The sequence below is a fragment of the Micrococcus sp. EYE_212 genome (assembly GCF_023147585.1).
In the GTDB taxonomy this organism is placed as follows: Bacteria; Actinomycetota; Actinomycetes; order Actinomycetales; family Micrococcaceae; genus Micrococcus.
The window spans coordinates 1-57328 of record NZ_JAHXOZ010000011.1 but is presented as its reverse complement, the minus strand read 5'-3'; the positions used below and the strand labels follow the sequence as shown (position 1 = coordinate 57328).

51 protein-coding genes and 1 pseudogene (1 of these 52 cut by a window edge) are annotated in these 57328 nt (G+C 70.8%); 24 read left to right on the top strand and 28 right to left on the bottom strand.

Annotated features, from left to right (window positions below):
• From paaC to KZX60_RS08365, 9 genes are all read left to right on the top strand, one after another.
• Positions 1-466, top strand: the 3' portion of a protein-coding gene (gene paaC / locus KZX60_RS08405; RefSeq protein ID WP_248117357.1) for a 1,2-phenylacetyl-CoA epoxidase subunit PaaC. The gene continues 368 nt to the left of window position 1, outside the view; the window shows 466 of its 834 coding nt (coding positions 369-834); the start codon falls outside the window, past its left edge; its stop codon occupies positions 464-466.
• The gene (gene paaD, locus KZX60_RS08400; protein ID WP_348983745.1) at positions 463-972 is read left to right on the top strand and encodes a 1,2-phenylacetyl-CoA epoxidase subunit PaaD; all 510 of its coding nucleotides are present in this window, start codon (positions 463-465) and stop codon (positions 970-972) included. Before paaC ends, paaD begins: the two co-directional genes overlap by 4 nt.
• Positions 972-2141 (top strand): 1,2-phenylacetyl-CoA epoxidase subunit PaaE, encoded by a 1170-nt coding sequence (gene paaE / locus KZX60_RS08395; protein ID WP_248117355.1) that lies wholly within the window; start codon positions 972-974, stop codon positions 2139-2141. The genes paaD and paaE overlap by 1 nt, the downstream gene beginning before the upstream one ends.
• A 49-nt stretch (positions 2142-2190) precedes the next feature.
• A complete protein-coding gene (locus KZX60_RS08390; protein ID WP_248117353.1) occupies positions 2191-2976 on the top strand; it encodes an enoyl-CoA hydratase-related protein in 786 nt (261 codons plus the stop codon).
• Between the two features lie 250 nt (positions 2977-3226).
• Complete coding sequence (locus KZX60_RS08385) at positions 3227-4582, top strand: MFS transporter (RefSeq protein ID WP_248117351.1); 1356 nt, start codon at positions 3227-3229, stop codon at positions 4580-4582.
• A gap of 374 nt (positions 4583-4956) precedes the next feature.
• Positions 4957-6174, top strand: a complete 1218-nt coding sequence (locus KZX60_RS08380; protein ID WP_248117349.1) for an acetyl-CoA C-acyltransferase — start codon at positions 4957-4959, stop codon at positions 6172-6174.
• Positions 6175-6176: 2 nt separating this feature from the next.
• Positions 6177-7019: an enoyl-CoA hydratase/isomerase family protein gene (locus tag KZX60_RS08375; RefSeq protein ID WP_248117347.1), complete on the top strand. Its 843-nt coding sequence runs from the start codon at positions 6177-6179 to the stop codon at positions 7017-7019.
• Positions 7020-7027: 8 nt separating this feature from the next.
• Positions 7028-7924: a 3-hydroxyacyl-CoA dehydrogenase family protein gene (locus tag KZX60_RS08370; RefSeq protein WP_248117345.1), complete on the top strand. Its 897-nt coding sequence runs from the start codon at positions 7028-7030 to the stop codon at positions 7922-7924.
• A 71-nt stretch (positions 7925-7995) separates the two neighbouring features.
• Positions 7996-8469, top strand: coding sequence for a polyketide cyclase (locus tag KZX60_RS08365; protein WP_248117343.1), 474 nt, complete (start codon positions 7996-7998; stop codon positions 8467-8469).
• 120 nt (positions 8470-8589) lie between these two features.
• Here KZX60_RS08365 and KZX60_RS08360 read toward each other — a convergent pair whose 3' ends face one another.
• The 5 genes from KZX60_RS08360 to KZX60_RS08340 all read right to left on the bottom strand — a co-directional run bounded on the left by KZX60_RS08360 (position 8590) and on the right by KZX60_RS08340 (position 11140).
• The gene (locus tag KZX60_RS08360) at positions 8590-8847 is read right to left on the bottom strand and encodes a hypothetical protein (protein ID WP_248117341.1); all 258 of its coding nucleotides are present in this window, start codon (positions 8845-8847) and stop codon (positions 8590-8592) included.
• Positions 8834-9133, bottom strand: a complete 300-nt coding sequence (locus KZX60_RS08355; RefSeq protein ID WP_248117339.1) for a metalloregulator ArsR/SmtB family transcription factor — start codon at positions 9131-9133, stop codon at positions 8834-8836. The genes KZX60_RS08360 and KZX60_RS08355 overlap by 14 nt, the downstream gene beginning before the upstream one ends.
• A 9-nt stretch (positions 9134-9142) precedes the next feature.
• The gene (locus KZX60_RS08350) at positions 9143-9469 is read right to left on the bottom strand and encodes an SDR family NAD(P)-dependent oxidoreductase (RefSeq protein ID WP_282442741.1); all 327 of its coding nucleotides are present in this window, start codon (positions 9467-9469) and stop codon (positions 9143-9145) included.
• Complete coding sequence (gene panD / locus KZX60_RS08345; protein WP_248117337.1) at positions 9466-9903, bottom strand: aspartate 1-decarboxylase; 438 nt, start codon at positions 9901-9903, stop codon at positions 9466-9468. Before panD ends, KZX60_RS08350 begins: the two co-directional genes overlap by 4 nt.
• Positions 9904-10156: 253 nt before the next feature.
• The gene (locus KZX60_RS08340; RefSeq protein WP_248117335.1) at positions 10157-11140 is read right to left on the bottom strand and encodes a DUF559 domain-containing protein; all 984 of its coding nucleotides are present in this window, start codon (positions 11138-11140) and stop codon (positions 10157-10159) included.
• A gap of 308 nt (positions 11141-11448) precedes the next feature.
• Here KZX60_RS08340 and paaZ point away from each other — a divergent pair, with 308 nt between their 5' ends.
• The 3 genes from paaZ (at position 11449) to KZX60_RS08325 (ending at position 15596) form a co-directional block, all read left to right on the top strand.
• Positions 11449-13587 (top strand): phenylacetic acid degradation bifunctional protein PaaZ, encoded by a 2139-nt coding sequence (paaZ, locus tag KZX60_RS08335; protein ID WP_248117333.1) that lies wholly within the window; start codon positions 11449-11451, stop codon positions 13585-13587.
• A gap of 92 nt (positions 13588-13679) precedes the next feature.
• Positions 13680-14612: a 3-hydroxyacyl-CoA dehydrogenase gene (locus KZX60_RS08330; RefSeq protein ID WP_248117332.1), complete on the top strand. Its 933-nt coding sequence runs from the start codon at positions 13680-13682 to the stop codon at positions 14610-14612.
• A 78-nt stretch (positions 14613-14690) separates the two neighbouring features.
• The gene (locus KZX60_RS08325) at positions 14691-15596 is read left to right on the top strand and encodes a hypothetical protein (protein WP_248117329.1); all 906 of its coding nucleotides are present in this window, start codon (positions 14691-14693) and stop codon (positions 15594-15596) included.
• A gap of 21 nt (positions 15597-15617) precedes the next feature.
• On the opposite strand, the gene KZX60_RS08320 is transcribed toward KZX60_RS08325, so the two are convergent.
• From KZX60_RS08320 to KZX60_RS08310, 3 genes are all read right to left on the bottom strand, one after another.
• Positions 15618-16247, bottom strand: a complete 630-nt coding sequence (locus KZX60_RS08320; RefSeq protein ID WP_248117327.1) for a TetR/AcrR family transcriptional regulator — start codon at positions 16245-16247, stop codon at positions 15618-15620.
• 126 nt (positions 16248-16373) lie between these two features.
• Positions 16374-17723 (bottom strand): AMP-binding protein, encoded by a 1350-nt coding sequence (locus KZX60_RS08315; RefSeq protein ID WP_248117325.1) that lies wholly within the window; start codon positions 17721-17723, stop codon positions 16374-16376.
• 80 nt (positions 17724-17803) lie between these two features.
• Positions 17804-18220, bottom strand: a complete 417-nt coding sequence (locus KZX60_RS08310; RefSeq protein WP_248117323.1) for a hotdog fold thioesterase — start codon at positions 18218-18220, stop codon at positions 17804-17806.
• Positions 18221-18433: 213 nt separating this feature from the next.
• Here KZX60_RS08310 and KZX60_RS08305 point away from each other — a divergent pair, with 213 nt between their 5' ends.
• Complete coding sequence (locus KZX60_RS08305) at positions 18434-21979, top strand: TM0106 family RecB-like putative nuclease (protein ID WP_248117321.1); 3546 nt, start codon at positions 18434-18436, stop codon at positions 21977-21979.
• Between the two features lies 1 nt (position 21980).
• On the opposite strand, the gene KZX60_RS08300 is transcribed toward KZX60_RS08305, so the two are convergent.
• Complete coding sequence (locus tag KZX60_RS08300) at positions 21981-23561, bottom strand: AMP-binding protein (protein WP_248117319.1); 1581 nt, start codon at positions 23559-23561, stop codon at positions 21981-21983.
• A gap of 184 nt (positions 23562-23745) precedes the next feature.
• Here KZX60_RS08300 and purB point away from each other — a divergent pair, with 184 nt between their 5' ends.
• The 5 genes from purB (at position 23746) to KZX60_RS08275 (ending at position 29967) form a co-directional block, all read left to right on the top strand.
• Positions 23746-25179: an adenylosuccinate lyase gene (gene purB, locus KZX60_RS08295; RefSeq protein ID WP_248117318.1), complete on the top strand. Its 1434-nt coding sequence runs from the start codon at positions 23746-23748 to the stop codon at positions 25177-25179.
• 50 nt (positions 25180-25229) lie between these two features.
• Positions 25230-26270, top strand: a complete 1041-nt coding sequence (locus KZX60_RS08290) for an ATP-binding protein (RefSeq protein ID WP_248117316.1) — start codon at positions 25230-25232, stop codon at positions 26268-26270.
• A 186-nt stretch (positions 26271-26456) separates the two neighbouring features.
• Complete coding sequence (locus tag KZX60_RS08285) at positions 26457-27368, top strand: trimeric intracellular cation channel family protein (protein WP_248117314.1); 912 nt, start codon at positions 26457-26459, stop codon at positions 27366-27368.
• Between the two features lie 28 nt (positions 27369-27396).
• Complete coding sequence (locus KZX60_RS08280) at positions 27397-28398, top strand: TRIC cation channel family protein (RefSeq protein WP_248117312.1); 1002 nt, start codon at positions 27397-27399, stop codon at positions 28396-28398.
• Between the two features lie 21 nt (positions 28399-28419).
• Complete coding sequence (locus tag KZX60_RS08275) at positions 28420-29967, top strand: DUF1846 domain-containing protein (protein WP_248117310.1); 1548 nt, start codon at positions 28420-28422, stop codon at positions 29965-29967.
• A gap of 101 nt (positions 29968-30068) precedes the next feature.
• Here the strand turns inward: KZX60_RS08275 and KZX60_RS08270 are convergent, their stop codons facing one another.
• The 14 genes from KZX60_RS08270 to KZX60_RS08205 form a co-directional block, all read right to left on the bottom strand.
• The gene (locus KZX60_RS08270) at positions 30069-30467 is read right to left on the bottom strand and encodes a very short patch repair endonuclease (protein WP_248117308.1); all 399 of its coding nucleotides are present in this window, start codon (positions 30465-30467) and stop codon (positions 30069-30071) included.
• A gap of 56 nt (positions 30468-30523) precedes the next feature.
• Entirely contained in the window at positions 30524-31423 is a 900-nt protein-coding gene (locus tag KZX60_RS08265; RefSeq protein ID WP_248117306.1) for a hypothetical protein, read from the bottom strand.
• Positions 31420-32322, bottom strand: coding sequence for a hypothetical protein (locus KZX60_RS08260; protein WP_248117304.1), 903 nt, complete (start codon positions 32320-32322; stop codon positions 31420-31422). Before KZX60_RS08260 ends, KZX60_RS08265 begins: the two co-directional genes overlap by 4 nt.
• The gene (locus KZX60_RS08255) at positions 32322-34307 is read right to left on the bottom strand and encodes a hypothetical protein (RefSeq protein WP_248117303.1); all 1986 of its coding nucleotides are present in this window, start codon (positions 34305-34307) and stop codon (positions 32322-32324) included. The genes KZX60_RS08260 and KZX60_RS08255 overlap by 1 nt, the downstream gene beginning before the upstream one ends.
• Before the next feature lie 4 nt (positions 34308-34311).
• On the bottom strand, positions 34312-35286 hold the full coding sequence (locus tag KZX60_RS08250) for a PD-(D/E)XK motif protein (protein ID WP_248117301.1): 975 nt from the start codon (positions 35284-35286) through the stop codon (positions 34312-34314).
• Positions 35279-37990 carry a Z1 domain-containing protein gene (locus tag KZX60_RS08245; RefSeq protein ID WP_248117299.1) on the bottom strand — a complete coding sequence of 904 codons (2712 nt, stop codon included), beginning with the start codon at positions 37988-37990 and terminating at the stop codon, positions 35279-35281. The genes KZX60_RS08250 and KZX60_RS08245 overlap by 8 nt, the downstream gene beginning before the upstream one ends.
• Positions 37991-38025: 35 nt before the next feature.
• A complete protein-coding gene (locus tag KZX60_RS08240) occupies positions 38026-39141 on the bottom strand; it encodes a DNA cytosine methyltransferase (protein ID WP_248117297.1) in 1116 nt (371 codons plus the stop codon).
• A gap of 566 nt (positions 39142-39707) precedes the next feature.
• Positions 39708-40802 carry a S66 peptidase family protein gene (locus KZX60_RS08235; protein ID WP_248117295.1) on the bottom strand — a complete coding sequence of 365 codons (1095 nt, stop codon included), beginning with the start codon at positions 40800-40802 and terminating at the stop codon, positions 39708-39710.
• Between the two features lie 83 nt (positions 40803-40885).
• A complete protein-coding gene (locus KZX60_RS08230) occupies positions 40886-42442 on the bottom strand; it encodes a long-chain fatty acid--CoA ligase (protein WP_282442737.1) in 1557 nt (518 codons plus the stop codon).
• Between the two features lie 66 nt (positions 42443-42508).
• On the bottom strand, positions 42509-43690 hold the full coding sequence (locus tag KZX60_RS08225) for an acyl-CoA dehydrogenase family protein (protein ID WP_248117293.1): 1182 nt from the start codon (positions 43688-43690) through the stop codon (positions 42509-42511).
• 80 nt (positions 43691-43770) lie between these two features.
• Positions 43771-44670, bottom strand: coding sequence for a CoA transferase (locus KZX60_RS08220; protein ID WP_248117291.1), 900 nt, complete (start codon positions 44668-44670; stop codon positions 43771-43773).
• Positions 44667-46895, bottom strand: a complete 2229-nt coding sequence (locus KZX60_RS08215) for a 3-hydroxyacyl-CoA dehydrogenase NAD-binding domain-containing protein (protein WP_248117290.1) — start codon at positions 46893-46895, stop codon at positions 44667-44669. Before KZX60_RS08215 ends, KZX60_RS08220 begins: the two co-directional genes overlap by 4 nt.
• 49 nt (positions 46896-46944) lie before the next feature.
• The gene (locus tag KZX60_RS08210) at positions 46945-48159 is read right to left on the bottom strand and encodes an acetyl-CoA C-acetyltransferase (protein WP_248117288.1); all 1215 of its coding nucleotides are present in this window, start codon (positions 48157-48159) and stop codon (positions 46945-46947) included.
• A 94-nt stretch (positions 48160-48253) separates the two neighbouring features.
• The gene (locus KZX60_RS08205) at positions 48254-49957 is read right to left on the bottom strand and encodes a long-chain-fatty-acid--CoA ligase (RefSeq protein ID WP_248117286.1); all 1704 of its coding nucleotides are present in this window, start codon (positions 49955-49957) and stop codon (positions 48254-48256) included.
• Positions 49958-50068: 111 nt separating this feature from the next.
• On the opposite strand from KZX60_RS08205, the gene KZX60_RS08200 reads away from it, so the two are divergent.
• Both KZX60_RS08200 and KZX60_RS08195 read left to right on the top strand, forming a co-directional pair.
• A complete protein-coding gene (locus KZX60_RS08200; RefSeq protein ID WP_248117285.1) occupies positions 50069-50692 on the top strand; it encodes a TetR/AcrR family transcriptional regulator in 624 nt (207 codons plus the stop codon).
• A gap of 76 nt (positions 50693-50768) precedes the next feature.
• A complete protein-coding gene (locus tag KZX60_RS08195) occupies positions 50769-51224 on the top strand; it encodes a luciferase family protein (protein ID WP_248117284.1) in 456 nt (151 codons plus the stop codon).
• Positions 51225-51303: 79 nt separating this feature from the next.
• Here the strand turns inward: KZX60_RS08195 and KZX60_RS08190 are convergent, their stop codons facing one another.
• From KZX60_RS08190 to KZX60_RS08175, 4 genes are all read right to left on the bottom strand, one after another.
• The gene (locus tag KZX60_RS08190) at positions 51304-51951 is read right to left on the bottom strand and encodes a helix-turn-helix domain-containing protein (RefSeq protein ID WP_248117283.1); all 648 of its coding nucleotides are present in this window, start codon (positions 51949-51951) and stop codon (positions 51304-51306) included.
• Complete coding sequence (locus KZX60_RS08185) at positions 51935-52318, bottom strand: hypothetical protein (RefSeq protein WP_248117282.1); 384 nt, start codon at positions 52316-52318, stop codon at positions 51935-51937. Before KZX60_RS08185 ends, KZX60_RS08190 begins: the two co-directional genes overlap by 17 nt.
• Before the next feature lie 210 nt (positions 52319-52528).
• Positions 52529-53164: an energy-coupling factor transporter transmembrane component T gene (locus tag KZX60_RS08180; protein WP_248117281.1), complete on the bottom strand. Its 636-nt coding sequence runs from the start codon at positions 53162-53164 to the stop codon at positions 52529-52531.
• Positions 53161-53937, bottom strand: a complete 777-nt coding sequence (locus tag KZX60_RS08175) for an ABC transporter ATP-binding protein (protein WP_248117280.1) — start codon at positions 53935-53937, stop codon at positions 53161-53163. Before KZX60_RS08175 ends, KZX60_RS08180 begins: the two co-directional genes overlap by 4 nt.
• Positions 53938-53976: 39 nt before the next feature.
• On the opposite strand from KZX60_RS08175, the gene KZX60_RS08170 reads away from it, so the two are divergent.
• Entirely contained in the window at positions 53977-54435 is a 459-nt protein-coding gene (locus KZX60_RS08170) for a hotdog domain-containing protein (RefSeq protein WP_248117279.1), read from the top strand.
• A 37-nt stretch (positions 54436-54472) separates the two neighbouring features.
• On the opposite strand, the gene KZX60_RS08165 is transcribed toward KZX60_RS08170, so the two are convergent.
• The gene (locus tag KZX60_RS08165) at positions 54473-55114 is read right to left on the bottom strand and encodes a biotin transporter BioY (RefSeq protein ID WP_248117278.1); all 642 of its coding nucleotides are present in this window, start codon (positions 55112-55114) and stop codon (positions 54473-54475) included.
• A gap of 336 nt (positions 55115-55450) precedes the next feature.
• Here KZX60_RS08165 and KZX60_RS08160 point away from each other — a divergent pair, with 336 nt between their 5' ends.
• The 3 genes and pseudogenes from KZX60_RS08160 to KZX60_RS08150 form a co-directional block, all read left to right on the top strand.
• Positions 55451-55984, top strand: a complete 534-nt coding sequence (locus tag KZX60_RS08160) for a GNAT family protein (RefSeq protein ID WP_248117276.1) — start codon at positions 55451-55453, stop codon at positions 55982-55984.
• Positions 55981-56598 carry a class I SAM-dependent methyltransferase gene (locus KZX60_RS08155; protein WP_248117274.1) on the top strand — a complete coding sequence of 206 codons (618 nt, stop codon included), beginning with the start codon at positions 55981-55983 and terminating at the stop codon, positions 56596-56598. Before KZX60_RS08160 ends, KZX60_RS08155 begins: the two co-directional genes overlap by 4 nt.
• 281 nt (positions 56599-56879) lie before the next feature.
• Positions 56880-57077: pseudogene (locus KZX60_RS08150) on the top strand (IS5/IS1182 family transposase); the annotation flags it as partial.
• Positions 57078-57328 lie beyond the last annotated feature (251 nt).

Below are 57328 nucleotides of genomic sequence, written 5' to 3'. Positions count from 1 at the left end.
CGCGCGTCAGCTGTACTTCTCCTTCTACGCGTACGAGCTCTACTCGCGCCTGAAGGAGTCCACGGACGCCACCCTGGCCGCCATCGCGGACAAGGCGCTCAAGGAGGTCCTGTACCACCAGGACCACGCCGCCGAGTGGCTCAACCGCCTGGGCCTCGGCGCCGAGGAGTCGGCGCGCCGCATGCAGCGCGGCCTGGACGAGCTGTGGCCCTACGTGCCCGAGCTCTTCCACGACGACGACCTCACCCGCTCGCTCGCGGAGGAGGGCGTCGCGGTGCTCCCCTCCTCCCTCGAGGAGCCGACGATGTCCCGCCTGACGTCCGCCATCACGGCGGCCGGCCTGCAGGTCCCCGCGACGGGCACCGCCCGCGGCGGCGACCGCTCCGGTGAGATGAGCGAGCACCGCGGCTACATCCTGGCCGAGATGCAGTCCCTGGCCCGCCGTCACCCGGGGGCCACCTGGTGACCACCGCCAGCGAGCTGCGCCCCGCCGACCCCGCCGACGCGCGGGTCTGGGACGCGGCCTCCACCGTGCACGACCCGGAGATCCCCGTGCTGTCCATCGCGGACCTGGGGATCCTCCGGGACGCGCACGCGGACGGCGAGAAGGCCGTCGTCGTCATCACCCCCACGTACTCCGGCTGCCCCGCGATGGAGACCATCTCCACGGACGTGACCCGCGCGCTCACCCGCGCCGGGTTCGCGGATGTGGAGGTGCGGCTGGTCCTCCAGCCGGCGTGGACCACGGACTGGATGACGGACGAGGGCAAGGCCAAGCTCAACGAGTACGGGATCGCCCCGCCGTCGGCGCGCGCCGACGGCGGCCCCGTGCGGATCGGGCTGACCGTCAAGTGCCCCCGCTGCCACTCCCTGAACACCCGCGAGATCACCCGCTTCGGCTCCACCTCGTGCAAGGCGCTGTACACCTGCAACGAGTGCCTCGAGCCCTTCGACTACTTCAAGGTGCACTGATGACCGAGACCACCGCCGCCCCCGCCGCCGGCAAGCGCCGCGCCGCCTTCAACACCCTCGAGGTGACCGAGCTGCGCAGGCTCACCGAGGACTCCGTGGAGGTCACCTTCGCGGTGCCCGAGGAGCTCGCGGACGACTACGACTACGTGCCGGGCCAGTACGTCGCCCTGCGCAAGGAGCTGGAGGGGCAGGAGGTCCGCCGCTCGTACTCCATCTGCGCCGTCCCGACGCGCGGCGAGATCCGCGTGGCCGTGAAGAAGGACTTCGGCGGCCGGTTCTCCACCTGGGCGAACGAGCAGCTGCAGGTGGGCGAGAAGATCGACGTGATGAACCCGCAGGGCGCGTTCACCTCGCGCTCGCACATCACCTCGCTCAACGACGCCGAGAAGGTGGCCGCGGAGCAGGTGGCCAAGAAGGGCAACGCCCACCTCGTGGCGTTCGCCGCGGGCTCGGGCATCACGCCGATCATGGCGATCGCGAAGGCCGTGCTGGCCGCGTCGGAGACCTCGCGCTTCGACCTGGTCTACGCGAACCGCTCGGCCATGGACGTGATGTTCGCCGAGGAGCTCGGCGACCTCAAGGACAAGTACCCCGCCCGCTTCTCCGTGCACCACGTGCTCTCCCGCGAGCAGCGCGTCTCCCCGCTGCTCTCCGGCCGCATCGACGCCGAGAAGCTCGAGACCCTGCTCAACCAGGTGATCGACGTGGACGGCACCGACGAGTGGTTCCTCTGCGGCCCGTTCGAGCTCGTGCAGCTCATGCGGGACACCCTCGCGAAGCGCGGCGTGGACGAGGACGACATCCGCTTCGAGCTGTTCACCACCGGCAAGCCGGAGAGCCCGCAGGGCCAGTCCGGCCGCGTGGTGGAGGCGGACCCCTCGGGCAGGAACGTCACCATCGAGTTCAACCTGGACGGCCTGACCGCCAAGGTCGACTCCCCCGCGTCCGCGCACGAGACCATCCTGAACGCCGCCCTGCGCGTGCGCTCGGACGTCCCGTTCGCGTGCGCCGGCGGCGTGTGCGGCACCTGCCGCGCCAAGGTCACCGACGGCACGTACGAGATGGGCGAGAACTACGCCCTCGAGAAGGACGAGGTCGACGCCGGCTACGTCCTCACGTGCCAGACCCGCCCCACCTCGGACGCCATCACCGTCGACTTCGACGCCTGATCCGCGCCCGCCCCGCCTGAGCCAGACCGAGCCGCCCGAAGGAGCCCCCGTGATCCAGCTGAGCATCGCCGACGGCGTCGCCGAGATCGTCCTCGACGCGCCCCAGAAGATGAACGCCCTCGACGAGGCCGCCCTGGCCGAGCTCGGCGAGGCCTATGCGGAGGCCGCGGCCGGCGTCGAGACCGGCGAGGTCCGCGCCATGCTGCTGCGCGGCGAGGGGCGCGGGTTCTGCGCGGGCCGGGACATCTCCCACGTCACGCCCGCCGACGACGACGCCACCGCGTACCTGCGGGACAGGGTCACCCCCGTGCTGCGGACGATGTCGGAGATCCCGGTGCCGACGTTCGCGGCCGTGCAGGGCGCGTGCCTCGGCGTGGGACTCGGCCTCGCGATCGCCACCGACGTGGTCTACGTGGCCGAGAACGCCAAGATCGGCTCGCCGTTCGCCAACCTCGGCGCCACCCTGGACTCGGGTGGCCACTGGCTGTTCACCGAGCGCCTGGGCGCGCACCGCACGCTCGACCTCATCTACACCGCCGAGCTGATATCGGGGGCCGAGGCCGTGCAGGCGGGCCTGTTCTCCCGCGCGGTCCCGGCCGAGGAGCTGCTGGAGTTCACCCGTGCCAAGGCCGCCCAGGTGGCCTCCGGCGCGACGCTGGCCTTCCGCGCGTCGAAGGAGCTGGTCCGCCAGATCCGTGACGAGCGCGTCGGCCTGTGGGAGTCCCTCGACGCGGAGAACGTGGCGCAGGGCGACCTGTGCGGCACCGCCGACTACGCGGAGGGCTTCAAGGCCTTCCAGGAGAAGCGCAAGCCGGAGTTCACCGGCCGCGGCTGAGCCCTCCGTCCTCCACAGGCCCCCGCGACACCCAGACCACGACGCCGTCCGCCCCTCCGCGAGAGGGGGCGGGCGGCGCCGTCGAGCGGACCGTGGGGGACGTCACAATCACGACATCCCTCGAGGGCGTGGCGCGAGTCACACCACATCGTATACGGTGACCCGTGTCACTTCCCGACCGAGCGGTCGGTCACATGCGTCTCTCGCCGTCTCGCACCGCAGGCCGCAGCCCCTCACCCCAGGAGCACCCATGAGCCATACCGTCGCCTCCCCAGCCGCCCCGGCCGCCCGCGACCCCCGCGAGGAGCGCAAGGTCCTCGCCGGCACCCTCGTCGGCACCACCATCGAGTGGTACGACTTCTTCATCTTCGCCCAGGCCACCGCACTGGTCTTCGCCGCCCTGTTCTTCGCCCCGATGGGCTCGACCGGCTCGCAGATCGCCGCCTGGGTCACCCTCGGCATCTCGTTCCTCGTGCGCCCCCTCGGCGCCATCATCGCGGGCCACCTCGGCGACAAGTTCGGTCGCAAGATCGTCCTGTCCTTCACCCTGATCGGCATGGGCGTGGCCACCACGCTCATCGGCGTCCTGCCCACCTACGCCCAGATCGGCGTGTGGGCCCCCATCCTGCTCGTGCTGCTCCGCCTCCTCCAGGGCTTCTCCGCCGGCGGCGAGTGGGGCGGCGCGGCCCTCCTGGCCGTCGAGCACGCCCCCAAGGGCAAGCGCGGCCTCTTCGGCGCGGCCCCCCAGGTCGGCGTGCCGCTCGGCATGATTCTGGCGACCGGCGTGCTCTTCCTGGTGCGCTCCAACATGACCGAGGAGGCCTTCCTCACCTGGGGCTGGCGCATCCCCTTCCTGATCTCGATCATCCTGATCGTGGTCGGCTACTTCATCCGCAAGGCCGTGGAGGAGTCCCCGGTCTTCAAGGAGATGCAGCAGCTCAAGGCCAAGGAGTCCGCCCCCCTGGGCGAGCTGTTCCGCGGCCACACCAAGGAGGTCATCCTCGCCGCCGTGATCTTCGCGGCCAACAACGGCGTGGGCTACCTGCTGATCGCCTGGTTCTCCAAGTACGGCGGCCCCAAGGGCCTGGGCATGACCTCCGCAGAGGTGCTGACCGCGAGCCTCGTGGGCGGCCTCGGCTGGTTCATCTTCACCCTGTTCGGCGGCTGGATCTCCGACAAGATCGGCCGCAAGACCACGTTCGTCGTCGGCTACGCGATCCTGATCGCCTGGGCGTTCCCCCTGTTCAGCCTGCTGAACACGGCCTCCCTGCCGCTCTTCGCCCTGGCCCTGTTCGTGCTGACGATGGGCCTCGGCCCCTCGTACGGCCCGCAGTCCGCCATGTACGCCGAGATGTTCCCGGCTCGCGTCCGCTTCTCCGGCGTCTCCATCGGATACGCCCTCGGCACCATCATCGGCGGCGCCTTCGCCCCGCTGATCGCCGATCTCCTCGTCAAGAACGGCTGGGAGTACGTCGCCTGGTACATCGTGGGCATCTCCGCGATCTCCCTGATCGCCGTCCTCCTGGTGCCCAAGGGCATCCAGGACCGCGAGCTGCACGACGAGGAGGTCGTCGCGACCCGCTCCACCCCGGTGGTCTCCGCCTGATCACCCTCCGCTGACGGGCTCCGCCCGCCACGCACGACGACGGCGCCTCCTCCTCCACGGGAGGAGGCGCCGTCGTCGTGCGGTGTGCGGGCCGGGCCGTCGCGGAGGCCCGCAGACACGCCGCCACGTCGGGGACGAAACGGCGCGTCTGCGGGCCTCGGCGCGGGCTCGTCCGGATCGCCACTGAGCTCCAGGATGATGCGCTTGGCGCCGGCGACGGCGTCCATCACGTCCTCGCCCCGTCACACCCCGCGCCCTGGTTGACCCCCGTCACACCGGGCCGGGATACTGATACCTGAACGCACGGTCGGTAATTCGGTGCGCCCCTGGCGCCCCACTCCCCGGCGCCCGCCCGCAACGCAAGGAGACCCCGCATGTCCACCCCTTCCCAGGCCCTGCTCGTCGGAGGTCGCCGCACCCCGGTCGGCCGCTACGGCGGCGCCCTCTCCTCCGTCCGCCCCGACGACCTCGCGGCCCTCACCATCAAGGCCGTGATCGAGGACGCCGGCATCGACCCGTCGGCGGTGGACGAGGTCATCCTCGGCAACGCCAACGGCGCCGGCGAGGAGAACCGCAATGTGGCCCGCATGGCGTGGCTGCTGGCCGGCTTCCCGGACACCGTCCCGGGCATCACCGTGAACCGCCTCTGCGCCTCGGGCATGTCCGCCATCGGCATCGCCACCGCCATGGTGCGCTCCGGCATGGCCGACGTCGTCGTGGCCGGCGGCGTGGAGTCCATGTCCCGAGCCCCCTGGGTGATGGAGAAGCCGACGACGGCGTTCGCCAAGCCCGGCGCGGCCTTCGACACCTCCATCGGCTGGCGTTTCGTGAACCCGCGCTTCGCCTCAGGCGAGTTCGGGGACAAGTTCACCTTCTCCATGCCGGAGACCGCCGAGGAGGTCGGCGAGGTGGACGGCATCACCCGCGAGGACGCCGACGCCTTCGCCGCCCGCTCGCACGAGCGTGCGCTGGCCGCCATCGAGGCCGGCCGCTTCGCGGACGAGATCGTGCCCGTCGTCGTGAAGGGCCGCAAGGGCGCCGAGACGGTCGTCGACACGGACGAGGGCCCCCGCCCCGGCTCCACCCCCGAGGTGCTCGCCGGCCTGCGCCCGATCATCAAGAAGGACGGCGTGGTCACCGCCGGCAACTCCTCCTCCCTCAACGACGGCGCCTCGGCGATCCTCGTCGTCTCCGAGCGGGCCGCGCAGAAGTACGGCCTGACCCCCCGCGCCCGTGTCGTCGAGTCCACCTCGGCGGGCCTGGCCCCCGAGATCATGGGCCTGGGCCCCGTCCCGGCCACCGAGAAGGCCCTCGAGCGCTCCGGCTGGTCCGTGGCGGATCTGGGCGCCGTCGAGCTCAACGAGGCCTTCGCCACCCAGTCCCTGGCCTCGATGCGTCGCCTCGGCCTGGACCCGGAGACCGTCAACGCCGACGGCGGCGCGATCGCCCTGGGCCATCCGCTGGGCTCCTCGGGTTCGCGCCTCGTGGTCACGCTGCTCGGTCGGATGGAGCGCGAGGGCGCGGACAGGGGCCTGGCCACGATGTGCGTGGGCGTGGGCCAGGGCTCCGCGATGCTCGTGGAGAAGGTGTGAGCATGGCCGAGACCCGCGAGACCCCTCAGGCCGAGGCGGATCCCGACGTCGTGGGCCCGCGCCTGGCCGCGGCGGACTTCACCGCCCTGCGGATCGAGGAGCGCGAGGACCGGCTCCACGCGCGCATGGACCGCCCCGCGGTGCGCAACGCGATCGACGCGACCATGGTGGACGAGTTCCACGCGGTGTGCGCACACCTCGAGCAGAACCCCAAGATCCTCATCATCTCGGGCACGCAGGTGGAGTCGAAGAAGGCCCCCGGCACGTTCTCGGGCATCTTCGCGTCCGGCGCGGACATCGGCCAGCTGCGCGCGCGGCGCCGCGACGACGCCCTGCGCGGCGTGAACTCGCAGGTGTTCGACCGCATCCACCGCCTGCCGATGCCCGTCATCGCCGCGATCGACGGCTTCGCCCTGGGCGGCGGCGCCGAGCTCGCGTACGCGGCGGACTTCCGCATCGCCACGCCCTCCCTGAAGATGGGCCAGCCGGAGACCGGCCTCGGCATCACCGCCGCGGCGGGCGCCCAGTGGCGGCTCAAGGAGCTGGTGGGCGAGCCCGTGGCCCTCGAGCTGCTGCTGGCCGGCCGCATCCTGGACGCCCAGGAGGCCCTGGACCTCACGCTCGTCACCGAGCTGCACGAGCCGGACCGTCTGGAGGACGCCGCCCACGCCCTGGCGGACCGCATCGCGCAGCAGGACCCCCTGGCGGTGCGCCTGTCCAAGCGCGTGTTCCACCTGCCCCGCGAGGCCCACCCCCACGTGGACGAGATCGCGCAGGCCATCCTGTTCGAGTCCGAGGCCAAGTTCGAGCGCATGCAGGCGTTCCTGGACCGCAAGAAGAAGTGAGGACTTCCATGACCGAGACCCAGAACACCCCTGACACCTCCCGCGCGTCCGTGCCCGACGTCGTCGGCGTCCTCGGCGGCGGCCGCATGGGCGGCGGCATCGCCCACGCCTTCCTCACCTCCGGTGCCGCCGAGGTGATCGTGGTGGAGCGCGACGCGCAGTCGGCCGAGGCAGCCAAGGAGCGGATCGAGGCGGACCTTGCGAAGTCCCTCGAGCGCGGCCAGCTGGACGGCAACCTGGACGTGTGGGCCGAGCGCCTCACGATCTCCCTGGACCGCGCCGACTTCGCCCGCTGCGGGCTCGTGGTGGAGGCCGTCTTCGAGGACATGCAGGTCAAGATCGACGCCCTCACCGACGTCGAGAAGCACCTGGCCGAGGACGCGTGGCTCGCCACGAACACCTCCTCGCTGTCCGTGGACGAGATCGCCCGCCACCTGCAGCGCCCCGAGCGCTTCTGCGGCCTGCACTACTTCAACCCGGTTCCGGCCTCGAAGCTCGTGGAGGTCGTCATCGGCGAACAGACCGGCGAGGAGCTCACGACCCTCTCCACCGAGTGGGTGCGCGGCCTGGGCAAGACCCCGGTCGTGGTGAAGGACGCGCCCGGCTTCGCGTCGTCGCGCCTCGGCGTGACCATCGCGCTCGAGGCCATCCGCATGGTCGAGGAGGGCGTGGCCTCCCCCGAGGACATCGACGCCGCCATGGTGCTCGGCTACAAGTTCCCCGTCGGCCCGCTCGCGCTGACGGACATCGTGGGCCTGGACGTGCGCCTCGGAATCGCCGAGTACCTCGAGTCCCAGCTCGGCGAGCGATTCGCCCCGCCGCAGCTCATGCGGGACATGGTGGCCCGCGGCGAGCTCGGCCGGAAGTCCGGCAAGGGGTTCTTCGACTACGAGGGACAGGCCTGAGCATCCGGCGCGCCGACCGCCCGTTCCGCTTCGAGCACCGCTGGGCGGTCCCCCTGCCCGCCGACGCGGTCATGGACCTCCTCGGCGAGCCGGTGGGCTACTCCTCGTGGTGGCCCGCGATCCCGCGGGCCCGCCGGATCGACGACGGCGTCCCGCCCGGCGCGATCGGCGAGCGGGCGGCCATCCGCCTGCGCGGCTTCGTCCCCGTGGGCCTGACCATGGAGCGCGTGGTGGACGACCGCGAGCGCGGCGTCCTCGTCGCCCGCGTCGAGGGGGACCTCGTGGGCACCGTCCGGGCGGAGGTCCGTCCGGAGGAACCCGGTGCCCACGCCCCGTCCCGGCCCGCGGACGACGGCACCGCCCCCGCCCCCGCCTCCGACGGGCGTTGCACCGTGCACTGGACCCAGGAGGTCGTGCTGGCTCCCACGTGGATGCGCGCTGTCGTCCTGATCCCGGGGGCGAGGGCCGCGATGCGCGCGAGCCACGCCGTGGCGATGCGGGCTGGCCGCCGCGCCCTGGGGGCGACGCGCCTGCCCGCGGGCTGAGCGCGGCGCTGCACCCGACGCTCCCGCGCGAACCCGCCGACGCAGCACGCCCGGCGCGGCGTCGCACAGCACGACGGCCCCCACCATCCGGTGGGGGCCGTCGTGTCGTCGTGGACTCGCTCAGGCTGCGGCGTGCTCACAGGTGCCGCAGGAGCAGTCCGTGCACTCACACGTCGCGCAGGCGCAACCCTGGCCGCAGGAGCCGCACGCGCAGGTGTCGCACTCCTCGACGTGGTCGCCGTGCACGTGGTGCAGGTGGCCGTCGTGCTTGTAGTCCACGTGGTCGCCGTGCTCGACGGCCTCGTGGCCGCAGTCCGGGCCGTGCGCGTGGTCGTGCTCGGGGTGGATGACGTGGGTGGTGTGGTCAGTGCTCGTCATGGTGGGCCTCCTCGGCTGCATGCTGGACGGCGTCCCGCAGGATGTGCGACACGTGGTCATCGGTGAGCGAGTACATCCGGGTCTTGCCATGGAGGTCGGATCGGACGAGACCGCTCATCCGCAGCACCCGCAGATGCTGGGACATCAGGGTGTGCGTGACCCCCGCGTGGTCGGCCAGGCCGGAGACGCTCGTCGGCTGCTCCGCCATCCGCAGCAACGCGGTGATGCGCACCGGGGAGGCGAGGACCTTGAAGAGCTCGGCGGTCTGGGTGATGTCGGGGTTCACGTGCCGATCTTACATGCACATGTTTGCAGGTGTCCACACGTCGGGGCGGTCGAGCACGAGCGGGGTGAACGCGTGGCACGTGTTCACCGCGCCCCACAGGTTCACCTCGGCGGCGCGGCGCATCCCCTGCTCGTCGAGGCCCTGGTCCCTGACGAACTGCTGGATGATGCCGCCGACGTCGAGCAGGCCGTCCACCCGGCCGTGCGCCGCGACGACCTCCTCCGGGCGGCGACCGATGCCGTCGTGGTCCGTGATGTCCCGCGGGTGGGCGGTGAACCGGGGGTCGACGCCGGCGCGGCGGGCGGTCGCCTCGAGCGAACCGGCGGGGAGCGTCAGAGTTCGGCCTGTGCCTCGTCCCAGCCACGGGAGAGCGGGGGACGCGCGACGCCGTCGAGCAGCGCCTCCGCGGGATCCTCCCCGAGGTGCTTGATGCGGTTCTCCGCGTCCACGTGCACGACGCGCGGCGTGAAGGTGCGCGCCTCGTCGTCCTCCATCTGCGCGTAGGCCATGAGGATCACGATGTCGCCGGGGTGCACGAGGTGGGCGGCCGCGCCGTTGATGCCGACGACGCCGGAGCCGCGCTCGCCCGCGATCGTGTAGGTCTCGAGGCGGGCGCCGTTGGTGACGTCCACGATGCTCACGAGCTCGCCCGGCAGGATCTGGGCCGCGTCCAGGAGGTCCTGGTCCACGGTCACGGAGCCCACGTAGTGCAGGTCCGCCTGGGTCACGGTGGCCCGGTGGATCTTGGCGTGGAACATGGTGCGCAGCATGCGGTGAGGAGCTCTCCAGGTGGGGGCGGGGTGTGTGCCAGGGACGGGGACGAGTCTACGCGGGGTCTGCGCGGCGGCCGATGAGTCGTCCGGACGGGGCGGGGCGGGGCGGTGGGGCGAAGCGCGGAGGGGTGGGCCGATGGGGCGAGTCGGTGGGGCGGGGCAGTGGGGCGGTGGGGCGAAGCGCGGAGGCAGTTGTACACGCCGCTACGTGAATCGGTAGCGGCGCGTACGACTGCCTCCCGGGATGTGGTCACCGCGCGCCCCCTCCCACGGGCGATCGCCGGGCGAGGTGTTCCCGCAGCTGCCACAGGAACGTCTCCAGATGCGCTGGCCGGAAGACGTCCGCCGTCACGCGGATCACCTCCCACCCGTCCGCCCTCAGGTTGGCGTCCCTCTCGACGTCCTCCCGCCACTGACGCTGATCCGTGCGGTGCTGGTCGCCGTCGTACTCCACGATCACCTTCGCATCGAGCCAGGCCAGGTCCACGCGCAGCCACTGCCCCGTGGACAGGACGATGCGCGGATTCACCTCAGGCTCGTCGACGCCGGCCAGGACGATGGCCACCCGGAGGCGGCTCTCCTGGGGCGAGCCGGATCCCGAGCGGACGAGGTCGAGCGCCTCGCGCGCCGCGCGGATGCCCTTGACCCGCGGCCGACTCGCCACGCCCTCCCTCAGCTCCACCAGCGTGCCCACGCCCGGCGGCAGCTCACGACGGCGGCGTTCCGAGTGAGCCACCCTCACGATGCTGTCCCCCAGCGCGACGAGGGCGTCCAGCTGCGCTCCACCCTTCGCGAGGTCCACGAACGTCCACGGGGAGGTGGTCACGCGGACGCCGTCGACGACCCGCACCGGCGCGTCCGGCGGGAGCCGATGGCACCGCAGGCCCGGGCGCTGCGTGCCCCCGCCGTGATGCCGGGGCTCCGCGAGATGGATGACAGCGCCAGCCTCCAGCCGCCCGGTCAGCCACAGCCCGAGCACCCTCGCCGCCGTCGCATGGGTGAACACCCCCTCCGGGTGGAGGTCCTGCAGGGCGCGCAGCAGATCCAGCTGCGCAGGCTCCACCTCGCGCAGCCGCCACAGTCCGTACCCGAGCGAGACGAGGTCGCCGCGCCGCAGGCGGCTGGCCGACACCCCCGCCTCCTGCGCCGCCGGAGTGGAGAACACCGTGGGAGTGCGCTCTTCGTCGCTCAAGCCGCATCGCATGGGCGGCAGCGGGGCGGGGGCGCGGGGCATGCCCTGAGCGTGCCCGACGGAGGGGGCCCGTCGTCGTCGGGACGGCAGATCTGTGGAGAACGCCCGCACCCACCCCTCAGCGAGGCAGGCACACGCGCCGCTACGAATATGCGTAGCGGCGCGTGTGCCTGCCTTGGCGCATGGGCGGCGGCGGCGCCCCGGGTGGCAACCGCCCGCGCCGGCACCGCGACACGACGACGACGGCGTCCCCGCCCCCTCCCGCGTGACGCGCGTCTCGGCTAGGCTCGAGCCCAATAACCGACCGATCGGTCGGGACCCATCCGCGCCCTCGACGTCAGGAGACCCACGTGACCGTCACCGCACCGTCCTCCGCCCCCGCCCTCCCCCAGATCCTGCCCAGCTACGTCCACGGCGCCTGGTGGACCCCGGAGAGCCCCTCCACGGTCACGCCCGTCGCGGACGCCAACACCGGCGAGCACCTCACGGACGTCTCCACCGAGGGCCTCGACACCGCGGCGGCCATCGACTACGCCCGCTCCGTCGGCCAGAAGAGCCTCGGCGAGCTGACCATCCACGAGCGCGCCCTCAAGCTCAAGGAGCTCGCGCTCTACCTGAACTCCCGCATCCAGGAGCTCTACGACCTCTCCTTCGCGACGGGCTCCACGCAGCGCGACCACGCCTTCGACGTCGACGGCGGCATCGGCACGCTCTTCACCTTCTCCGGCAAGGGCCGCCGCGAGCTTCCGAACGCCAACGTGATCATCGACGGCGACGTCGAGCCGCTCTCCAAGGACGGCTCGTTCATCGGCGAACACGTCTACCAGCGCGTGCCCGGCGTCGCGGTGCAGATCAACGCGTTCAACTTCCCGGTGTGGGGCATGCTCGAGAAGTTCGCCCCCGCCTTCGTGGCCGGCGTCCCCACGATCGTGAAGCCGGCCACCCCCACGGCCTACGTCACGCAGAAGTGCGTGGAGCTCATGGTGGACTCCGGCATCCTCCCCGAGGGCTCCATCCAGCTCATCGCCGGCTCGGCCCGGGACCTCCTGGACCACCTCGACTACCGCGACCACGTGGCCTTCACCGGCTCCGCCCACACCGCCCAGACCCTGCGCAAGCACCCCAACGTGATCGACGGCGGCGTGCGCTTCACCGGCGAGACCGACTCCCTCAACGCGGCCATCCTCGGACCGGACGCCACCCCGGACACCCCGGAGTTCGAGGCGTTCGTCAAGGTGGTCTTCCAGGAGATGACGGTCAAGGCCGGCCAGAAGTGCACGGCCGTCCGCCGCGTGATCGTCCCCGCCGCCATGGCCGAGGCCGTCACCGCCGCCCTCACCGAGCGCCTCTCCGCGAAGGTGGTCCTCGGCGATCCCCGCAGCGAGGGCACCACCATGGGCGCGCTCGCCTCCAAGGAGCAGCAGTCCGAGGTCCGCAAGGCCGTGCAGCGCCTCGTCGACGCCGGCGGCCAGGTCCGCCTCGGCGGTCCTGACGGGGACACGGGCACCGCGGACGCCGAGGCCGGCGCGTTCTTCGCCCCCACCGTGCTCTCGTTCGCCGACGCCCGCACCCCCGAGGTGCACAGCGTCGAGGCGTTCGGCCCGGTCGCCTCGGTGCTGGGCTACGCCGACGTCGCCGACGCCGTCGAGCTGGCCGCGATGGGCTGCGGCTCGCTCGTGGCCACCGTGGCCACGAACGACGGCGAGACCGCCCGCGCGTTCGCCGCCGGGATCGGCGCGCACCACGGCCGCGTGCACGTCCTCAACCGCCAGACCGCCAAGACCACCACGGGCCACGGCGCCCCCGTGCCCGTGCTCGTGCACGGCGGCCCGGGCCGCGCCGGCGGCGGCGAGGAGCTCGGCGGGATCCGCGCCGTCAAGCACTACATGCAGCGCACCGCGATCCAGGGCTCCCCGGACATCCTCACCGCCATCACCGGCGTGTGGCACCCGGGTGCCGCGGCGGACACCGCCACCCGCGAGGACGTGGAGTCCGGTGCCAAGAAGCACCCGTTCTACAAGTCGCTCGAGGAGCTGAAGGTCGGCGACCAGTTCGCCTCCGGCCTGCGCACCGTGACCCTCGAGGAGATCACGGAGTTCGCTGAGAAGACCGGGGACAGGTTCTACGCGCACACGGACGAGGAGGCCGCCACGGCCAACCCGTTCTTCCCGCGCCGCGTGGCCCACGGCTACCTGCTGGTCTCCTGGGCCGCCGGCCTCTTCGTGGCCCCGGATCCGGGCCCGGTGCTCGCCAACTACGGCCTGGAGCACCTGCGCTTCATCACGCCCGTCACCTACGACGACGCGATCCGCGTGACCCTCACCGCCAAGAGGATCACCCCGCGTGTGACGGACGAGTACGGCGAGGTCGCCTGGGACTGCCGCCTGCACAACCAGAACGACGAGCTCTGCGCGCAGTACGACGTGCTGACGCTCGTCGCCAAGACCTGGCCGATGGCGCAGGGGCAGGCTCCCGACGCTCAGGTGTGAGCCGTCGGACGGATCGGACGGGAACAAGTCCACCGGCATGCTTCGTTCACCCTGATGTCCCCGAAGGACCCTTGAGAGAGAAGGTCATCCCCATGTCCGAATTCACTCGTTTCGAACAGGTCACGGTGCTGGGCACCGGCGTGCTGGGCTCGCAGATCATCATGCAGGCCGCCTACCACGGCAAGAAGGTCATGGCGTACGACGCCGTCCCCGCCGCACTCGAGAACCTCGACAAGCGCTGGGCGTGGATCCGCCAGGGCTACGCGGCCGACCTGGGCGAGGGCTACGACGCCGCCCGCTTCGACGAGGCCATCGCCCGCATCACCCCGACGTCGGACCTGGCCGAGGCGGTGGCGGACGCGGACATCGTGATCGAGGCCGTCCCGGAGAACCTGGAGCTCAAGCGCAAGGTGTGGGCCCAGGTGGGTGAGCTCGCCCCCGCCACGACCCTGTTCGCCACGAACACCTCCTCCCTGCTGCCCTCGGACTTCGCCGACGCCAGCGGCCATCCGGAGCGCTTCCTGGCCCTGCACTACGCCAACCGCATCTGGGCGCAGAACACCGCCGAGGTCATGGGCACCGCCGCCACCTCGCCGGAGGCCGTCGCGGGAGCCCTGCAGTTCGCCGAGGAGACCGGCATGGTCCCCGTGCACGTGCGCAAGGAGATCCCGGGCTACTTCCTCAACTCCCTGCTCATCCCGTGGCTGCAGGCCGGCTCCAAGCTGTACATGCACGGAGTGGGCAACCCGGCGGACATCGACCGCACCTGGCGCGTGGCCACCGGCAACGACGCCGGCCCGTTCCAGACCTACGACGTGGTCGGCTTCAACGTCGCCGCGCACGTCTCGCGCAACGCGGGCGCCGACTGGCAGATCGGCTTCGCCGACCTGCTGCAGAAGTCCATCGACGCCGGCCACTCCGGCCTCGCCGACGGCCAGGGGTTCTACCGCTACGGCCCCAACGGGGAGAACCTGGGCCCGGTCGAGGACTGGAACCTGGGCGACAAGGACACGCCCCTGGGCTGATCCCCGCCTCATCACGACGCCGGACCGTCCGGTGCGCATCCTGCGCGCCCGGGCGGCTCGTCGTCGTACAGTCGCCCCATGACGCTCCGGACCCCCTCTTCCCGCCGCGCCCTCGGCTGCACCCTCGCGGCGGTCGCCCTCGCCCTCACCGGGTGCGCGGGGAACGGGGGCGCCGGCACTTCCTCGACGCCCGGATCCGCGTCCGGCTCGCCCGCCGCCACCTCTTCCGCGTCCACGGGCCCGACGAGCGGGTCCGCGACCCCCTCAGGCTCCTCCCGCGCCCTCTCCCTGGACATGCCCGCCGCCCTGGACGCGGAGCACGTCAAGGCCGTGAAGCAGGCCGTGCTCCTGGCCGCCGGCCCCGGCGCGGAGGTCGGCCTGAGCAAGGCCTCGCCGCTCGAGCGCCAGACCGAGCTCCGCCGGGCTGCGGAGGACATCGAGCAGACCGCGGCCGCCGGAGCCACGCCTGCGCCGTCGTGGAGCCCGGAGCAGCGCACCTGCCTGGACGCCACGCGCGGCGCCTTGGAGCGCTCGGCGGACGCGGACGCCGCCTGGGTGGACTTCATCGTCCAGCCCACCACGGCGGCCACCGTCGGTGGGGCGTCGACCGCCTCCCCCGTCCCGTCCATGACGGCCTCTCCCAAGGCGGAGGTCACGCCGATGGGCGTGCGGGTGGAGTCCTTCCCGGACGAGGCGGCGGCGCGCGCCGACATGGAGCAGGCCCGCACGGCCGCCGCGGCCTGCGCCGGGGCCGACCTGCCCGGGACGGGCGTGCGCGAGCTGGAGGATGTGGCATGGGAGGGCGGCACTGCGTACACCGCACGACCCGTGGGCTCGGTCTACAGCCACGTCATGGCCGTGCAGGACGGCAGCCGGATCATCTCGGTGAGCCAGGGGACCACCGAGGGCGACGCCCCCGCGGACGCCGAGAGGCGAGCCGCGTCGATCGTCAGGAACGTGAAGGCCGCGCTCGACGGCACGTGACGTCCCGGGCGGGGACGCCGGTCAGCCCCGCAGGCCGCCCAGCACCACGCCCGTGACGGCCTCCACCATCTCCTCCACGGACTTGTGCCCGGGCTGGGCCCCGTCCGGCCGGTACCAGTCCACGATCGAGTTGATCATGCCGAGCATGAGACGGGCGAGGTTGCGCGGTGTCACATCCGAGCGCACCGTCCCCTCGGCCTGCGCGGCCTCCACGAGCTCGCCGAGCCGCCGGGTGATGGCTCGCCGCCGCTCCATCGCGGCCAGCTCCACGTCCGAGTTGCCGCGCAGGCGCAGCAGCAGCGTGACCTCAGGCATCCTGGCCACGAGGACCCGCAGGGTGCCGCGCACGGCCGCCTCCACCTTCTCCCCCGGCGCGCCCGGCCCGGCCTGCACCGCGTCGATCGAGGCTTCGAGGGCGCCCAGCGCGTCGTCGAGGGCCTGGCCGAGGATGGCCTCCTTGGACTGCACGTGGTGGTAGATCGCGGACTTGGAGATCCCCAGGTGCGTGGCCAGCATCCCCATGGACGTGGCCTCGTAGCCGTGCCGGTTGAACACGTCCACGCACACCGCCAGCAGGGTCTCGCGGTCGTAGCCGGGGCGCCCGCGGCGGGGCAGGCCGGCGACGGCGGCGTCGGGTTGGGAGTCGGTCACGGTGTCCTCTCGGGGCCTGGCAGGCGGGTCGGCTGACCCAGCGTAGCCGCCGCGCGGGGACGGACGACGACGGCGGGCGCGGGCCACCGTCCGCCTCCGACGGGCGCGGGCCGGGCTCCGGCCGGATCAGGCCTTGTCGCGCAGGTCGTAGACGCGCTTGAGCTTGCCGGAGGAGCGGGTCAGGGTGTCCGGCTCCACGACGTTGATGGCACACGAGGAGCCGATCTTCGTCTTGATCTCCTTCTGCAGCAGGCGCGCGCCCTCCTGGGCGGCCTCGAGGGTGGCCTCCACGCGGCGCTCGATGTTCACGGCCATCTCGTCCATGCGGTTCGGCCGCGTGATCTCGAGGGTGAAGTGCGGGGAGAGCGTGGGAATCTGGAGGGCGAGCTCCTCGATCTGCGAGGGGAAGAGGTTCACGCCGCGCAGGATGATCATGTCGTCGGAGCGGCCGGTGATGCGGCCCATGCGGCGGTGGCCCGGGTGCGAGGTGCCGGGCAGCAGGCGGGTGAGGTCGTGCGTGCGGTAGCGGATGATCGGCAGCGCCTGCTTGGTGAGCGAGGTGAAGACGAGCTCGCCGGGGCGGCCGGTCTCCAGCACCTCGTCCGTGAACGGGTCGATGATCTCGGGGCGGAAGTGGTCCTCCCAGATGTGCAAGCCGTCCTTCGTCTCCACGGACTCGCCGGCCACGCCGGGGCCCATGACCTCAGAGAGGCCGTAGATGTCCACGGCGTCGATGTCGAAGGTCCGCTCGATCTCGCGGCGCATCTCCTCGGTCCACGGCTCGGCGCCGAGGATCGCGACCTCGAGGGAGGACTCGCGCGGGTCCAGCCCGAGCTTCTTGAAGCCGTCCGCGATGGTCAGCAGGTAGGTGGGCGTGGAGAGGATGGCGCGCGGCTGGAAGTCGGTGATCAGCTGCACCTGCTTCTCCGTCTGCCCGCCGGACATCGGGATCACGGCGGCTCCGACGCGCTCGGCGCCGTAGTGGGCGCCGAGGCCGCCGGTGAACAGGCCGTAGCCGTACGCGTTGTGCACACGGTCGCCGGGGCGGATGCCACCGGCGCGGAAGCAGCGGGCGACCAGGGTGGCCCAGGTGGCCAGGTCGTCGTCGGTGTAGCCGACCACGGTGGGCTGGCCGGTGGTGCCGGAGGAGGCGTGGATGCGGCGCAGCTCGGGACCCGTGGCCGCGAACGCGCCGAACGGGTAGCTCTTCCGCAGGAACTCCTTGTCCGTGTACGGGAACTTGGCGAGGTCGCCCAGCTCCTTGAAGTCGGAGGGGTGCACGCCGTGCGCGTCGAAGTGCTCCTGGTAGGCGGGCACGTTCTCGTAGGCGTGGTGCAGGGTCCAGCGGAGGCGTTCGAACTGGAGCGCCTCGATCTGGTCCCGGCTCATCGTCTCCTCGGGGTCCTGCGCCCCGCGGTCGGCGGGGGCGGGCAGGGGTGCCGGCGTGTACGGGTTGGGGATCGAGGCCTCGAGCATGGCGTCCTCCTGGGGATGCGGGGTCGGTGGGGCCGGGCGGTGTTCGACGACGGCGGCGCACCGGCGGGTGCGCCGGCCCGTCAGCGTCCGGGGGCGGGGATGGTGCGGGAGCGGCCGCGGAAGGCGGCCACCGGGGTGCCGTCGTCGATGGTGACGGTGATGTCGTAGACGGCCGAGCGGCCGGCCGCGGCGACCAGGCGGCCCTCCGCGACGAGGGTCTGCCCGGCGCGGGTGGCCGCGAGGAAGTTGACGTCCACGCCGGAGGCCACGGTGAGGGTGGAGCCGTCCGAGGCGGGGTCGTTGCAGGTCAGCGCGAAGCAGGTGTCAGCGAACGCGAAGACGGCGCCGCCGTGGGCCATGCCGAAGCCGTTGTGCTGGTCCTCGGTGAGCGTCATCCGGATGCGCGCGTGATCCTTCTCGGCGACTTCGAGGGTCACGCCGAGCCACCGGGCCACGCGGTCCTGCGCGAGCATGGGGTGGTGTGCGGTCTCGGTCATGGGCGGGCCTCCCTGCCGGCACGTGCGCGCCGGCGCGGCGACGCGGAGAATTACTGAACGATCATTAGGTAACGCCCTGGGTGTGACCCGCGTCAAGTCCGGTGCGGCGTGTGACGCGTGCCGCCCCGCCCTGCCGCTGCCGGGGCGAGGCGCACCGGGATCCTGTGCGCGGCCCTGCCTCACGTGTCCGCGTCTCCTGTCTAGGGTGACCGCATGGTGACCTTCGCGCCGGACCGCGCCTCCTTCATGCTCAGCCCCTCGGACATCACCGCCGCCGCGACGTGCACGTACGGGTGGCTGCGCGGGACGATGGACCCCGCGCTCGGGCGCGCCCCGCGGATCGGCGTGGCGGACGCGTTCCTCGAGCGGGTCTCCCGCCTCGGGGACGAGCACGAGTCCCGCGTGCTCGCGCGCCTCGAGGCGGAGCACGGCGCGGACCAGGTGGTCCGGCTCACCCGCCCGGAGCGCTACACGCCCGAGGGTGTGCAGGCTGCCCGCAAGCGCACCGCCGAGGCGCTGGCCGCGCGCCCCGCCGTCGTGTTCCAGGGGATGCTGCACGACGGCGCGTTCGGCGGCCTGGCCGACTTCCTCGTGCTCCGCACGGACGAGGAGCACCCTGAGGGCGCGTACGAGGTGGTGGATACGAAGCTGGCCCGGCATGCGCGGGTGACGGCGCTGCTGCAGATCGCCGCGTACGCGGACCTGCTGGACGGCATGGGCGTGCCGCGGGCGCGGCAGGGCAGCCTGTGGCTCGGGGACGGTTCCCGGCACGTCGCGGACTTGGACGAGGTGATCCCGGTGCACCGGCACCAGCGCGCCCGGCTGGAGGCGCTGCTGCAGGATCACGTGGCCGCCGGGGAGCCCGCCCGCTGGGGTGACGACCGCCTGAGCGTCTGCGGCGCATGCGAGGCGTGTGAAGAGGCCGTCGCCGAGCACCGGGACGTGCTGCTCACGGCGGGGGCCACGCGGTTGCAGCGCACCCGGCTGCGCGAGGCCGGCATCACGACCATCGAGCAGCTCGCGGCGTCCGTCGCGCCGCCGGAGGGCATGGCCCGCCGCGCGTGGGAGGCACTGCGGGAACAGGCGGCGATCCAGCTGGAGCCGGCCGGGGCGGACGGGCTGCCGCCGCATCGGATCGTGGACCCGCGCGCCGTGGCGGGGCTGCCGGCGCCGGACGCCGGAGACGTCTTCTTCGACTTCGAGGGGGACCCGCTGTGGGTCTCCGCGGACGGGAGCATGGAGGGCCTCGAGTACCTGTGGGGCTGGGTCGAGGCACCGGGCGGGGGCACCGCGCGCACCGCCTCGGCCGACTTCGGGTTCACGGGTCTGTGGGCGGACACCCGTGCCGCCGAGCGGGCGGCACTCGAGCAGTTCGTGGCGTTCGTGGAGGCGCGGCGCGCGGCCCACCCGGGGATGCGGATCTACCACTACGCCGCGTACGAGGTCACCGCGCTGAAACGCCTGACCGTGCGCCACGGCGTGGGCGAGCGCGAGCTGGACGACTGGCTGCGCGCGGGGTTGTTCGTGGACCTCTACTCCACGGTCCGCGCCGCCCTGCGGGCCGGTGTGCCGAGCTACTCCATCAAGAAGCTGGAGCCCCTCTACATGGGGGCGGAGCACCGGGCGGAGGACGGCGTCACGACAGCGGCGGACAGCGTCACCGAGTACCACCGGTACGTCGCCGCGATGGAGGCCGGGGACACCGAGGTCGCGGGGGCGATCCGCGCCGACATCGAGGACTACAACCGGTACGACTGCGTCTCCACGGCGCGGCTGCGGGACTGGCTGCGGGCGCAGGTCGAGCCTGAGGAGGCCGCCGTCGCGGACCGTCCCGTCGACGCCGCCGCGACCGGGGACGAGCCGCTGGTCGAGGCCGCGCCGGAGCCCGAGCAGGACCTCACGGCCGCGTTGCTCGCGTTGGTGCCCGCGCCGGGCGCGGAGGCAGTGCCTGGGCCGGAGGAGCGCGGCGTCGCCCTGCTCGCGGCCGGTCTCGGGTTCTACCGTCGCGAGGAAAAGCCCATGTGGTGGGCGTACTTCGACCGGGGCGTCTCCCCCGTGGACGAGTGGCAGGAGCCCCGTGCCAACGTGGTCGTGGACCGGATCGACGTCGTGGAGGACTGGAACCGGCCGACCAGCCGGCACGCCCTGCAGCGGGTGCTCCGGGTGACCGGTTCGCTCGAGCCCGGCACCCTGCTCGTGCCGGGTAGCACCGTGAAGTCCGTCTACGAGGACCTTCCGGTTCACGCCGAGCTGCAGCCGAACGCGGTGCGCTGGATCGGCCTGAACATGGACGTGGAGGACGTGGAGGATCTGCCGGACGGGCGCTCCGTGTTGCGGCTGCGTGAGAAGCTGCCCCGCGGCGCCGAGCAGTTCGACCAGCTGCCTATGGCGGCCTTCCACTACGCGAAGGTCCCCACGGACAGCCTCGAGGCGCGCATCCGCGAGCTCGCGGTCGCCACGGACGCGGCGGGCGCACTGCCCGCACCCGGCGCGTCCGCGTGCGTGGACATCCTCGCCCGGCGCACGCCGACGACGACGGGCCGTCCGCTCCCGGAGATCGTCGCCGACTCCAAGGGTGCGCTGGACCGCACCGCCCTGCTCGTGGAGGCTCTCGAGTCTGCCCGCGGCTCGTACGTCGCGGTGCAGGGTCCTCCCGGCACGGGCAAGACGCACGTGGGCAGCCACGCGGTGAAGGCGCTCCTCGAGCGCGGCTGGAGCGTCGGTGTCACGGCACAGTCCCACGCCGTCGTGGAGAACTTCCTGCAGAAGCTCCTCTCGATCGGGGTGCCCGCCGAACACGTCGCCAAGGCGATCTCCAGCCGGGCGACGCCGAACCCGGACGCCCCGTGGGAGGAGATCCAGAACAAGGAGGCCGGCGAGGTCGTCGGACCGGGGCGCGTGGTGGGAGGCACCCCCTGGACCTTCGCCCATGACGCGTTCTCCGGCGTCGACCTGCTCGTGATCGATGAGGCGGGCCAGTTCTCCCTCGCGCACACCCTCGCCGCCGGATCCGCGGCCGAGACGCTGCTCCTGCTCGGCGATCCCCGCCAGCTCCCCCAGGTCACCCAGGGCATCCATCCGGAACCGGTGGGTGATGCGGCCCTGGACTGGCTGATCGAGGGGCAGGCCACCCTCCGGCCCGAGCGCGGCTTCTTCCTGGACCGCTCCTGGCGCATGCACTCGACGCTCTGCGCGCCGGTCTCCGAGCTCTCCTACGCCGGCCGCCTGCGCTCGCACACCCCGCGGGCCGACGCCCGCCGGCTCGACGGCGTGGAGCCCGGGCTGCACCCGTGGCCGGTCTCCCACACGGGCAACGCCGTGTCCTCGCCGGAGGAGGCCGCGGCCGTCGTCGAGATCGTCCGGTCACTGCTCGGCCGCACCTGGTCCACCGGCCCGGACGACCCCGGCCGACCGCTTGAGCCGTCCGACGTGATCGTGGTGGCCCCGTACAACGCGCAGGTCGCCACGGTCCGGGAGGCGCTCGACGCCGCCGGTCTCGAGGGCACCGCCGTCGGCACCGTGGACAAGTTCCAGGGCCGGGAGGCCGCCGTCGCGATCCTGACGATGGCGGCGTCCTCACCGCAGGAGGTGTCGCGCGGGCTGGACTTCCTCCTGAACCGGAACCGGCTCAACGTGTCGATCTCGCGCGGGCAGTGGGCCGCCTACCTCGTCCACTCCCCCGCCCTCGCGGACGCGCTGCCCACCAGCCCCGAGGACCTGCCGATGATCGGCGCGTTCCTGCGGCTCGTGCACCGCTGACTCAGTCGGTGGCGCCCTGGCGCAGCAGGAACCGCTGCAGCTTGCCGGAGGGGGTCTTGGGCAGCCGATCCACGAAGTGCACCCGGCGCGGGTAGGCGTGCTTGGAGTACTCGTCGCGGACCTTCGCCTGCAGCTCGGCCGCCAGGGCGTCCGGGTCCGCGACGGCCCCGGCGGGCACCACGAACGCCACGACCTCCTCGCCCCGCACCCCCTCCGGGTCCGGCAGGCCGACGACGGCGACCTCCTGCACCCGCGGGTGGTCGATGAGCACGGACTCCACGTCGAACGGGCCGATCCGGTACCCGGCGGCGAGGATCACGTCGTCGTCCCGGGAGGAGAAGAAGAACCAGCCGTCGTCGTCCTGCCGGGCGGTGTCCCCGGTCAGGTACCAGCGGCCGTCCGGGGTGAAGCGCTCCGCGGTCTTCTCCGGCTCCCCGAGGTAGCCGGGGAACCAGAACAGGGGCGAGGCCGCGTCGATCGCGATCTGCCCGTCCCGGATCTCCGCGGCGATCCCCGGCAGGGGCACACCCATCGAACCCGGGCGGGGCGGCGCGGCCAGCTCGGGGTGCGCGGGGGTGCAGATGACCATGCCCAGCTCGGTCTGGCCGTAGTGGTCGCGGATCTCCGTGCCGAGGGCCGCCCGGCCCCACTCGAGCACGGACGGCGGCAGCGGCTCCCCCGCCGTGGACACGCGCCGCAGCCGCAGCGGGGCGTCCTCGGTGACCTCCCCGGCCTTGGCCAGCGCGCGGAACATCGTGGGGGCGCCGGCGAGGTTCGTGACGCCCTGCGAGCGGATCACCTCGACCATGGTCGCCGGGGAGAACGCGCCGCGGTACTGCACCGAGGTCGCCCCGAGCACCAGCGTGCCGACGATCCCGTAGTACAGCCCGTACGCCCAGCCGTGGTCGGCCGCGTTCCAGAACAGGTCCTCAGGGCGCAGGTCCACCGCGCACGTGAGGTAGACGGCGAAGGCGGCGGCCGCGCGCAGCGGCACAGGCACCCCCTTGGGGCGGCCGGTGGTGCCGGAGGTGAACAGCAGGGCGATCGGCCCATCCCCGCCGACGGCGACGTCCTTGGCCAGCGGCGCGGAGTCCGCGAGCGCGTCCCACTCCGGGCCGGTGCGGATGATCTCGATGCCGGGGATGTCCGTGAGCTTCTCGGCCTGGCGGGGCTCGGCGACGACGAGCCGCGCCGCCGCGCCCTCGATGCGCATCCGTGCGGCGCCCTCGGCGAACGCGGTGAACAGCGGCACGTGCACGGCGCCGAGCCGCCACAGGGCCAGCAGCGTGATGACGAGCTCCTCCCGTTTGGACATCATCACGGGGACCCGGTCGCCGCGCGTGACGCCGCGGGCGGCGAGACCGGTGGCGAGGCGGCGGGAGCGGTCGGCCAGCTCGCCGAAGGTGAGGTCGACGGCGGACATGTCCTCCGCCACGAACCGGAACGCCACGGCGTCGGCCGGCCAGCGGTCGCAGAGCAGGTGGGCGGTGCAGGCGTCCGGGGTCTCGACGTCGGCGACCCACCCGGCCATCAACCGGTCGATGGTCCCGGCCTCGCTGGCCTGCCCGATCCGTTCGCTCATCTCGGTCTCCTCATCCCTCGTGGCACGCCGACTCCGGGCGACGGCGACGTCAGCCACGGTAGGTCCGCCGTACCCCGGGCCACCAGGCGCGTCCGCATGTTGCACCCGCCACCCCGTCGCGGCTGAGGACGGGCCCGGTCGTCGCCTTCGTCGGGCGTCCGCGGCGCCTGCCAGAATGGGGGCCATGACCTCGCAGCCCGCGCCCGCGTCCACCGCCCACCGCCGTTCCCTCGCCGAGGCCGGCGTCGCCCTCGGCCCGCTGGACGGGCGCTACCGGCCCGCCGTCGCGCCGCTCGTGGAGCACCTCTCCGAGGCGGCGCTGAACCGCAACCGCATCCACGTGGAGGTGGAGTGGTTCATCCACCTCGCCGAGCACGCCGTGCTGCCGGGCCTGACGCCCCTCACGGACGAGCCGAAGGCCGGCCTTCGGGCCATCGTCACGGATTTCGACGCCGACTCCGTCGCCGAGCTGGCGGCCACCGAGAAGGTCACGGTGCACGACGTGAAGGCCGTCGAGTACTTCATCGCCGACCGCATCGAGGGCCTCGGCCTGGCGCACCTGAAGCCGCTCGTGCACTTCGCCTGCACCTCCGAGGACATCAACAACCTCGCCTACGCGGTGGGCGTGCGCGACGCCGTCGAGCAGGTCTGGCTGCCGGCCGCCCGCGCCGCCGTGGCCACCGTCTCCGCGATGGCCGCCGAGGCCGCCGAGACCCCCATGCTCTCCCGCACGCACGGCCAGCCGGCCACGCCGACCACGCTCGGCAAGGAGATGGCCGTGTTCGTCCATCGCCTGGGCCGCCAGATCGCGCGCGTCGAGTCCCAGCCCTACCTCGGCAAGATCAACGGCGCCACCGGCACCTACGCCGCCCACCTGGCGGCGGCTCCGCAGGCGGACTGGCAGGACGTCGCCCGCTCGTTCGTGGAGCACCTCGGCCTCACCTGGAACCCGCTGACCACCCAGATCGAGTCACACGACTGGCAGGCGGAGCTGTACGCCGACGTCGCGCGCTTCAACCGGATCCTCCACGGCTTCTGCGTGGACGTGTGGAGCTACATCTCCATCGGCTACTTCGCGCAGATCCCCGTGGCCGGCGCGACCGGCTCCTCCACCATGCCGCACAAGGTGAACCCGATCCGCTTCGAGAACGCCGAGGCCAACCTCGAGCTCTCCTGCGCGCTGCTGGACTCCCTGGGCGCCACGCTGGTGGAGTCCCGCTGGCAGCGCGACCTCACCGACTCCACGTCGCAGCGCAACATCGGCGTGGCCCTGGGCCACTCGGTGCTCGCGCTGAGCAACGTCACGAAGGGCATGGGCCAGCTGCAGGTGGCCGAGCCGGTGCTCGCCGACGACCTGGACCACAACTGGGAGGTCCTCGGCGAGGCGATCCAGACCGTGATGCGCGCCGAGGCGATCGCCGGCGTCGCGGGCATGGACAACCCGTACGAGCGCCTCAAGGAGCTCACCCGTGGCCAGCGCGTGGACGGGGAGCGCATGCGGGAGTTCGTGGCCGGCCTCGGCCTGTCCGACGACGCCGGGGCCCGCCTGCTGGCGCTCACGCCGGCCTCGTACACAGGCATCGCGGCCGAGCTGGCCGCCGAGTTCGGCAGGCGCTGACGGGCCGGCCGAACAAAAAGAACAAATACGATGTGAGCATGCGCTATCCCGTGCCCGGCCCGGACCAGCCGAACAGCCCCTTCACGCCGGGGTACGGGCGTCGCCCACTCGTGTTCGGCGGCCACGAAGACCTGCTCCGCGACATGGGCAGAGTCTTCCAAGACCATGACTTCGGCGAGAACCAGTCCGTCCTCCTGTCCGGACTGAGGGGCGCCGGAAAGACCTCCATGCTGCAGCGGATCGAAGACCTCGCCCGGGATGCCGGTTGGCTCGTGATCAGCGAGGATGCCAGCGCGGGCCTCCAACGCAGGCTGGTGGAGAGCACGTTGCCAGACGTCGTGAACTCCCTGCCCCGGCAGACCAAACGTGAGCTCAAGGAACTGGGGCTCTGGCACTTCTCCGCCGCGTGGGAGGTCACAGAGCGTCCCTCTCGTCCCCTCATGCGCAATGATCTGGTGACCATTGCCCGACATGCCGGGGTGCGCGGAATCCTCATCACGATCGACGAGGTCTCCTCGGGCAAGACGCGCCTACGAGAGGTCAGCGCCGTCGCACGGGAGGTCTCCCATGCAATCAGCCGCGGAGCGGACATCGTGGTGGCTTTCGCCGGCATCAAGGTCCACCTCGATGAGCTCGTACGACAGGAGCACACGACCTTTCTCCGCCGCTCCCGGACCGCCGACTTCCACCGACTTTCCCCGAGGGAGACCCGCCACGTCCTCGCGGAGACGGCACGCCTCGGCGGCCGGGAGTTCACCGCAGAAGCCCTGGAGATGCTGATCGCCGCGGCCCAGGGCTACCCCTACCTCGTCCAGCTGCTGGGCGACTACGCGTGGCGACACCGCCCGGCCCATCCCCGGATCGACCTGTCCGCCGCCGAGGCAGCCCGCGACCGGGGGCTGCAGGCGGTGATGGACCGTGTGCTGTCGAAGGTCTTCAACGACCTCTCCGCCAAGGATCAGGAGTTCCTCCGCGCCATGGCTGTCGACGAGGAGCGATCCCGCATCGGCGACATCACCGCGCGCCTCGGCTCCTACAGCCAGTATGTGAATCAGTATCGGAACCGACTCATCGACAGCGGCTACGTGTAGCCGGACGGATACGGGTACCTCCGCTTCGCCCTTCCCTATCTCGGCGCCTACATCCGCTCTCTGACCGACAGGGGCCCGGCGTCGGCTCCGGACGACGACTGGAGCGCCTACCCGCCACCCCTGACATGAAAGGTGCCGACCCGGGCTGCGGGGACACCACAGGAGCGTCCCCGCTACCGTGACCCCATGCTGACCTCCTCCCTCGCCGCCTGGCTGCTGACCACGTCCCCCAAGAACCCGGAAGAGCTCCAGCGCGACCTGCCCTCCGCCGTCGACGAGACCGGCCAGGTGGCCCAGGCCGTCACCCAGATCGTCACGGCGGTGGACCTGGTGGGCGTGTTCTTCTTCGCGATCTCCGGCGCCATCCTGGCCGTCCGGAAGGGGTACGACATCGTCGGCTCGCTACTGCTGGCGCTCATGGTGGGCACCGGTGGCGGCGTGATCCGCGACCTGATCGTCAACCAGGACGTCCCGTCCGCCTTCCGCAACCCGTGGTATCTCATCCTGCCCGTGCTGGCGTCCCTGGGCGTGTTCTTCAAGGTCTTCGACGGCGAGCGCGGCAAGAACGCCGTGATGCTCGTGGACGCGGTGGGCCTGGCCGTGTACTGCGTGGTCGGCACCCGGATCGCGCTGCTCGGGGGCCTCTCCCCCGTCTCGGCCGCGGTGCTCGGGCTCGTCACGGCGGTGGGCGGCGGCCTGCTGCGCGACGTGGTGGCGGGCGAGCCTCCGGCCGTGTTCGGCGGGCGCGGCTGGTACGCCGTGCCTGCGCTGATCGGCGCCGCCGCCACCTCCGCGCTGGGCCAGGCCGAGTGGCTGAGCATCTACACGATGCTCGCGGTGATGCTCGTGGTCCTGACGCTGCGCGCGGTCTCCCTGCGCAAGGAGTGGATGGCCCCGGGCGCGGAGATCACCGGGGAGACCCAGCGCCAGCGCATGGACCCGGACGGCGCCCCGCCCGTGCCGGACGTCCGGGACCAGGGCAGCCCCGCCGACCCGCCGCGCGAGATCGGCCAGGAGCCCACCACGCCCACCCCGCAGGTCAAGGAGAGCGCCATGGACCGCGCCGTCGAGGGCGACGACGGCGCCTACCGCCACTGATTCCCCCTCCCCCTGGAAAGGAGCCGCCGTGGACCTGCAGCAGCTGTTCGCCGAGCTGGCCGACGTCCCCTGGCTGCTGACCGTCCTGGACCTGGTGGGAGTGTTCTTCTTCGCGGTCTCCGGGGCGCTGCTGGCCGCGCGCAAGGACTTCGACCTGGTGGGCTCCGTGGCGTTGGCCCTGTTGGCGGGCCTGGGCGGCGGCATCACCCGGGACATCCTCCTGGACCGAGGCCTGCCGGCATCGCTGCAGGACCCGATCTACCTGGCCCCGCCCGTGCTGGTGTCCCTGCTGGTGTACGTCAAAGTGATCCACCCGAACCGCCTGAACCTGACCATCACGCTGTTCGACGCGGCGGGCCTGGCCCTGTTCACGGTCTCCGGCGTGATGATCGCCCACGCGATGGGCGTGCACCCGGTGTCCGTGGTGGTGGTGGCCACCGTGGGCGCCCTCGGCGGCGGGGTGCTGCGGGACATCGTGGCCAACGAGGTGCCGTCCATCTTCGACCCCCGCGGCGTGTACGTGATGCCCGCCGTGGTGGGGGCGGCCGCGGCGGAGCTCGTGGCGCAGCGCGGTGCCCTGAACGCGTTCACGGGCTTCCTGATCGCGCTCCTGGTCTTCACGGTGCGCATGCTCGCGTACCGCTACCAATGGCGCCTGCCCGGCGCGGACGTCAGCCAGGACAAGGACCGACTGGACCGCCTGCGCCGCCTCGCGGAGCAGGCGCAGAAGGCGGCCGTCCGACGCGCGGCCCGCGCCCGGGAGCGGGGGCCGCGGGCGGCCTTCGGCCCCGCCGAGGAGTACGAGGGCCAGGTGCGTGTGGAGGACTGGGACCCGGACACCCAGGCCATCACGGTGGTGGACGAGGCGACCCGCCAGTCCGTTCGTTACCACCCGGAGACCGGCATCATGGACGTCACGGACCTGCGCACCGGCCGCACCCGGTCCTACGACGACCCGGACGACGACTGGGTGGTGGACACCGGCTCGGCCGAGGGCGCGGACGCGGACCGGGACGACGCCGGCCGGTGAGACGGTCTATGCTGGAGGTCCATGACCGGCACCGCAGACAGCGTCCCCACCATGGCCCCCTCCACCTCGGACTCGACCTCCCGCCCCCTCGGGTTCGACCGGGAGAAGTACATCGAGCTCCAGTCCCAGCACATCCAGGAACGCCGCCGCCAGCTCGGCGGCAAGCTCTACCTGGAGATGGGCGGCAAGCTCTTCGACGACCTGCACGCCTCCCGCGTGCTGCCCGGCTTCACCCCGGACAACAAGATCGCGATGCTCGACCGCATCAAGGACGAGACCGAGATCCTGGTGTGCTTCAACGCCAAGGACCTCGAGCGGAACAAGGTCCGCGCGGACCTGGGCATCACGTACGAGGACGACGTCCTGCGCCTCGTGGACGTGTTCCGGGAGCGCGGGTTCCTGGTGGAGCACGTGGTGGTCACGCAGCTGGAGGACGCCAACCACCGCGCGCTGGCGTTCCTCGAGAAGCTCGAGCGCCTCGGCCTGAAGGTGGCCCGCCACCGCGTGATCCCCGGCTACCCGCACGCCATGTCCACGATCGTCTCGGAGCAGGGCTTCGGCGCGAATGAGTGGTCCGAGACCACGCGGGACCTCGTCGTCGTGACGGCCCCCGGCCCGGGCTCCGGCAAGCTGGCGACGTGCCTGAGCCAGGTGTACAACGATCGGCAGCGGGGCATCCCGGCCGGCTACGCGAAGTTCGAGACGTTCCCCATCTGGAACCTGCCGCTCGAGCACCCGGTGAACGCCGCCTACGAGGCCGCCACCGTGGACCTGGACGACATCAACCTGATCGACCCGTTCCACCTGGCCGAGTACGGCGAGCGGGTGACCAGCTACAACCGCGACGTCGAGGTGTTCCCGCTGCTGTCCGCGCTGCTGGAGAAGGTCACGGGCACCACCCCGTACAAGTCCCCCACGGACATGGGCGTGAACATGGCCGGCGCGGCGATCGTGGACGACGAGGTGTGCCAGGAGGCCGCGAAGCAGGAGATCATCCGGCGCTACTACAAGGCTCAGGTCAACGAGGCCCTGGAGGGCGCGGACGACACCGAGTCCGAGCGCGTGGCCCTGGTGATGTCCAAGCTGGGGCTGAGCTCGGAGGACCGCCCGGTGGTGGGCGCCGCGCAGTTGGTGGCCGAGCGCACCGGTGAGCCCGGCGCGGCCGTGCAGCTGGCGGACGGCACCCTGGTGACCGGCAAGACCTCGGAGCTGCTGGGCTGTTCCGCGGCGGTGCTGCTCAACGCCCTCAAGGTGCTGGCCGGCATCGAGGACGACGTGCACCTGCTCTCCCCCGCCTCGATCGAGCCGATCCAGACGCTCAAGACCGTGCACCTGGGCTCCAAGAACCCGCGGCTGCACACGGATGAGGTGCTGATCGCACTCTCCGTGTCCGCGGCGACCGACGAGAACGCGAAGGCGGCCGTCGACCAGCTGGCGAGCCTCGAGGGCTGCGACGTGCACACGACGACGATCCTCGGCTCCGTGGACGAGGGCATCTTCCGGTCCCTGGGGATGCTCGTGACGAGCGAGCCGAAGTTCCAGAAGAAGGGGCTGTACCGGAAGCGGTGAGGCGGGGCGGTACTTGCGGTCGCTTTCGTTGATGAAACGGGCGACCCCTGGGCGTTTTCGTTCGAGAAGCGGGAGCGGGCCGCCCGTGGGTCACGGCCCGCTCAGGAGGCCCCGGCGGTGCGCCGGGGCCTCCGTGCATTCACGACGTCGATGATCCGCTCGGCGACGACAGCCGGGTCCTCGTGCTCCCAGAAGCGGAGGACGAGCCAACCTCGCTCGGTCAGTACTCGGGTGGTCTCCGCGTCACGAGTGCGATTGGTGGCCACCTTGTCCGACCAGTAGCCGCCGTTGGCCTTCGGAGCGATGTAGTGCTCCGGACAGCCGTGCCAGTAGCAGCCGTCGATGAGCACGACCACACGAGCGGGCCGGAACAGGATATCCACGGTGCGGCGCAGGTCCTTCTCCGGCCGAGCGTTGACACGGTAGCGCAGGCCGGCTACGTGGAGCCGGCGACGGACGGCGAGCTCGGGCTTGGTGTCTCGGGCCCTGTTCCCGCGCATCGTCGCGCGCGCCACCGGAGAGGAAGCCCAAGAGGTGCCTTCGGAACCTCTGCCCGTCATCTCCCTCCGAAGAGACGCCGAAGCGTGGGCCGGCGACGGGCAGTGGCCTGCGGCACCGACTCAGGAGCAAATTCCACCGGAGCCAGGGACTCGCTCGCGACCGCATCAACAGCCATGGTCGATGACTTCGCGCCTCTCACATCACGGCCCCGCGGCTCTGATGCCTCCTGATACTGGTGGTCCACGACAGAGCGCAGACAATCCTCATCACTCGTCGTCAGATCAGCGAAGCCTGTAGCGGCTCGAATCGGCATGATGAACTGCCGATAGCCTTCCCCCGTCTTCTCTCCTCTGGCAGTCCCCTCAGCAAGGAACTTCTCCATCACGATTCGAGCAACGGCCGGGTTTCTCCATAAGGAGGGTCTCTCGAGAATGGCAGCGTAGAGGTCCTCCGAGGGACGGCGGGACTCCACAATCTCGGGGCCGAACAACACCCACCGCTTCCAAAGCCTCTCCATCACATGCCGCCGGTTGCCACCGATGAGGCGATCTTGGAACGACTTACGACTCGGCGCTGTCTGGGAGGAGCGAATTCGACGCGTTGCCAGGTCGGGGAGCAGGGCGAGAGCTAGGAAGTCCCAGACCTGTGGGTGAGCGAACTCCGCGCGTTGTCCAGAGGACATCGTGAAGAGGGCGCGGCCGAGAGCCAGGTCGAAGTCCGCCATGCTCGGCTGCGGCGCGATAGAGACTTCTTTAAGCAGGGCCTCACGCAACCGCAGCAGCTCGTCCACTGTGGCAGGAGCTCCGCCGGTGGAGGGGAAGGCATCAGGAGCCGCCACGGCATCCTCAACCACCCCACGGTCGAATTCCATCACCCCGTCGCTCTCCCACAGGAAGATGCGCTGCTGGCGTGCAGCTGTCGGCGACAGTCGCGGCATGAGCGTGTACTGATTCATGCATCTCCCTCCAGCAAGTGAGTCGCGGACATCAAGAGGTACTCGAAGTACTCGGGCTCATCTCGGTAGATTCCACACACCTCCCGAAGTGAACGTTGGAAGAACCGAGCCGCGATCCGAGCCGCGGCAGCGGCGATGGACTCAGGGTTTTCCTCGGCCACCGCGTCCACACCACCGCTCAGAGACGCATCGGACCCACTCTCCGCAAGATCCCGACTGAGGCGATGGGCGGCGGCGATCAGCTGGCGTGCGATGTCAGCCTCAAGCAGTGCCATAGAAATGCGTGGTGCTGTGCCGTCGAGCAGGTCGATCGCTTGGGGATAGTCCTCGTTCACATAGAGGCGCATCGACGACCTGAATCCGTCCTCGAGACCCGCAGCGTAGAGGTCGAAGCGCCACGGGGCCGCTTGCCAGGACTCATTCCTGAACGACACCACGCTTACCGGGAAGCCCGGCTGACTCGGTTCCAGCGAGACCTTCTCCGTTTTGGCCTCCGCCACGATCCGGTCTCGGAGCCAGGGCTGGTCAGCAACCGGCGCCACGATCGTGGCCGCCAAATCGAGCTGAGCCGTGACCTCATGTGCATCAAGACGTAGCTCTCCACGCGCGACGAAACGGTCTCCGCTCCGCGTCAACGGTGTTCGGCGCGAGAGGATGAACGCCGTCGCCGAGCAGGTCACAGAAACCACGAGTACAGGAGCCCCCGGTGATTCAAGTGCCTCCAGCGCGTCAGCATCAACGCTCACGTCGATCAGAAATGTGAGAGAAGAGTTTGCATCGCAATGCTCCGCGAGATCCTGGAGAGAGACATCGCGACCATCGCAGTCGACCGCCCACCGCTGCCACGAGGCGGAGCTCGGGTCCAGACGGGGAAACGGTGAGAGGAACAACGGCGCCATCAAGCCCCCCTGCCCACGACGAGGTCGAAGGTCATCGCCGCGGTGAAGTGGGGCGTGATCTTCACCGACCCCTCAGTCGGTCCTGTGATCGCGATGGTAGGTCCCGAACGACGTTCAGTACCCAGGGCCCACTCCACGTCGACATTCGACGCATCCATCTCCACCGCACCGCCCCACTCACGCGCCTTGACCACCGCCTCCACGATTCTCTCGCGTCCCTCCTCGTTCTGCACTTCGAAGTCAATCTCCCAGGCTCCACCTGGGAGCTGCCGGCTGCCTCGAAGGTGCACCGTGGCGTTGCCCTGGTTGCCTGGCCTTCGACGTCCGCCGGACGAGGATCCACCCGCGTGGTCCCCCTGTGCAGTCGTGTCCTCCGAGCTCGACATGCTTCCGGGAGAACTCGGGACGGGAGGTCCTGAAAGGGAGGTGTCCAAGTCCGTCGGCACGAATGAGTTGAGGGCACGGGAAAGCACGCGCGCGGACCGGACCTCTCCCCGGATCTTCTTCGCCGAGTCCTTGCGGACAAAGCCGCGCACCTTGGAGGTCACGTTCTGCATCGTGTGGCCTACGACGTAGACCGCCACGGGGTTGTCCGGGATCGAGACATTCCAGGCGTCATGCGTCGCCGGCTCTGATGCAGCGAAATGCCGATCGCACTCCGGAGTCGGCTTGAAAACGCCGAACCACTCGTACATCTCGCCTTCGTCGACAGGCATCGGAGTGTAATTGACCACGATCTCCGTCTCGGAACGCATCACGGAAAGGCTGTCCCGCTTGCGTGTCTCCTCATCGGAGGCCAGCGGGTCCCTTAGAACCTTCGCCATGTAGAGGTGTCCCGTCGTCCGATCATCGCGCCCGCCGAAGTAGTCCTCAAGCGGGTAGCCTGCAGAGGCCTTGGGGTTCAGACGGATTGGAGTCACTGCCTCCTCTCGGATGCCGACCGGGACAGCCCACGGAGAGGCGGCGTCTTCTCCGAGCTGAGCAGATCGGATGGCGGCGAGGCCGTGCGCATACACGGGAAGACGCTCCTCGACGACAGTGGCGATGTCTACCTCCTCACCACGTACGGAGAACTGGACGATCATGGGGGCATCCCCGTCACCGTATGGCACCACCTTGGGCCAGGCACTCGCCACCAGCGCATCGAGCATCTGTTGCCCGAGCATGTCGCACTGCTCGTCCGTGCCCACCGGGACCCACTCGTCCACGTCGCCGTCCCGGTGAGTGAGCACGGTAGGAGCGAGGACGAGGATCGACGTCCCCGTCTCCTCCTCGCCGAAATGCGTCTCGAACAGCGCCTCGCCCAGGAATTTGGCGTGGTCACCGCGCAAGGGGAGGATCTCCTCCTGGTCCATGTCTCCCCACCAGTGGGCTCCCGTGTACCGCTTGCCACCGATGTCGAACTCATCGTGGAGAGCCGAGGCGATGAGCCTGTCCTCGAGAGTCCCGTCGCCTCGTTCGCACCGGGTCCAGTAGACGACGGCATGGGCTGCCGACGCCTCAAAGGTCGCCGTCTTGCCGAAGCCGTAGGTCCCTCCAGATCCGCCCCCCTGGGGCTTCGTGGTCCCGATGTCGAAGACGAAGGCGTTGAAGTTGTTCGGCTGTCCGGGTAGGGCGGCTTCGCCTGACCTGACGGGCCCGTTCAAGCCGGTGGTCCCACGGTCGAAGATCTCCACCACATGGAGGTCGGGAGAGGTCAGCGCGGCCTGCAACTTTCCCAGCTTCAGCTCCTCAGTGATCTCCGTGAAGATTTCCGTGGAGAGAATCTCCCGGACAGAGGTGTCCGCGCGGCGGATGCTGGCGCCGTAGGCGGGGAACCAGTTCTCATGATCTGCCGCGTCCCATGAGTTCTGCAGGGTCTCCCGAACAAGGACGTCCAGGCGGGTGAGATGACCCTGGGTATTCAGAAGTTTGCCGCGGCCTCCGCTGGTCTGGTCACCCGGCCCACGAGGCTTGGAGTAGCGGCGCAGTCGAACCTCAGCCACCAAGTCAGGCCTCCTCTCGAGCAATTCTGGTGAAGTCGAACTCCTCGCTGAAGCCGTCCCCCAGGGCGGACAGGTCCAGTGAGTAGCTGAGGTCCGAGACAGCGTTGACGACAGCCTCGGGCAGGACGGAGCGGCGTAGCACCGGGGTGCTCTCCGTGATATGCCAGTACTTCGTGGAGACCAGTTTGAACCGATGGTCCTCCGTTCCCGGCATGTCGACGACGTATCTCAAAGCCGCCAGCCGTTTGCGCATACCAGACTCGTCGACTCCTGCGTCGACGATCTCCTCGACCAGGTCGGAGAGCAGCTCTCCGCGCGGGTGGGGATCCACCTCAGTGACGGCCAGGTAGAGATCAGAACCTTCCGAGGGCTCCAGCTGACGAAGACCGTGAATCGTGACGGCCTGGCGGTTCTGGAGTGCGGCGGTCTTCACCTCCATGCTGACCACGTCGCCCACGAAATCATGCCGGCCCCGCTCCGGACCTTCCCACAGGGGCAACGCCGAGGCGCCATGAACCGCAACGATCTGGCGGAGGATGCTGAGCTCCCCATAGAGACCCTTCAGCGCCTGCTCGCTGATCCCCTCGCGGGCGATCATCAGCAGTCGGCGCCATTCGCGCACCGTGCTGGCGAGTGCGTCATAGACAGTTCCGCCCGCATCCACGCTGGCAATGACGTCCTCGAGGAACGTATGGAACACCCCCTCGAGCCGGGGTTCGAGGCACCGGATCTGCACTGCTCTCAGCGCATCTCCGAGCTCATTCTGAATCGTCGCCGACGCGAGACGGATGGCCTGGCTCACTTCAATATTGAGAAGCCGGTCGTCCCCGGACTCGAAGAAGGCGGTCGGCGTGCTCAGCTGGTCCTTCCCCACCCACACGCGACGGCCGACCGGCCGTCCCTGTACTTCGACGACGTGGAACTCGGAAGCGCTCCATGCACTGGGCTCATTCGCAACACGCGCGAACGCCTCACGCATTCGGGTCATTCTCAGGCTCCTCCTCATCAGCTGCGGGGATCTCGACCGCGAGGAAATCCCCGTCATGCGTGAGCAGGCCCTCCGTATCCGAGGGGAGGACCATCGCGTAGCCGAAGAAGGGTTCGTTCGTATCAACTTCGGCCAGGGCGGGGTCGATCTTCTTAAGCACTTCCTGCATATCCTCGCGGTCCTTCGCACCGGACCGAGCTCGCGACATGCGCGAGATCGGATAAAGGATCAGCAGGCCTTCTCCGTTCGCACCTCCCTCATTCTTCGGGCGCAACCGAGCGGCGCTCTGCTCATCACCGTTACCAGCGTCTTCTGCAAGCGGGCTGCCCTCAGTCGCCAGGTCCGCGATGCGGTCGTTGCCGGACATGAGCGCTCGGATGTTGACCGACCCCTCTTCGGGGTCCTTGATTGGCGCGCGCCGCACCGCCTTCACCTGAAGGCCCTGCTCCGCGAGCACCTGTTCCCCGCCACCGGCCGCCAGCACGACCCGCCAAGACTTCTCCGGAAGCTTCTTCGCAGCCCAGTCGAGGGCCCGCTTGTGCTCCTCCTTGTGTTTGGGGTGCATGGCGAACTTCTCGAAGAACTCCTGAACACGCTCGAAGCTAACACCCTTGTAGAGCTTCGACCCCTGACCGGGCGCCGATGTCACGGCATGGTCGGAGATGCGGTGAAGGAAGTCGACAGCGATACGGGTGTTCGCCTTCTGCAGACCCGACGTCGCGAAGTCGAACAGAATCGTCTGCTTGTTCCGGCCCTGAAACGTGTACTCGATCTGGCGAGCGTGTTTCATCTTGGCGGGAGCCGTCACCTCAAGACGGCCGGGATGTCGGCGGATCTTGAGCCCGATCTCGCCGGGAGTCTTTCCCTGGCTCGCCATCTCGGTGATCTCTCGACGCACCTCGGCCTCCACCTGGGCAAGGAACTGATAGTCGGAGTCCAAGCCCTCCGCCAGCCAGATCCGTTGCAGGTCCTCGTATCCTGGCCGGTAGCCGAACCAGCGGCCCATCTGCAGGAGGGTGTCGTAGGCCCTGGAGCTACGGGTGAAGAAGGAGACGAAGAGCCCCTCAAGTGTCAGGCCTCGGGAGAGGGTTCCGCCTCCGATGACGATCACCGTGGACGGATGCTCGTCGTCGTACACCAGCCGATCAGCGTGAGCCTCCTTGCCGTTGTCGACGACGACGCGCAGCACGCGAAGCACGTTCAGGATCTCACCCTGGATAGCCGGCCAGGTCGGCGCAGGGCCGTCTCCGGTGTAGAGCTCCGCGACACGGTCCTCCTCCTCGTTGAAGATCGCACGGAACTCGGAGACATCGCCTTCTCGTGCTCGCTCCTTCATGGGATCTAGGAAATCGTTGATCGCCTCCTGCATGGCGAAGTGCGGATCCGTGCGCTCCGTGGTGTGGACGAGCATCGACGAATGCTTGTCCTTCTGGCCGCGCAGACGACGGATGGCGCTCGCCACGATGAACCACCGGATGGCATCACCGAGGGAACTGGTCACCGTCGGAACGAAATCGGCGGCGTCCTTCTGCCGCTGGGGACCCAGATCGCTCCATTCCTCGCGAGGGATACGGCGAATCACGTCGAGTCCCTCGGATTCCTCCCCGTCGAGGAAGCCATCGCGGATTCCGAAGAGGGTCTCCGCCCCGAAGTAGTTCTTGGGTGTCGGCATGACGGCGAGAAAGTCCCGTGGATAGAGGCTCTCGAGGGATCCGGCCGAGGGGTCGTCAGGATCGGCAGCATCCTGAGGGTCCATGAGCACGTTCGCAAAGGGAGTGGCCGTGTAGCCGACGTACGTTCCGTTCCGAACCTTCGACCACACGCGACGCAACTTGGCATTGATCTTCGTCGGGTCATCCTCCGGATTCGGCGAGCTGTCCGGGGTCGCCTGATCGGACTCGTCGTCGATGATCAGGATCGGAAGCCTACGGAGTGTCTGCTCGTCGATCTGGTCGAGGAACTTCAGCAGATGGTCGAGCCGAGAGGTCTGCTTCTTCATCACCGCGATCATCGTGCGGTCTCCGTCCAGAAGGCTGGACACAGTCGACGCGGCGTTGACCCAGCTGGCGGCCTGAAGATCAGTCTGGGTCGTGGTCAAAGTAATCCACTGCTGGGCATTCTCCTCCACACCCAGGTCCCTCGTAATGCGCTTCTGGGTCTGCGCTCGGAGGTTGTTGTAGGTGCCGGAGAAGACGAGCACAAACTTATAGTTCGCATCCAGGGCCTTAGCCGCGACAGCCGCGTAGTTCGCCGTCTTGCCGGACTGGACATTTCCTAGGACCAGGCCCCGACGGCGTTGCATCGAGTACGGCTCGGCGAGTTGCGACACGATCTGATCGCTCGAGCGGTCGATCGAGGGGATCGCTTCTGCCAGGCCCGTGCTGAGCATCTTCTCACGAAGCTGGGACCAGCGCGGCCCTGCCGACGGCAGGTACCAGGAACGATGAGAGCTCTCATTGTTGTCCGAATCCACCGCAATTGCACCGCCTGTGGGATCAATCCGGACACGGATGCGCTCGGCCCACTTGTCAGTCTCAACCCGATGATCATGCAACAGTTCACGTAGGGCTATGACCATCTCATCGTCAGAGTCATCCAGCAGTGACTCCACTGCCTCCTCCATGGTCCGGCCACGCTTCATCCGGTTCACCACCTGGCGGGCGAGCAGATCCTTCATTGCCGAGTTGTCAGTCATGTGCTGGTCCTCCAGGTGGATGCAGGGATCGCGTCTCAGAACAGCCGCTGGGGCGAGGAGCTGTCGCGTGCAGTCGTCAGAGTCGGAGCAATGCTCTCATAGGGAATCCCCAGCAGGCTCCTGAACAGCGCCTGGAAAACGGCGCGCGCTCCGAGCGGCGGAACTGCCATGCCGATCTGCTTCCGAATGGAGTCTCGGCGGCCCTCGAAGTGGAACGTGTCCGGGAACGTCTGGAGACGCGCCCGCTCACGATTGGTGAGGGCTCGCGGCTCGTCCCAGTGGTAGACATGAGTGCCTCCGCCACCGGATCCCGTGACGGTGTAGGACGGCTTGGCCGGGTCGAGGCGCCGATAGATCTGGCTGATGGTAGCGCCCTGGACATTGAGACGGGCCTCGTCGGTCATGCGCTTGGCATTGAATGCATTCTCACCCGGGTCGATGAGCTTCAGTCGCTCGACCACCTGTTTCGACTGACGGGTGCGCTCGTTATTGGTGACGGACGCCGGGATCGGCGCAGCGACAGCCTCACCGGACGTCGCGAAGGGCTGTCTCGTCCCGGGTCCGTGAGTGGGGGCTGGCACGGCGTACTCGACGTCGAGATCATCGCGAACCCCCACGACGAGAACGCGATGCCGCGCCTGAGGAACGCCATACTGCTCGAACCGATAGAGGTGCGGGGTGATGCGGTAGCCCGCGTCCTCGAGTTCTTCGAGGATCAGCTGGAATGCACGGCCGCCGTTCGCGCTACGGATGCCACCGACGTTCTCGGCCACGAACCACTTGGGCCGCTTTGCCTGCAGCACTCGAACGCCAGTCTTGTAGAGCCCGCCGAAATTGCCGTCGAGCCCTTTGTGCTCACCGACGAGGCTGAAGTCGTTGCAGGGAAACCCGAAGGCGAATCCGTCGATGTCGCCGAAGGAGTCGATGTTCTCGGCTGCGGCTCGAGCATCGCCGACTCTGACAGACTTCAGCGTCGCACCGGGAATGTTGCGTCGGTACGTCAGGCAGGACGACTCGTCGATGTCGACAGCCCACGCATGCTGCAGGGACATCCTGTCCCGCAGTTCAGGGTCGCTATCGGCTGCCTGGTGGGCGCCGAGAGCCATGCCTCCAGGGCCGGAGAAGAACTCCCCCATCTTGAACGTTTCCATGCAACCTCATATCGCTGTCCGCCGCAGACCTGCGTGGGAAGCGCGCGCGGCACACTGCAGCTTAGCGCGATTCTGCCGTCTGGGCAGCCTGGAGGGCGCAGTGTTCACAGGCAGCGCACGCTGGTGCCTCTCCCACGGGGACCTCGCATGTCAGAGGATGGCCGCAGCATTGAGACCTATGGAAGGACAAGGACGATGGCCACAATGCCCTGGACCGCGGGGGAGACTCTGCTCGCCCTCGGGCTTGCTCACGACCTGGAGTGGACCAACCCGAGCAAGGGGACGCCCGCAGTCGTCGGCCTGTCTCGCCTGCTCGCTCAGGGTCCCTTCCATCCAGGAATCAGTCTGCCGGACAACTTTCCAAACCCGAATGCCGTCAAGATGAAGGTGTCCAACCTCATCTGGCACTACTCCGGCGGAGAGCACGGTCTCAAGCAGGGGGCAGCGCAGGACCTCGCCCTTGTCCAGCTCTACAGGTCAGATCCGGCGCTCGTGTTAAGCCTGGCGCACGACCTCCGCTCCCTGGTCGAGCAGTCGTTTGGAGATGCGGCCCTCGTCCCCTGGCCTCACGAGTCGTCCGCCCACACCCGCCGCTCGACCCCGTCGACGGTCATCACGCCGCCGTGCGGCAGCACCCACTGCGGCCGTGTGTGGCCGAACGGGACGCCCACGCACACCACCGCGTCCGGGTTGTAGCTGCCGACCTCCTCGACCACCACGTCCGCCTGGTCGGCGCGCAGCCGCGCCCGCTCCTCCGCACCGCGCGGCACCTCGAAGGAGCTCGTCGGAGGGCGGGCCGCCAGCACGGCGTCCACGGCGCCGAGCACGCCGCCCTCCCCCAGGATCCGCAGCAGCCGCCGCACCTCGCCGGCGCTCGGCAGCTCCTCGCTGGTCTCGATGAGCAGCACACCACCCTCGAGCGCCGCCATGTCCGCAGGCCCGCGGCCGGCCGCCATCACCCACGGCAGCACCTCGAGGCAGCCGCCCCATGTCCGGCCGGTCACCGCGCGCCGAGGCCCGGCCCAGCGCCACGGTGAGGCGCCCTCACCGACGCCGCGCGCGCCGTCGTCGTGCGGGCCCGGCACCGGCTCGCGCGTCCCGAACTCGGTGAGCGCCCGCGGGTCCAGCCAGTCGACGCCATGGTCCTCCGACTCCCCCGGCTCCGTGATCTCCAGCCGCCCTCCCGTCAGCAGGGCGGCCCGCAGGGACGCGGCGTGCACCTCGTCCACAGTCGGTCCCGGCCCCAGGTGCACCTGGGTGGAGCCGCCGTAGAAGCTCGCCACGCCGTTCGTCCACAGCCACTGGTGGAGGTTGGTGTTGTCGCTGTAGCCGAGGAACGGCTTGGGGTCCGCGCGCACTGCGTCCGCGTCCAGGTGGCCGATCACGGTGATCTGGTCCTCCCCGCCGACCGTGGCGATCACCGCCCGGATCTGTGGGTCCGCGAACGCCGCGTTCAGGTCCCGCGCCCGGCTCTCGGGACTCGCCCCGAGCTGCCGGGTGGTGGGGTACTCGACCGGCACCAGGCCGGTCACCTCGGCCAGGCGGCGCATCGCCTGCTCGTGCACCGCGGGCGCGAAGCCGGGAGCCGCGAACGACGGCGAGACGACGGCGATCCTGTCGCCCGGCTGGGCCTTGGGCGGGTGGACGAGCGGCTGAGTCATACCGGGAGCGTAGCGAGAGGCCACCTGTCCGTCGTTTCTCTCGCTCAGACCAGACGACCTGCGCCCGGACCGCCCGGCGCCCCTCACCCCTGACGCAGCTCGCGGCGCAGGATCTTGCCCGTGGCGTTCTTCGGCAGCCCGTCCAGGATGGTCACCTCCCGCGGCTGCTTGTAGCGGGCCAGCCGCTCGGCCGCGAACGCCTGGAGTTCCTCCCCCGTGACGGCGCTGCCCGGGGCCAGCGAGACGAAGGCGGCGATCTCCTCGCCCAGCCGCTCGTCCGGCACACCCACCACGGCGGCCTCGACCACGTCCGGGTGCTCGTAGAGGACCTCCTCCACCTCGCGCGGATACACGTTCATACCACCGCGGATGATCACGTCCTTGAGCCGGTCCACGATCATCACGTACCCGGCCTCGTCCCGGCGGGCGATGTCCCCGGTGCGGAACCAGCCGTCCTCGTCGAACGCCGCCTCCGTGTCCTCCGGGCGGCCCCAGTAGCCGGCCATGATGCCCTCGCCCCGGATGCGCAGCTCACCGGAGGTCGCGAGGTCCTCCTCGGGCACCTCGGTGCCGTCCATCGCGACGATCCGGAACTCGAAGCCGTCCACCGGCCGGCCCACGGTGCCCGGACGGGTCGGCGCGTCCACGGGGTTGAAGAAGCACGCGCCCGCGTTCTCGGACAGCCCGTAGCCCTCGAACACGGACACGCCGTACAGCTTCTCCGCCGCGTGCAGCGTCTCCACCGGCAGGCTCGCACCGCCGGAGAGGGGCATGCGCAGCCGGGAGAAGTCCGCCGGCTCGGCCCCGGCCTCACGGCGGGCCCGGGCCACGGCGAGGAACGCCCCGTGCATGGTGGGCACGCCGGGCAGGAACGTGACGCCGTGGTCCTGCAGCTGGTCGTAGGCGGCCGCCGGCTCGAACCGCGGCATCAGGGACAGCGTGGACCCGGCGAACACCGCGCCGTTGAGCACCACCGAGAGCCCGAACACGTGGAACATCGGCAGCGCCGCGAACACGACGTCGTCCGGGCCGAGCCGGCCCAGGCCGGTCGCCGTCGCCATGGCGTTGGAACGCAGGTTCGTGTGCGTCAGCCGCGCGCCCTTGGGCCGTCCCGTGGTGCCGGACGTGTAGAGCAGCACGGCGTCGTCGTCGGGGTCCCGCGGGGTGATCTCCGTGACCGGGGCGATGCCCTCGACGGCGCACTCCCGCCCGACCGCTTCGAGGTCCAGGGTGACCACCTCGACGTCGACGTTCCCGGCCACCTCGTCCACGGCCGGCAGCCCGGGCATGGCCCAGAGCATGCGCGCCCCGGAGTCCTCGAGGAAGTACTCCAGCTCTCGGGCGGTGAACAGCGGGTTGAGCGGCACCATCACCGCGCCCAGGCGCATGAGCGCCTCGTAGACGGCCACGAACGTCGGGACGTTCGGCAGCATGACGGCCACCCGGTCCCCGGCCTGCACGCCGCGGGCGCGCAGCCAGCCGGCCGTGACGGCCGTGGCCTGGTCCAGTTCGCGGTAGCTCATGCGGGCGTCGCCGATCAGCAGGGCGACGGTGTCCGGCTGGCGGGCCACCGTGGCGGCGAGCAGCTCGGCGACGTGGCCGCGCCGCTCGGTGGGCCGGCCGGCGGCGTCGAGGGTCATGGCGGAGGTCTCAGGGGTGTCGGAGGTCGTCACGGTGGCTCCTGGTGCTCGTCGGGACGGGTCGGGTCAGAGGAAGGCGGAGTGGCCGGTGAGCCCGCGGCCCACGATCAGCGAGTTGACCTCGTAGGTGCCCTCGTACGTGAAGATCGCCTCGACGTCGCAGAAGAAGCGGCCGAGACCGCGGTCCGCGAGGATGCCGTTGCCGCCCATCAGCTGACGCCCCAGAGCGGCCGACTCGCGGCACATCTGCGAGGTCTTGAGCTTCACCAGGGAGGCCTGGGTCATGGACACCTCGCCCTCGGCCTCGAGCTGGACGGCGCGGTGGGCCATGCCGAGCGTGGCGGCCAGGTTGCCGGCGATCTGCACGAGCAGGGACTGCACGAGCTGGTGGGCGGCGATCGGACGGCCGAACTGCGTGCGCTCCAGGGCGTAGTTCCGGGCGATGTCCAGGACGGCCTGCTGCGCGCCCACGGCCTGCCAGCCCAGCCCGTTGCGGGAGCCGAGGAGGATCACGTTGGTGTCCGCGAACGAGTTCGCCTTCTCCAGCTTGTTCTCCGCCGGGATCCGCACGTCCGTGAAGGTGATGTCCGCGTTCTGCACGATCTTCACGGCGGTCTTGTGCTCGATCTTGGTGGCGCTGTAGCCCGGGCGGTCGGTCTCCACGATGAAGCCCTTGACCTGGTCGTCCGCCTCGTCGCGGGCCCACACGATCGCGATCCGGGACATGGTGCCGTTGCCGATCCAGCGCTTGGCCCCGTTGATCACCCACTCGTCGCCCTCGCGGCGGGCGGTGGTCGCCATGCCGCCGGCGACGTCGGAGCCGTGCTCCGGCTCGGTCAGCCCGAAGCAGCCGGTGTACTCCATGGCGTAGAGCCCCGGGAGCCACTTCTGCTTCTGCTCCTCGGAGCCCAGGTGCTCCAGGGTCGCGCCCACGAGGTCGTTGTGCAGGGCGAAGTAGACGCTGAGGGAGATGTCCGCGCGGGACAGCTCGGCCATCAGGCAGCCGCGGAACAGCGGGTCGGTGGTCATGCCGTTCAGGTGGTTGAAGCCGAGCTCGCCCACCTGGCGGGCGATCTCGTGCGGGAACTCGTCCCGGCTCCAGGCCTCCGCCACATGCGGGGTGACGATCTCGGCCAGGGCGGCGCGGATCTCCGCGAGCTTCTCCTGCTGCTCGGGCGTCAGGAGGCGGTGGTACTCGAGGACGTCGACGTCGATCAGCGGACGGCTCCGGGTGTCAGCGGCGGTCATGGGGGTTCTCCTCGGGATCAGGGGGTGTCTGCGTCAGGGGGCGCAGCGCCGGGGTGGGCGCGGGGTGTCGGATGAGCGGCTCAGGCGGTCGCCGCGGCGAGGGCGGTCAGCGGGATGCCCCGCTCCTCGCCCCAGGCCTGCCAGTGGGCGGCGTCGTGCTCCAGGAGGGCGCCCGCGAGCTGAGCGCGGACGTCCCCGTCCGGGTCCAGCCCGAGGCCCTCGAGGAGCGCGGCCGCGAAGTGCGGCTCGAGCGCGCCGACGGCCACATGGCCGTCGGCGGCCGGGTACACGCCGTAGTGGGGCGAGGCCCCGCCCAGGGGGCTGCGGCGGTCCGTCATGCGGTGACGGTTCGGCAGGGCCAGGGCGTGGGCGGCGTCGGCCAGTGCCACGACGGCGTGCCCGCCCGCCCCGTCCGCGCCGCGGGCCCACAGGAGGGCCAGGGCCGCGGAGACGGCGCGCTCGGCCCCGTGCAGGTCCGCCGCCAGGATCCGAGGCGGCGGCCCCGGCTCCAGCAGGCCCGCCTCGGCCTGGTAGTTGATGTCATGACCGGGGACGTCCGTCCGGTCCCCGGCGAAGCCCGTGACGTCCACCTGGCAGATCCGCGGGTGACGAGCGCGGACGGCGTCGGCGTCCAGGCCGAGGCGGCGCAGGGCCCCCGAGCGGTGGGACGTGAGGAACACGTCCGCCGCGGCGAGGATCCCCTCCATCTCGGCGGCCCCGTCCGGGGACTTCATGTCCACGGTGCGCACCTGCTGGCCGCGATGCAGCTCCTCGTGGAGGGCGGGCACCAGCGTGGCCACGGGGTCCCCGCCGGGCGGGAGCACGGTGACGACGTCGGCGCCCAGCTCCTGCAGGCGGGCCGCTGCGACGGGCCCGGGCAGGTTCAGGGCGATCGTCACCACGCGCACGCCGGCCAGGGGGCCGGAGGCGACGGCGGCGCCCCCGGCGGCGGTCTGCGAGACGGTGTCCTGCGCGCTCATACGAGGCCCTTCCCCGAGGCGGCGCGCGCGCGCAGCCACTCGGACGGGCGGAAGCGCTCGCCGTAGGCCTCTGCGAGCTCGTCCGCGCGCGCCACGAAGTCCGCCAGCCCGTTCTCACGGTTGGTCATGAACGTGGCCGGGCCGCCGGTGTGCGGCGGGTAGCCGATGCCCAGGACGCCGCCGATGTTCGCGGACGCGGTGTCGGTCAGGACGCCGTCCTCGAAGCAGCCGGCCGTCTCGATCGCCATGCGGTAGAGGAAGCGGTCCTGGAGATCCTGCTCCGGCACGTCCACGTCCGAGGTGAAGTGCTCACGCAGACCGGGCCACAGGTGCTTGGGGCCCTCGGCCGGGTACTCGTAGAAACCGGCCCCGCGGGCACGGCCAGGGCGCTCGAACTCCTCCACCATGCGGTCCACGATCTGCTCGCCCGGCTGCACGACGCGCTCGGTGCCGGCGGCCGAGGCGGCCTTCTCCTCCTCTCGGCGCACGTGCTGCGTGAGGGTCAGCGAGACCTCGTCCAGCATGGCCAGCGGCGCACCCGGGAAGCCGGCCTGGCGCGCGGCGCGCTCGACGCGCTGCGGGTCCACGCCCTCCTCCACCATGGCGGCGGCCTCCAGCACGAGGGTGCCGAACACGCGGGAGGTGTAGAAGCCGCGGCCGTCGTTCACGAGGATCGGGACCTTGTGGATCTGCTGGACCAGGTCGTATGCGCGCTCCACGGCCTCCTGGGAGGTCTGCTCGCCACGGATGATCTCCACGAGCTGCATGCGGTCCACGGGGGAGAAGAAGTGCAGGCCGATGACGTCGGCGGCGCGCTCCCGCGGCTCCTGCAGCAGCGTGATCGGGAGGGTGGAGGTGTTGCTGCACAGCAGCGTGTCCTTCCCCACCACCTTCTCGACCTCCGCGAACACGCCCGTCTTGAGCTCGAAGTCCTCGAAGACGGCCTCGATGACGGCGTCCACGCCGGCGAGGTCCGCGTAGTCCTCCGTGGTGCGGATGCGGCCCAGCACCTCGTCCGCGGCGGCCTGGTCCATCCGGCCCTTGGCCACGGCCTTGCCCAGCAGGTCCGCGCAGTGGGACTTGCCGCGCTCGGCGTTCTCCACCGAGACGTCCTTGATGACCGCCTCGATGCCGTTGACGGCGAGGGCGTGGGCGATCCCGGCGCCCATCATGCCCGCGCCGAGCACGGCCACGGAGCCGACGGTGTGGCGCTCCGTGGCGCGCTCGCCGAGGGCCGCGCCGGAGCGGATGTCGCCCATGTCCGTGTGGAACGCCTGCACCATCGCCGTGGAGACCCGGCCGGTCACGAGGCTCACGAAGTAGCGGGTCTCGATCCGCAGGGCGGTGTCGAAGTCCACCTGCGCGCCCTCGACGGCCGCGGCGAGGATCGCCTTCGGCGCCGGCAGGTCCGCGCCGTGCAGCGTCTTGTGCAGCGTGGCGGGGAACGCGGGCAGGCGGGAGGCCATCGCCGGCTGCTGCGGGGAGCCGCCGGGCAGGCGGAAGCCCTTCTGGTCCCACGGCTTGACGGCGTAGGAGGGGGCGCCGAGCGCCTCGTCGGTCTCCTCCGGGCCGCCCTCCTGGGCCTTCGCCGCCGCGGCCCCCTGCTTGAGGATCCAGCGCCGCGCCGCGGGCAGCAGCTCGTCCTGCGAGGAGACGAGCTCGTCGATGACGCCCTTCTCCTTCGCCTGCGCGGGGCGGTACTGGGTGCCCTGGAGCAGCCAGTCCATCAGGGCCTTCTCCAGGCCCAGCATCCGCACGAGGCGCGTGATGCCGCCGCCGCCGGGGAGCAGGCCGAGGGTGACCTCGGGCAGGCCTACCTTGATGCGGGCGTCGTCCACGGCCACGCGGCGGTGGCACGCGAGGGCGATCTCCAGGCCGCCGCCGAGGGCGGCGCCGTTGATGGCGGCGACCACGGGCCGGCCGAGCTTCTCGAGTCGGCGCAGGACGGACTTCACGTGCTCGGTCATCGCGAAGACGTCCGCGGCCTCGTCCGGGCCGGTGGGGCCCAGCTGGTCCAGGTTGCCGCCGGCGAAGAAGGTGCTCTTCGCGCTGGTGAGGATGACGCCGGCGATCGACTCGCGCTCCTGCTCGAGCCGCTCCACGGTGGCCTCCATGGAGTCCCGCCAGAGGTCGTTCATGGTGTTGACCTTGGCGTTGGGGTCATCCATGGTCAGGGTGACGACGCCGTCGGCGTCCTGGTCCCAGGTGATCATGTTCTCAGTCATGGCTGCTGTGCTCTCTCTGCCGTCGGGCGGAACTCGGGGTCGGAGGCGCTCAGACGCGCTCGACGATGGTGGCGACGCCCATGCCTGCGCCGATGCAGAGGGTGGCGATGCCGGTCTGCAGGTCGCGGCGCTCGAGCTCGTCCACCAGGGTGCCCAGGATCATGGCGCCGGTGGCGCCGAGCGGGTGGCCCATGGCGATCGCGCCGCCGTTGACGTTGGTCTGCTCCTCGCTCCAGCCCAGGTCCCGCATCAGCTGGAGGGGCACGGCCGCGAACGCCTCGTTGATCTCCACGAGGTCGATGTCGCCCGCGGTCATCCCGGCGACGTCGAGGGCCTTGCGGCAGGCCGGCGTCGGACCGGTGAGCATGATGGTGGGCTCGGAGCCGACGACGGCGGCCGAGACGATGCGGGCGCGCGGCGTCAGGCCGGCACGGCGGCCCGACTCCTCGCTGCCCACGAGGGTCAGCGCGGCGCCGTCCACGATGCCGGAGGCGTTGCCCGGGTGGTGGACGTGGTGGATCTGGTCCACGTCCGTGTAGCGGTCGAGCGCGACGGCGTCGAAGCCGGCCTGCTCCCCCATCGCGGCGAAGGAGGGCTTCAGCCCGGCCAGGATCTCGAGCGAGGAGTTCGGTCGGATGGTCTCGTCCCGGTCCAGGACGGTCAGCCCGTTGATGTCCTTCACGGGGATGACGGACTTGTCGAAGCGGCCCTCGGCCCACGCCTGGGCGGCGCGGTGGTGGCTCTGGACGGCGAAGCGGTCCAGGTCCTCCCGGGTGAAGCCCTGGCGGGTGGCGATGAGGTCCGCCGAGATGCCCTGCGGCACGAAGTGCAGCGCCAGCGCGGTGGCCGGGTCCGTGGCCCACGCGCCGCCGTCGGAGCCCATGGGGACGCGGGACATGGACTCCACGCCGCCGGCGATCAGCATCTCCTCCCAGCCGGAGCGGATGCGGGCCGCCGCCTGGTTGACGGCCTCGAGGCCGGAGCCGCAGAAGCGGTTGAGCTGCACGCCGGCCACGTTCTCCGGCATGCCGGCCTTGAGGGCGGCCACGCGGGCGATGTCCGCGCCCTGGTCCCCCACCGGGCTGACGACGCCGAGCACGACGTCCTCGACGGTGGCGGGGTCCCACTCGGGGTGGCGCTCGCGGAGCGCGTCGAAGAGGCCGCCCAGGAGATCGATCGGCTTGACCTCGTGGAGGGAGCCGGTGGGCTTGCCGAGTCCGCGGGGGGTGCGGACGGCGTCGAAGAGGTAGGCGTCCCGGGTCACGGGGATCTCCTTCGGTGTGGGGGGTCAGTGGGTTCGGATGTTCGGGGGGTCTGCGGGTCTGGGGCGGTCTCGGCGGGGCCGCCGGGGCCGCGCGTCAGCCCTGCGGCGCGGACGGGCCGTCGCCCTCGGCGAGCGCGTCGGCGTAGGCCTGCCGGAGGCGCTTCTTGTCCAGCTTGCCCACGGAGGTGCGGTCCAGCTCGTCCACGAAAAGGACGCGGTCGGGCACCTGCCAGGAGGCGAAGCGGGCGCGGAGGGCGTCCTTGACCTGCTCCTCGGTGACGTCGGCGCCGGGGGCGCGCACCGCGAGGGCGAGGGGGCGCTCCTGCCACTTGGGGTGGGGGACACCGACGACGGCGGCCTCGGACACACCGGGGACCGTGAGCATGTGGTTCTCCAGGTCGATGGTGGAGATCCACTCGCCGCCGGACTTGATGACGTCCTTCATCCGGTCGGAGACCTTCAGGTAGCCGTCCTCGGAGAGGTAGCCGACATCGCCGGAGCGCCAGTAGCCCTCGTCGTCGAAGCCCTTCTCCGTGGCCTCGGGATCGTCCCCGTAGGAGCTGGTGACCCACGGACCGCGGACCCGGATCTCACCGACGTTCTGCTCGCCGGGCGGCAGCGGCTGGCCCAGGGGGTCCACGATCTTGACGTCGACGCCGGTGACGACGAGGCCCTGGTACCGCTTCAGGTCCCACTGCTCGTCCTCGGTCAGACCCGCCTTGAGGGCCGGGCGCAGGCGGTTCACCGACACGATGGGCGAGGTCTCCGTGGCCCCGTAGGCGTGGATGATCTCGGCCCCCATGAGGCGGTCGAAGCCCTGCATCAGGGCCACGGGGGGCTCCGAGGCGCCGCAGAGGAACCGGAGGCCGGGCAGGTGCGGCGTCTGCGCCATCTGCTCGAGGTGATGGAGCATCGGCAGCAGGATGGCCGGAGCGGCCGGAGCCAGGGTGACGCCGTGCTCCACCAGCGCGTCCGTCAGCAGGGGGGTGTCCTGCAGCGTGAAGCGGCCCGGCAGCACGATGCGGGCGCCGACCGCCACAGCCGCGTAGGGCAGGCCCCAGCACTGGGCGTGGAACATGGGGGTCAGGAGCATGACGGTGTCGTCCATGGTCATGCCGGTGCTCGCGGCCACCGCAAAGGAGTGCAGCCACGTGGACCGGTGCGAGTAGTACACGCCCTTGGGCCGACCGGTGGTCCCCGTGGTGTAGCACGCGCCGGAGGCGGACCGCTCGTCCATGTCCGGGGCGTCCTCGATCGGCTCGTGCCCGGCCACCAGGTCCTCGTACGAGACCGCGTCCGCCCGGCCGGCCCAGGCCTCAGGGAGATCGCCGTCCGAGGCCACGATCCACCGGGTGCCCTCCGGCAGGTGCGGGGCCAGCCCCTCGGCCAGCGGCAGGAGCGTGGCGTCCACGATCAGCGTGCGGGCGCCGCTGTGCCGGATGACGTAGGCCAGGTCCTGCGGGGCGAGGCGGAGGTTGAGCTGGACCATGGTGGCGCCCGTCAACGGCACGGCGAAGTAGCACTCGAAGTGCCGCAGGTCGTTCCAGAGGAGCAGGCCGACGCGGTCGCCCGGGCCGATGCCCTGCGCCGCGAGGCCGGCGGCCACGCGCTGCGTCCGGCCCCAGGAGGTCGCATAGTCCGTGACCTTCCACTCGCCGGCGAGGGTCCGGTGGACGATCTCCTGGTCCCGGTAGGTGCGGGCCGCGTCCCGGATGAGGCGCGTCGTCGTCAGCTGCTCGACGTCGCCCATGGTGGAGGCGGTTCCCATGACGGGTGAGGTGGCGGGAGTGGCGTTCATGGTGATCCTCACGATCCGTGGCGTGCGTGCTCGTCGTCACACGTTCTGGCATCAGTGAATCATTCATTGCACGATCGCACAACACCCTCCTCGATCCGCTAGCCTTGCGCGGTGAACACGGCCAGACCCCTCACCCGCGAGGACCTCTCCTCCGCCGCCCGCCTCCGCCTGAGCGCCCTCGAGCTGTACGCGGAGCGGGGCGAGCACGCGACGAGCGTCCGGGACGTCGGCAAGAACGCGGGCGTGGCGCCCGGGCTTGTCCGGCACCACTTCGGCAGCAAGGACGGCCTGACCCGCGCGGTGGACGACGACATCATCGACCTCGTCCGCGCGACCCTCGAGGCGGTCCCCCTGGAGGGCACGCCGCTCGAGATCTCCGCGGCCCGCGACGCGGCGTTCCAGGAGCTGCTCCGTGAACGCCCCCTCATCGGCGGCTACCTGGCGCAGGCCCTCACGGCGCCGCGCGCCTCGGGCGAGAGCCTCCTGGACCGGCTGGTGGACCTCTCCGTGGAGCAGACGCGCCAGCTGATCGACCGCGGCCTGGACCCTCGCCGCGGGCTGCGCGCCTCGGTGTTCACCACAGTGGTCCGGCAGGTCACGCTGTTCGTGGTGATCCCCGCGGCCGAACGGGTGTGGGAGCGGCTCGGCGGCACGCTGGAGGGGGCGTCCGCCGACGCCGCGATGCCGGCCGTGCGCGTCGTCGTCGACGCCGCCCGGGATCAGGACGCACGCTGAGGCGGATGCCTCCCGCTGCGCGTGCGGAGCGGCCTCCGGACTGAGGAGCGCCCGAGCGGCCGCGTAGCCTGACCGCATGATCAGCACCCCGCGGCCCGGCGTCCGCCCCACCACCTCCGACGACGGACCCCACCGCCAGCTCGACCAGCGGGCCTCGCCGGCACTGTGGGGTGAGCTGACGGCCCGCGTGTTCGCGCTCGACGGCGTGGTCGAGGGCCACAGCCAGGTCTCGCCGGCGTCGTCGCGCGGGGTGTTCCTCGCCGACATCGACGTGGAGCTGGCATCCGAGACGAACCTCGCCCCCGGCCGTCGCCTCGAGCCGGTGCACCTGCACGGCGTGGCCGACACCTCCGTGCACCTCGTGCTTCCGGCCGAGCGCGGAAGGCGGCTCGTGGAGCTCGGCTGGGCGGAGCCGCATCAGTACGCCGACCACGGCACGGAGTTCATGGTCTACGGGCCGCGGGACGAGGTGGAGCTGGCCGTCGTCGTCGGGATCGTGGAGGAGGCGCTGGCGTTCGCGCGGGGCGCCTGACCGGCTCACCCCGTTCCGCGCCCTCCCGGACGGCGGCGTCGATGCTCAGCGAGGTGCGCCTGCCTCTGCTGCCAGTGCATCACAGGGGCCACTGCTCGAGCTCGTCGGAGATCCGGACGCTCAGTCCGGACACGCGGCCCCTCGGACCGATGAGCACGTGCACCACGGGGTCCGTGTCCTCCCCGGACACCACACCGCGCACGACGACAGCCCGGCGCCGCCCCGCGCGGACCTCGCCGCCGGGTGCCGATGCGTCGTCCAGCGACCCGGCCGCACTCAGCAGCTCGCCCGCGAGGTCGTGCACGCCCGTGACCCGCGCGTCCCCCAGGGGGCCGGCGAGGTCCTCCACCTCGAGCATGACCCGGCGCAGCGCGGACTGCGGCAGGCCCGCGCGCGCGGTGCTGGTCATGTGCGCGTGGACGGCCGCGACGTCGCCGCGCAGCCACACGGCCACGGCCCCCATCGCGGTGGCGCGGGCCTCGGCCCACGGGTCACCCGGGGAGGTGCGGCAGCCGCGGCCGGGGCCCGTGCCGACGTCGTCGTCGGCCAGGGCGGGCGCGGAGTGGAAGCGACGGTGGGCGGCCTGACGCGTGACGCCGAGCGCCTCGGCGACCTGCGTCCAGCTCCACCCGTCCGACCGCGCGGCCTGGACGGCGGCGTGCAGACGGCGCTCGGCGGCGGCCTGGTCACGCAGCGCTGCGGCGATCCGGTCATGCGGGTCGGACATCCTCCGATGATGCCCCATCCGCGCCGTCGCCCGGCACCGGGACGAGCGCACCGACGAGGCACGCCGCGATGATGCCGATGATCGCGGGCACCCCGCCGTCGAACAGGTCCAGCAGGAGGCTCACGGCGACCGCCGCCCCCGCCACGAGGAGCTGCACCGCCTTCGGGCCGTCCCACCGGGACTGCCAGCCGCCGAAGAGGGTGCCACCGTAGGGACTGCCGGACTGGAACAGGGGGGCACACCACGCGCCGACGAGGCAGACCAGGCCGGAGATCAGGCCCACAAGCCATGTGCTGGCGTCCGTCAGCACGGTGACGAGGAGGATCAGGAGGACGACGACCGCGGAGGAGATCAGGGACTTGCTCATGGATTCAGCGTCGGACACGGGAACGCACGTGTCAATGCCGTGCTGACACATCGGGCCTGGCGCACCGAGCCCCTCCGCGCCAGACGCCTGACTCGCCCGACTCGCCGGACTCGCCGGACTCGCCGGACTCGCCGGACTCCTCCCAGAGTGGTCGCAACACGCCGTCTGCCGAAGTTCGACACGGCGTGTTGCGACCAGGCTGGCGCGCCCCTACTCCACCCCGCGGGCCGCGAGCGCATCCCCGACGTCGTCGGCGTGCTTGAGGGAGAGCACCAGCAGCGGCAGGATCCACGCCCACGGGGCCATCCGCACGCCGCGGCTGGCCTGCGCGTGGCGCACCTGCTCGGCCAACCCGCGCAGGTGACCGATCGAGCTGAGCACCAGGCCCATCGCCAGCCCCACGCGCTCCGGCCGGAACCCCGCCCGCGCGAGCTTCGGGCCCAGCCACGGAATGCGGTTCACGGGCTCCAGCGCGGCCTCGGCCACCCCCACCATGTCCGCGATCCGCGTGGTGCGGGTGAGGATCTGCGCCGTCAGCACCACGCCGAGCACGCGGGTCACCATGAGTGCGGCGGAGAGGAGGTCCCCGAAGATCCACTGCGCGGCGAAGAGGAACGCGTAGAAGATCCAGAGCCCGCGCAGATCGCGGCCGAGCATCCCCAGCCCGCGGCGCGCACCGAAGCCCACGGTGTAGGCCAGCCCGGCCCCGACGACGGCGGCGCCCGCCGTCCATACGGTCGGCGGCAGGAGCGTGAGCGCCAGGACCCACACCGCGAGCAGCGCGACCTTGAGGCCGGCCGGGCAGCGGTGCAGGGGCGAGTCGCCGGTGACGTAGAGCGAGATCACGCGCCGAACTCCGTGGCCACGGCCTCGTCGAGGAAGGCCTCGTACGCGCCGATCACGTCACCGGCCGGACCGACCTCACGCACGCGGCCGTCGTGGATCCACACGGCCTCGTCGCACCGGCGGGCCAGCTCGAGGTCATGGGTGACGAGCAGCAGCTGGAAGTCCCGTGCCGCGAGCAGGCGCTCGGCGATGATCCGCCGGTGCCGGCCGTCGAGCAGGGAGGTCGGCTCGTCCGCGATCACCAGCGACGGCGACGCCGCCATCACGGAGCACATCGCAAGCCGCTGCGCCTGGCCGCTCGAGAGCGCGAGGCAGGGCCGGTCCGCGATCTCGGCGAGCCGGTGCTCGGCCAGCGCCGCGTCCACGCGCGCGGTGACCTCGGCCCTGCCGAGGCGGGCGCCGTCGTCGTGCCGCAGGGACTTCACGGTGAGCTCCACGTCCTCGCGGACGGTCGGCATGATGGCCTGCGCGGCCGGATTGGCGAACACCATGCCCACGGTGCGCCGCAGCCCCTTCACGTCCCGGACGGCGTCCACGCCGTGCACGGTGACCTCCCCCGCCGCGACGTCGGCCAGGCCCGCGATCGCCCGGGCCAGCGTGGACTTGCCGGATCCGTTCTCCCCCACCACGGCGACGCGCGGGGCGCGGAGCGTGAGCGTCACGTCCTCGAGGAGCGTGACGACGCCGTCGGGCCCGTCCGCCTCGGCACGGACGCCGTCCAGGGCGAGGACGCGCTCCGGAGCGCCGGCCGAGTGCCGTGTCATCTGCCGCATGCTCTTCTCCTGACTCCTCCCACGCCCTAACGCGGGCGAATGGACACCACTGACGCCACCACCCCCTCCGCCGACCATGCCGCGCACTCCGACGACGTCACCTACCGCACCCGCAAGTGGGTCAAACCTGAGGACCTGAACGCCAACGGAACGCTCTTCGGCGGATCGCTGCTGCGCTGGATCGACGAGGAGGCCGCGATCTACGCCATCATCCAGCTCGGCAACCCGCGCTCCGTGACGAAGCTGATCTCCGAGATCAACTTCCGCTCCTCCGCGGAGCAGGGCGACATGATCGAGATGGGCCTGCGCGCCGTGGAGTTCGGGCGCACCTCGCTGACCATGCGCGCCAAGGTCCGCAACATCATCACCGGCGAGGTGATCCTCACGATCGACAAGATCGTGTTCGTCTCTCTCGACGAGGAGGGCCGCCCCGAGCCGCACGGCTACACCGACATCACGCTCGACCGGGACCGGCTGCCGTACGGCATGAACCGCTGAGGCGGGGCCGCGGGCGCCGGGCACGCCCGGCGCCCGCTCAGCGGAACGCGCGCGGGTAGGCCTTCCAGAGGCCGGCGGCGAGGAGCGCGGTCACGACGACCTTCACGAGGTCGCCGGGGACGAAGGCCGGGAGCATGGCGAACGCCGCGGCCGGCTCGGTGCCGGCGATGAGGATGAAGCCCAGCGCGCCGCAGGCGTAGAGCACCCCCATGGTGCCGATGAGGCTGGCGACGAACGCCGCGACACCCACGCGGCCGGTGCCGATGCCGCGGCGGGCGCGGCCGGTCATGGCCCAGAAGACCAGGCCGACGACGAACGCCGCGGGGATCCAGCCCCAGATGAATCCGGCCGTCGGGCCGACCATGACGCCGAGGCCGCCGCGGCCACCCGAGAGCAGGGGCAGGCCGAGCGCCACGAGCGCGTTGAAGAGGATCATGGCTGCCGCGCCGCGCCACGGGCCGAGGATCACGCCGGCCAGCATGACGGCGATGTTCTGGGCGATGATCGGCGCCGGGATGCCGGCCACCGGGATCGGCGGGACCATGCCGAGGACCGCCATGAGCGCGGCCAGCACGGCGATGCGGGCGAGGCCGCCGCCGGAGGAGCCGCGGGTGGGGCGGGCGACGGCGGGGCTGGTGCCCCGGGCGGTGTGCGCCGTGGACGAGACAGGGGTGGCCATGGGGCGGCTCCTCCAGGGTGGTGCGGGTGACGGGGGGCCGTGGGGCGCGTGAGACGCGTCCTGAACGGTGTTCAAGAGTGTAGCGGGCCGGGCCGGATCCTGGATCTGCAGGCCAAGAGGTTGTCGAGATGCAGCGAAGATTTCACAAACGCGCAAGTATGTTTCATATCGGATTGAGTGTATGAACCCTTGACACCACGATTGTCGAGATGCAACGAAGATTTCAGAAACGCGCCAGTTTGATTCATACGCCGGTCAGGGTCTGAAGGGTTGACGCCGGCTCCTCCTGCCCCTCGCTTGACCAGCGCACGGGATCCCGGTCGCTACGCTCGATCCATGCCCGTCCGTCTGCGCCCTGCCGTCCTCGACGACGCCGAGGCCCTCGCCGCCCTGGCACAGAGCCAACGCGAGCACTTGGCCCCGTGGGAGCCGGAGCGCCCCACCCACTGGTTCACCGAAGCCGGCCAGCGCGAAGCCCTTGAACAGGCGGAGCACGACCGTGCAGCGGACCGCTCCTACGCGTTCCTCATCACCGACGCGGCGGGCTCGATCTTCGGCCGTCTCACCCTGGCCAGCGTGGTCCGCGGGGCCGGGCAGTTCTGCTCGATCGGCTACTGGGTCGCCCGCGAGGCGGCCGGCCGCGGCGTGGCGACCGCCGCCGTCGGGCAGGCCCTGCAGATCGCCTTCGGCGAGCTCGGACTGCACCGGGTGCAGGCTGAGATCCTGCCCCACAACCATGCGTCGCGTCGGATGCTGCAGCGCCACGGGTTCGAGCGTTACGGCCTGGCCCCGCAGTACCTGAAGATCGCCGGTCGCTGGCAGGATCACGAGCTCTGGCAGGTCCTCGCGCCGGCGGAGGAACAGCGGTGACCCCTGACGACGCCGCCCGGGAAGGACTTCTCACCAGCCGGGCCGCCTATGGCGCCCGCGCGGCCGAGTACACCAAGCAGCTCGGCACCATGGCCTCCGTGGCCGAGGACGACAGGCTGCTGGTCGAAGCCTGGGCCGGCCGGGTGGATGGGGTTCTGGCCGACGTCGGCTGCGGGCCGGCCCATTGGACCGCGCACCTGGCCTCGCTGGGCCATGAGGTAACGGGCATCGAGCCGGTCGAAGAGTTCGTGGCGCACGCGCGCCGAACCCACCCGGAGGTACGCGTGAAGCCGGGTTCGTTCCAGACCCTGCCCGTAGCCGTCTTCAACGGGATCCTGGGCTGGTACTCAATCATCCACACGCCGCCGGTGGAGATGCCTGCCCTCCTGGAGCGCGCGCACAAGGCGCTGCGCCCTGGCGGGTCACTGCTGCTGGGCTTCTTCGTGTCAGACCAGCTGGAGGCCTTCGACCACGCCGTCACCACGGCGTGGTACTGGCCGGTCGACGAGCTCGCGGGCGTGATGACCGCGGCGAGGTTCACCGTGGTCGACCGCGGCACACGGCAGGACCCTGGGGCCCGCTGGCACGGGTGGATCGAGGCTGTCAGGGACTGAGTCGTCTGGCGCTCTCCGCCCCAAATTTTCCAAGGAACCGTCCTTCGCGATTCGCGTGCGATCTTCACCGCGTCTCGACAGTCAGCCACCACTCCCCCTCGAGCCCCGCAAACGGTCGTTTGTGGCTACGCTTCCACCGGCACGAGACCAGCCCCTCACACTCCGAGCGCCTCGTCCTATCTCCGTCGACGAAGGTCCATCAGCTGTGCGGCGGCAAGGGACGCTCCCTGGTCATCGGGGTCGGGCCGGGGTAAGGCAGCGACTCGAAGATGTTCCCGCACCTGCTCGCTGCGGTGCGGGTACCGCGCGAAGGGGTGGGGCGGCCTCGCACCACCCCTGACTCGGTGACGGCGGACAAGGCCCACTCCTCCCGGCCCCACCGCGCCCTGCTGCGCAGTCAAGGGATCATGGCTGTGATCGCCGAGCCTCGCGACCAGCAGGCAAACCGGAAACGTCGTGGTTCCCGCGGCGGGCGCCCGCCGCAGACCGATCCAGGCGGGTACGCCAAGCGCCACGTCATCGAGACCAGCTTCTAGCGGTTTGAAGCGTCCCGGGTGTGATGCCGCTTCCTTTCGAGTTCGAGAGGATGTTGTTCATGCCGAAGGGACTGATGCGCGTGTAGGTGACATACGATCTGTGGTGTTACCACACCGCAGGGAAGGATGTGCACCATGCCCGCCCCCTACCCCCAAGAGTTCCGCGACGACGTCGTCCGCGTCGCCCAGAACCG

Bases quoted from the DNA above. Each gene is read 5' to 3' on its own strand.
- paaE (WP_248117355.1), top strand. From the start codon at position 972: ATGACCGAGACCACCGCCGCCCCCGCCGCCGGCAAGCGCCGCGCCGCC.
- KZX60_RS08385 (WP_248117351.1), top strand. From the start codon at position 3,227: ATGAGCCATACCGTCGCCTCCCCAGCCGCCCCGGCCGCCCGCGACCCC.
- KZX60_RS08380 (WP_248117349.1), top strand. From the start codon at position 4,957: ATGTCCACCCCTTCCCAGGCCCTGCTCGTCGGAGGTCGCCGCACCCCG.
- KZX60_RS08375 (WP_248117347.1), top strand. From the start codon at position 6,177: ATGGCCGAGACCCGCGAGACCCCTCAGGCCGAGGCGGATCCCGACGTC.
- KZX60_RS08370 (WP_248117345.1), top strand. From the start codon at position 7,028: ATGACCGAGACCCAGAACACCCCTGACACCTCCCGCGCGTCCGTGCCC.
- KZX60_RS08365 (WP_248117343.1), top strand. From the start codon at position 7,996: ATGGACCTCCTCGGCGAGCCGGTGGGCTACTCCTCGTGGTGGCCCGCG.
- KZX60_RS08360 (WP_248117341.1), bottom strand. From the start codon at position 8,847: ATGACGAGCACTGACCACACCACCCACGTCATCCACCCCGAGCACGAC.
- panD (WP_248117337.1), bottom strand. From the start codon at position 9,903: ATGCTGCGCACCATGTTCCACGCCAAGATCCACCGGGCCACCGTGACC.
- KZX60_RS08340 (WP_248117335.1), bottom strand. From the start codon at position 11,140: ATGCCCCGCGCCCCCGCCCCGCTGCCGCCCATGCGATGCGGCTTGAGC.
- KZX60_RS08330 (WP_248117332.1), top strand. From the start codon at position 13,680: ATGTCCGAATTCACTCGTTTCGAACAGGTCACGGTGCTGGGCACCGGC.
- KZX60_RS08325 (WP_248117329.1), top strand. From the start codon at position 14,691: ATGACGCTCCGGACCCCCTCTTCCCGCCGCGCCCTCGGCTGCACCCTC.
- KZX60_RS08315 (WP_248117325.1), bottom strand. From the start codon at position 17,723: ATGCTCGAGGCCTCGATCCCCAACCCGTACACGCCGGCACCCCTGCCC.
- KZX60_RS08310 (WP_248117323.1), bottom strand. From the start codon at position 18,220: ATGACCGAGACCGCACACCACCCCATGCTCGCGCAGGACCGCGTGGCC.
- KZX60_RS08305 (WP_248117321.1), top strand. From the start codon at position 18,434: ATGGTGACCTTCGCGCCGGACCGCGCCTCCTTCATGCTCAGCCCCTCG.
- KZX60_RS08300 (WP_248117319.1), bottom strand. From the start codon at position 23,561: ATGAGCGAACGGATCGGGCAGGCCAGCGAGGCCGGGACCATCGACCGG.
- purB (WP_248117318.1), top strand. From the start codon at position 23,746: ATGACCTCGCAGCCCGCGCCCGCGTCCACCGCCCACCGCCGTTCCCTC.
- KZX60_RS08285 (WP_248117314.1), top strand. From the start codon at position 26,457: ATGCTGACCTCCTCCCTCGCCGCCTGGCTGCTGACCACGTCCCCCAAG.
- KZX60_RS08275 (WP_248117310.1), top strand. From the start codon at position 28,420: ATGACCGGCACCGCAGACAGCGTCCCCACCATGGCCCCCTCCACCTCG.
- KZX60_RS08270 (WP_248117308.1), bottom strand. From the start codon at position 30,467: ATGCGCGGGAACAGGGCCCGAGACACCAAGCCCGAGCTCGCCGTCCGT.
- KZX60_RS08265 (WP_248117306.1), bottom strand. From the start codon at position 31,423: ATGAATCAGTACACGCTCATGCCGCGACTGTCGCCGACAGCTGCACGC.
- KZX60_RS08260 (WP_248117304.1), bottom strand. From the start codon at position 32,322: ATGGCGCCGTTGTTCCTCTCACCGTTTCCCCGTCTGGACCCGAGCTCC.
- KZX60_RS08250 (WP_248117301.1), bottom strand. From the start codon at position 35,286: ATGCGTGAGGCGTTCGCGCGTGTTGCGAATGAGCCCAGTGCATGGAGC.
- KZX60_RS08245 (WP_248117299.1), bottom strand. From the start codon at position 37,990: ATGACTGACAACTCGGCAATGAAGGATCTGCTCGCCCGCCAGGTGGTG.
- KZX60_RS08240 (WP_248117297.1), bottom strand. From the start codon at position 39,141: ATGGAAACGTTCAAGATGGGGGAGTTCTTCTCCGGCCCTGGAGGCATG.
- KZX60_RS08235 (WP_248117295.1), bottom strand. From the start codon at position 40,802: ATGACTCAGCCGCTCGTCCACCCGCCCAAGGCCCAGCCGGGCGACAGG.
- KZX60_RS08230 (WP_282442737.1), bottom strand. From the start codon at position 42,442: ATGACCCTCGACGCCGCCGGCCGGCCCACCGAGCGGCGCGGCCACGTC.
- KZX60_RS08225 (WP_248117293.1), bottom strand. From the start codon at position 43,690: ATGACCGCCGCTGACACCCGGAGCCGTCCGCTGATCGACGTCGACGTC.
- KZX60_RS08220 (WP_248117291.1), bottom strand. From the start codon at position 44,670: ATGAGCGCGCAGGACACCGTCTCGCAGACCGCCGCCGGGGGCGCCGCC.
- KZX60_RS08215 (WP_248117290.1), bottom strand. From the start codon at position 46,895: ATGACTGAGAACATGATCACCTGGGACCAGGACGCCGACGGCGTCGTC.
- KZX60_RS08205 (WP_248117286.1), bottom strand. From the start codon at position 49,957: ATGAACGCCACTCCCGCCACCTCACCCGTCATGGGAACCGCCTCCACC.
- KZX60_RS08195 (WP_248117284.1), top strand. From the start codon at position 50,769: ATGATCAGCACCCCGCGGCCCGGCGTCCGCCCCACCACCTCCGACGAC.
- KZX60_RS08190 (WP_248117283.1), bottom strand. From the start codon at position 51,951: ATGTCCGACCCGCATGACCGGATCGCCGCAGCGCTGCGTGACCAGGCC.
- KZX60_RS08185 (WP_248117282.1), bottom strand. From the start codon at position 52,318: ATGAGCAAGTCCCTGATCTCCTCCGCGGTCGTCGTCCTCCTGATCCTC.
- KZX60_RS08175 (WP_248117280.1), bottom strand. From the start codon at position 53,937: ATGCGGCAGATGACACGGCACTCGGCCGGCGCTCCGGAGCGCGTCCTC.
- KZX60_RS08170 (WP_248117279.1), top strand. From the start codon at position 53,977: ATGGACACCACTGACGCCACCACCCCCTCCGCCGACCATGCCGCGCAC.
- KZX60_RS08165 (WP_248117278.1), bottom strand. From the start codon at position 55,114: ATGGCCACCCCTGTCTCGTCCACGGCGCACACCGCCCGGGGCACCAGC.
- KZX60_RS08160 (WP_248117276.1), top strand. From the start codon at position 55,451: ATGCCCGTCCGTCTGCGCCCTGCCGTCCTCGACGACGCCGAGGCCCTC.